Source organism: Methylophilus sp. DMC16 (genome assembly GCF_056314045.1).
On the sequence record NZ_JBQUZC010000003.1, the window covers coordinates 455527 to 511862 of the forward strand.

The 56336-nt window shown below is 52.6% G+C and carries 59 protein-coding genes (2 of these 59 only partly in view); 37 read left to right on the forward strand and 22 right to left on the reverse strand.

All coding sequences use genetic code 11. The features are described from left to right. Nucleotides 1–687, reverse strand: partial view of a sulfite exporter TauE/SafE family protein gene (locus ACT53D_RS13660; protein WP_476156705.1) — the 5' portion only. The gene continues 348 nt to the left of window position 1, outside the view; the window shows 687 of its 1035 coding nt (coding positions 1–687); it begins with the start codon at nucleotides 685–687; its stop codon lies beyond the left edge, outside the window. A gap of 232 nt (nucleotides 688–919) precedes the next feature. Between ACT53D_RS13660 and ACT53D_RS13665 the strand changes: the two genes are divergently transcribed. From ACT53D_RS13665 to ACT53D_RS13685, 5 genes are all read left to right on the forward strand, one after another. After that, nucleotides 920–2059, forward strand: a complete 1140-nt coding sequence (locus ACT53D_RS13665; RefSeq protein ID WP_313987117.1) for a nucleotidyltransferase family protein — start codon at nucleotides 920–922, stop codon at nucleotides 2057–2059. 118 nt (nucleotides 2060–2177) lie between these two features. Then, on the forward strand, nucleotides 2178–3662 hold the full coding sequence (locus tag ACT53D_RS13670) for a choice-of-anchor I family protein (RefSeq protein ID WP_476156707.1): 1485 nt from the start codon (nucleotides 2178–2180) through the stop codon (nucleotides 3660–3662). A gap of 150 nt (nucleotides 3663–3812) precedes the next feature. After that, nucleotides 3813–4316: a c-type cytochrome gene (locus ACT53D_RS13675; protein WP_194749441.1), complete on the forward strand. Its 504-nt coding sequence runs from the start codon at nucleotides 3813–3815 to the stop codon at nucleotides 4314–4316. 224 nt (nucleotides 4317–4540) lie between these two features. After that, complete coding sequence (locus ACT53D_RS13680; RefSeq protein ID WP_476156709.1) at nucleotides 4541–5380, forward strand: symmetrical bis(5'-nucleosyl)-tetraphosphatase; 840 nt, start codon at nucleotides 4541–4543, stop codon at nucleotides 5378–5380. Continuing rightward, on the forward strand, nucleotides 5349–6152 hold the full coding sequence (locus ACT53D_RS13685) for a sulfite exporter TauE/SafE family protein (protein ID WP_476156711.1): 804 nt from the start codon (nucleotides 5349–5351) through the stop codon (nucleotides 6150–6152). The genes ACT53D_RS13680 and ACT53D_RS13685 overlap by 32 nt, the downstream gene beginning before the upstream one ends. A 21-nt stretch (nucleotides 6153–6173) precedes the next feature. Here ACT53D_RS13685 and ACT53D_RS13690 read toward each other — a convergent pair whose 3' ends face one another. From ACT53D_RS13690 to ACT53D_RS13710, 5 genes are all read right to left on the reverse strand, one after another. Further along, nucleotides 6174–6896, reverse strand: coding sequence for a lysophospholipid acyltransferase family protein (locus ACT53D_RS13690; RefSeq protein ID WP_275356734.1), 723 nt, complete (start codon nucleotides 6894–6896; stop codon nucleotides 6174–6176). Between the two features lie 76 nt (nucleotides 6897–6972). Further along, nucleotides 6973–7761, reverse strand: coding sequence for a GNAT family N-acetyltransferase (locus ACT53D_RS13695; RefSeq protein ID WP_194749443.1), 789 nt, complete (start codon nucleotides 7759–7761; stop codon nucleotides 6973–6975). Between the two features lie 204 nt (nucleotides 7762–7965). Next, entirely contained in the window at nucleotides 7966–8424 is a 459-nt protein-coding gene (locus tag ACT53D_RS13700; protein ID WP_194749444.1) for an outer membrane lipoprotein, read from the reverse strand. A gap of 29 nt (nucleotides 8425–8453) precedes the next feature. After that, nucleotides 8454–9422 (reverse strand): carbohydrate kinase family protein, encoded by a 969-nt coding sequence (locus ACT53D_RS13705; RefSeq protein WP_476156714.1) that lies wholly within the window; start codon nucleotides 9420–9422, stop codon nucleotides 8454–8456. Between the two features lie 85 nt (nucleotides 9423–9507). Continuing rightward, a complete protein-coding gene (locus ACT53D_RS13710) occupies nucleotides 9508–10074 on the reverse strand; it encodes a TetR/AcrR family transcriptional regulator (RefSeq protein ID WP_194749446.1) in 567 nt (188 codons plus the stop codon). A gap of 169 nt (nucleotides 10075–10243) precedes the next feature. Between ACT53D_RS13710 and ACT53D_RS13715 the strand changes: the two genes are divergently transcribed. Continuing rightward, on the forward strand, nucleotides 10244–10732 hold the full coding sequence (locus ACT53D_RS13715) for an SRPBCC family protein (RefSeq protein ID WP_313987137.1): 489 nt from the start codon (nucleotides 10244–10246) through the stop codon (nucleotides 10730–10732). Nucleotides 10733–10817: 85 nt separating this feature from the next. Here the strand turns inward: ACT53D_RS13715 and ACT53D_RS13720 are convergent, their stop codons facing one another. From ACT53D_RS13720 to ACT53D_RS13730, 3 genes are read right to left on the reverse strand one after another with little or no spacing between them, the layout of a single operon-like run. Then, the gene (locus tag ACT53D_RS13720; protein WP_476156716.1) at nucleotides 10818–11564 is read right to left on the reverse strand and encodes a hypothetical protein; all 747 of its coding nucleotides are present in this window, start codon (nucleotides 11562–11564) and stop codon (nucleotides 10818–10820) included. A 6-nt stretch (nucleotides 11565–11570) separates the two neighbouring features. After that, nucleotides 11571–11981, reverse strand: coding sequence for a CopD family protein (locus ACT53D_RS13725; protein WP_194749449.1), 411 nt, complete (start codon nucleotides 11979–11981; stop codon nucleotides 11571–11573). Beyond that, entirely contained in the window at nucleotides 11982–12404 is a 423-nt protein-coding gene (locus tag ACT53D_RS13730) for a TlpA disulfide reductase family protein (RefSeq protein WP_476156718.1), read from the reverse strand. A gap of 192 nt (nucleotides 12405–12596) precedes the next feature. Between ACT53D_RS13730 and ACT53D_RS13735 the strand changes: the two genes are divergently transcribed. Then, on the forward strand, nucleotides 12597–16466 hold the full coding sequence (locus ACT53D_RS13735; RefSeq protein ID WP_476156720.1) for a DUF3683 domain-containing protein: 3870 nt from the start codon (nucleotides 12597–12599) through the stop codon (nucleotides 16464–16466). Nucleotides 16467–16530: 64 nt separating this feature from the next. Here ACT53D_RS13735 and ACT53D_RS13740 read toward each other — a convergent pair whose 3' ends face one another. Continuing rightward, complete coding sequence (locus ACT53D_RS13740; protein ID WP_194749452.1) at nucleotides 16531–16656, reverse strand: DUF3149 domain-containing protein; 126 nt, start codon at nucleotides 16654–16656, stop codon at nucleotides 16531–16533. A gap of 192 nt (nucleotides 16657–16848) precedes the next feature. Between ACT53D_RS13740 and ACT53D_RS13745 the strand changes: the two genes are divergently transcribed. From ACT53D_RS13745 to ACT53D_RS13760, 4 genes are all read left to right on the forward strand, one after another. Next, complete coding sequence (locus ACT53D_RS13745; RefSeq protein ID WP_476156722.1) at nucleotides 16849–17874, forward strand: quinone-dependent dihydroorotate dehydrogenase; 1026 nt, start codon at nucleotides 16849–16851, stop codon at nucleotides 17872–17874. A 281-nt stretch (nucleotides 17875–18155) separates the two neighbouring features. Beyond that, the gene (locus ACT53D_RS13750; protein ID WP_338656697.1) at nucleotides 18156–18764 is read left to right on the forward strand and encodes a glutathione S-transferase; all 609 of its coding nucleotides are present in this window, start codon (nucleotides 18156–18158) and stop codon (nucleotides 18762–18764) included. Between the two features lie 52 nt (nucleotides 18765–18816). After that, the gene (locus tag ACT53D_RS13755; protein ID WP_476156724.1) at nucleotides 18817–19197 is read left to right on the forward strand and encodes an antitoxin Xre-like helix-turn-helix domain-containing protein; all 381 of its coding nucleotides are present in this window, start codon (nucleotides 18817–18819) and stop codon (nucleotides 19195–19197) included. Continuing rightward, nucleotides 19157–19870: an RES family NAD+ phosphorylase gene (locus ACT53D_RS13760; protein WP_476156726.1), complete on the forward strand. Its 714-nt coding sequence runs from the start codon at nucleotides 19157–19159 to the stop codon at nucleotides 19868–19870. Before ACT53D_RS13755 ends, ACT53D_RS13760 begins: the two co-directional genes overlap by 41 nt. A 172-nt stretch (nucleotides 19871–20042) precedes the next feature. On the opposite strand, the gene ACT53D_RS13765 is transcribed toward ACT53D_RS13760, so the two are convergent. Continuing rightward, entirely contained in the window at nucleotides 20043–20990 is a 948-nt protein-coding gene (locus ACT53D_RS13765; protein ID WP_379073684.1) for a PhoH family protein, read from the reverse strand. A gap of 2 nt (nucleotides 20991–20992) precedes the next feature. Further along, the gene (miaB, locus tag ACT53D_RS13770) at nucleotides 20993–22330 is read right to left on the reverse strand and encodes a tRNA (N6-isopentenyl adenosine(37)-C2)-methylthiotransferase MiaB (protein ID WP_379073686.1); all 1338 of its coding nucleotides are present in this window, start codon (nucleotides 22328–22330) and stop codon (nucleotides 20993–20995) included. 111 nt (nucleotides 22331–22441) lie between these two features. Here miaB and cysG point away from each other — a divergent pair, with 111 nt between their 5' ends. Further along, nucleotides 22442–23833, forward strand: coding sequence for a siroheme synthase CysG (cysG, locus tag ACT53D_RS13775; RefSeq protein WP_379073688.1), 1392 nt, complete (start codon nucleotides 22442–22444; stop codon nucleotides 23831–23833). Nucleotides 23834–23868: 35 nt separating this feature from the next. Here the strand turns inward: cysG and ACT53D_RS13780 are convergent, their stop codons facing one another. Further along, nucleotides 23869–25182, reverse strand: coding sequence for a sensor histidine kinase (locus ACT53D_RS13780; protein WP_313987167.1), 1314 nt, complete (start codon nucleotides 25180–25182; stop codon nucleotides 23869–23871). Nucleotides 25183–25203: 21 nt separating this feature from the next. Continuing rightward, nucleotides 25204–25929: an osmolarity response regulator transcription factor OmpR gene (ompR, locus tag ACT53D_RS13785; protein ID WP_313987169.1), complete on the reverse strand. Its 726-nt coding sequence runs from the start codon at nucleotides 25927–25929 to the stop codon at nucleotides 25204–25206. Nucleotides 25930–26358: 429 nt separating this feature from the next. Here ompR and ACT53D_RS13790 point away from each other — a divergent pair, with 429 nt between their 5' ends. Both ACT53D_RS13790 and ACT53D_RS13795 read left to right on the forward strand, forming a co-directional pair. Next, nucleotides 26359–26967: an EF-hand domain-containing protein gene (locus ACT53D_RS13790; protein ID WP_275356748.1), complete on the forward strand. Its 609-nt coding sequence runs from the start codon at nucleotides 26359–26361 to the stop codon at nucleotides 26965–26967. Between the two features lie 114 nt (nucleotides 26968–27081). After that, complete coding sequence (locus tag ACT53D_RS13795; RefSeq protein WP_476156730.1) at nucleotides 27082–28275, forward strand: GNAT family N-acetyltransferase; 1194 nt, start codon at nucleotides 27082–27084, stop codon at nucleotides 28273–28275. 5 nt (nucleotides 28276–28280) lie between these two features. Here the strand turns inward: ACT53D_RS13795 and ACT53D_RS13800 are convergent, their stop codons facing one another. Then, on the reverse strand, nucleotides 28281–28973 hold the full coding sequence (locus ACT53D_RS13800; RefSeq protein WP_476156732.1) for an SDR family oxidoreductase: 693 nt from the start codon (nucleotides 28971–28973) through the stop codon (nucleotides 28281–28283). Between the two features lie 107 nt (nucleotides 28974–29080). Here ACT53D_RS13800 and ACT53D_RS13805 point away from each other — a divergent pair, with 107 nt between their 5' ends. From ACT53D_RS13805 to ACT53D_RS13825, 5 genes are all read left to right on the forward strand, one after another. Next, entirely contained in the window at nucleotides 29081–30172 is a 1092-nt protein-coding gene (locus tag ACT53D_RS13805; protein ID WP_476156734.1) for a TIGR03790 family protein, read from the forward strand. A gap of 98 nt (nucleotides 30173–30270) precedes the next feature. Beyond that, nucleotides 30271–31569, forward strand: coding sequence for a phosphate regulon sensor histidine kinase PhoR (gene phoR / locus ACT53D_RS13810; protein WP_194749463.1), 1299 nt, complete (start codon nucleotides 30271–30273; stop codon nucleotides 31567–31569). Next, nucleotides 31566–32309, forward strand: coding sequence for a hypothetical protein (locus tag ACT53D_RS13815; RefSeq protein WP_228518929.1), 744 nt, complete (start codon nucleotides 31566–31568; stop codon nucleotides 32307–32309). Before phoR ends, ACT53D_RS13815 begins: the two co-directional genes overlap by 4 nt. An 11-nt stretch (nucleotides 32310–32320) precedes the next feature. Then, a complete protein-coding gene (locus tag ACT53D_RS13820) occupies nucleotides 32321–33475 on the forward strand; it encodes a cupin domain-containing protein (protein WP_476156736.1) in 1155 nt (384 codons plus the stop codon). 270 nt (nucleotides 33476–33745) lie between these two features. Then, a complete protein-coding gene (locus tag ACT53D_RS13825; protein ID WP_275356753.1) occupies nucleotides 33746–34036 on the forward strand; it encodes a hypothetical protein in 291 nt (96 codons plus the stop codon). On the opposite strand, the gene tpiA is transcribed toward ACT53D_RS13825, so the two are convergent. Beyond that, nucleotides 34025–34807 (reverse strand): triose-phosphate isomerase, encoded by a 783-nt coding sequence (tpiA, locus tag ACT53D_RS13830; RefSeq protein WP_194749466.1) that lies wholly within the window; start codon nucleotides 34805–34807, stop codon nucleotides 34025–34027. The two genes, ACT53D_RS13825 and tpiA, sit on opposite strands and share 12 nt — an antisense overlap. A gap of 64 nt (nucleotides 34808–34871) precedes the next feature. On the opposite strand from tpiA, the gene ybeY reads away from it, so the two are divergent. Genes ybeY through ACT53D_RS13850 form a run of 4 tightly spaced genes read left to right on the forward strand, consistent with a single transcriptional unit; the run spans nucleotide 34872 to nucleotide 37046 of the window. Then, the gene (gene ybeY, locus ACT53D_RS13835; protein ID WP_338656718.1) at nucleotides 34872–35306 is read left to right on the forward strand and encodes an rRNA maturation RNase YbeY; all 435 of its coding nucleotides are present in this window, start codon (nucleotides 34872–34874) and stop codon (nucleotides 35304–35306) included. Between the two features lie 37 nt (nucleotides 35307–35343). Further along, nucleotides 35344–36141: a segregation and condensation protein A gene (locus ACT53D_RS13840; RefSeq protein WP_194749468.1), complete on the forward strand. Its 798-nt coding sequence runs from the start codon at nucleotides 35344–35346 to the stop codon at nucleotides 36139–36141. Nucleotides 36142–36169: 28 nt separating this feature from the next. Next, nucleotides 36170–36691, forward strand: coding sequence for an SMC-Scp complex subunit ScpB (gene scpB / locus ACT53D_RS13845; RefSeq protein ID WP_228518940.1), 522 nt, complete (start codon nucleotides 36170–36172; stop codon nucleotides 36689–36691). A gap of 7 nt (nucleotides 36692–36698) precedes the next feature. Next, entirely contained in the window at nucleotides 36699–37046 is a 348-nt protein-coding gene (locus ACT53D_RS13850) for a winged helix-turn-helix domain-containing protein (RefSeq protein ID WP_476145030.1), read from the forward strand. A 518-nt stretch (nucleotides 37047–37564) separates the two neighbouring features. Here the strand turns inward: ACT53D_RS13850 and ACT53D_RS13855 are convergent. Genes ACT53D_RS13855 through nadB form a run of 3 tightly spaced genes read right to left on the reverse strand, consistent with a single transcriptional unit; the run spans nucleotide 37565 to nucleotide 40216 of the window. Beyond that, nucleotides 37565–38044, reverse strand: a complete 480-nt coding sequence (locus tag ACT53D_RS13855; protein WP_194749471.1) for an FKBP-type peptidyl-prolyl cis-trans isomerase — start codon at nucleotides 38042–38044, stop codon at nucleotides 37565–37567. 60 nt (nucleotides 38045–38104) lie between these two features. Further along, complete coding sequence (locus ACT53D_RS13860) at nucleotides 38105–38602, reverse strand: thermonuclease family protein (protein WP_476156739.1); 498 nt, start codon at nucleotides 38600–38602, stop codon at nucleotides 38105–38107. 3 nt (nucleotides 38603–38605) lie between these two features. Beyond that, a complete protein-coding gene (gene nadB, locus ACT53D_RS13865; protein ID WP_476156741.1) occupies nucleotides 38606–40216 on the reverse strand; it encodes an L-aspartate oxidase in 1611 nt (536 codons plus the stop codon). Between the two features lie 209 nt (nucleotides 40217–40425). Here nadB and rpoE point away from each other — a divergent pair, with 209 nt between their 5' ends. From rpoE to ACT53D_RS13885, 4 genes are all read left to right on the forward strand, one after another. After that, complete coding sequence (gene rpoE, locus ACT53D_RS13870) at nucleotides 40426–41055, forward strand: RNA polymerase sigma factor RpoE (RefSeq protein ID WP_194749473.1); 630 nt, start codon at nucleotides 40426–40428, stop codon at nucleotides 41053–41055. A 99-nt stretch (nucleotides 41056–41154) separates the two neighbouring features. Beyond that, on the forward strand, nucleotides 41155–41619 hold the full coding sequence (locus ACT53D_RS13875) for a sigma-E factor negative regulatory protein (RefSeq protein ID WP_476156743.1): 465 nt from the start codon (nucleotides 41155–41157) through the stop codon (nucleotides 41617–41619). 37 nt (nucleotides 41620–41656) lie between these two features. Continuing rightward, nucleotides 41657–42610 (forward strand): MucB/RseB C-terminal domain-containing protein, encoded by a 954-nt coding sequence (locus ACT53D_RS13880; RefSeq protein WP_313987216.1) that lies wholly within the window; start codon nucleotides 41657–41659, stop codon nucleotides 42608–42610. A 239-nt stretch (nucleotides 42611–42849) separates the two neighbouring features. Beyond that, nucleotides 42850–44271, forward strand: coding sequence for a DegQ family serine endoprotease (locus ACT53D_RS13885; protein WP_379073713.1), 1422 nt, complete (start codon nucleotides 42850–42852; stop codon nucleotides 44269–44271). A 68-nt stretch (nucleotides 44272–44339) separates the two neighbouring features. Here the strand turns inward: ACT53D_RS13885 and ACT53D_RS13890 are convergent, their stop codons facing one another. After that, entirely contained in the window at nucleotides 44340–44897 is a 558-nt protein-coding gene (locus ACT53D_RS13890; protein ID WP_476156745.1) for a hypothetical protein, read from the reverse strand. Nucleotides 44898–45177: 280 nt separating this feature from the next. On the opposite strand from ACT53D_RS13890, the gene lepA reads away from it, so the two are divergent. Genes lepA through recO form a run of 6 tightly spaced genes read left to right on the forward strand, consistent with a single transcriptional unit; the run spans nucleotide 45178 to nucleotide 50619 of the window. After that, entirely contained in the window at nucleotides 45178–46977 is a 1800-nt protein-coding gene (gene lepA, locus ACT53D_RS13895) for a translation elongation factor 4 (protein WP_194749477.1), read from the forward strand. Between the two features lie 49 nt (nucleotides 46978–47026). After that, a complete protein-coding gene (gene lepB / locus ACT53D_RS13900; protein WP_194749478.1) occupies nucleotides 47027–47842 on the forward strand; it encodes a signal peptidase I in 816 nt (271 codons plus the stop codon). A 47-nt stretch (nucleotides 47843–47889) separates the two neighbouring features. Further along, on the forward strand, nucleotides 47890–48243 hold the full coding sequence (locus tag ACT53D_RS13905) for a DUF4845 domain-containing protein (protein ID WP_476156747.1): 354 nt from the start codon (nucleotides 47890–47892) through the stop codon (nucleotides 48241–48243). A gap of 22 nt (nucleotides 48244–48265) precedes the next feature. After that, complete coding sequence (rnc, locus tag ACT53D_RS13910) at nucleotides 48266–48937, forward strand: ribonuclease III (RefSeq protein ID WP_194749480.1); 672 nt, start codon at nucleotides 48266–48268, stop codon at nucleotides 48935–48937. Further along, entirely contained in the window at nucleotides 48934–49836 is a 903-nt protein-coding gene (gene era, locus ACT53D_RS13915; protein ID WP_476156749.1) for a GTPase Era, read from the forward strand. The genes rnc and era overlap by 4 nt, the downstream gene beginning before the upstream one ends. 30 nt (nucleotides 49837–49866) lie before the next feature. Next, nucleotides 49867–50619, forward strand: coding sequence for a DNA repair protein RecO (recO, locus tag ACT53D_RS13920; RefSeq protein WP_194749482.1), 753 nt, complete (start codon nucleotides 49867–49869; stop codon nucleotides 50617–50619). A 159-nt stretch (nucleotides 50620–50778) separates the two neighbouring features. Here recO and ACT53D_RS13925 read toward each other — a convergent pair whose 3' ends face one another. Beyond that, complete coding sequence (locus tag ACT53D_RS13925; protein WP_313987229.1) at nucleotides 50779–51267, reverse strand: PEP-CTERM sorting domain-containing protein; 489 nt, start codon at nucleotides 51265–51267, stop codon at nucleotides 50779–50781. An 81-nt stretch (nucleotides 51268–51348) separates the two neighbouring features. Further along, on the reverse strand, nucleotides 51349–52998 hold the full coding sequence (locus ACT53D_RS13930; protein WP_476156751.1) for a hypothetical protein: 1650 nt from the start codon (nucleotides 52996–52998) through the stop codon (nucleotides 51349–51351). Between the two features lie 271 nt (nucleotides 52999–53269). Between ACT53D_RS13930 and pdxJ the strand changes: the two genes are divergently transcribed. From pdxJ to ACT53D_RS13950, 4 genes are all read left to right on the forward strand, one after another. Then, entirely contained in the window at nucleotides 53270–53998 is a 729-nt protein-coding gene (pdxJ, locus tag ACT53D_RS13935; protein ID WP_476156753.1) for a pyridoxine 5'-phosphate synthase, read from the forward strand. 30 nt (nucleotides 53999–54028) lie between these two features. After that, nucleotides 54029–54409 (forward strand): holo-ACP synthase, encoded by a 381-nt coding sequence (acpS, locus tag ACT53D_RS13940; RefSeq protein WP_275356767.1) that lies wholly within the window; start codon nucleotides 54029–54031, stop codon nucleotides 54407–54409. A gap of 5 nt (nucleotides 54410–54414) precedes the next feature. Then, complete coding sequence (locus tag ACT53D_RS13945; RefSeq protein WP_476156755.1) at nucleotides 54415–55227, forward strand: tRNA threonylcarbamoyladenosine dehydratase; 813 nt, start codon at nucleotides 54415–54417, stop codon at nucleotides 55225–55227. A 218-nt stretch (nucleotides 55228–55445) separates the two neighbouring features. Beyond that, nucleotides 55446–56336, forward strand: the 5' portion of a protein-coding gene (locus ACT53D_RS13950; protein WP_476156757.1) for a class 1 fructose-bisphosphatase. 105 nt of this gene lie beyond the right edge of the window; only the first 891 of its 996 coding nucleotides appear in the window; the start codon lies at nucleotides 55446–55448; its stop codon lies beyond the right edge, outside the window.

The following is a 56336-nucleotide window of genomic DNA, read 5'->3' on the forward strand; positions in this document are numbered from 1 at the left end:
ACCGTAGCCAACTTTGCTGAAGAGGCTGATGGAGATTTTAGGCAGCACGTATTTCATCAGATAGGTGGCTGCGACGGCAGCAATGGCGACCAGTATGCCGATGGTGAGTGCTTTTAGCGTAAATAATCCGAAATAGGCATATAGGCCCAGTTTGACGATGTGCAGAAAAATCTCATTGGCTGCGCGGGTGGCGATGATTTCTTCTTTGCTGAGCCCGTATCTGAGGTAAACACCATTGAACAAGACGCCGACTGCGCCGGTGAGGGCGGAGATAAAGCCTGCGAGAAAGCCGATAAATTTAAGAAAGTGGTTGGATAGCGCGGGTTTGTCTGCACTGGGGGCGGCGGCTTTTTTGAAGAGGTAGGGCAGGTTGCAGACCAGAAAAATGGCCATGCACAGCTCGATGTACATCGGGGCCAGGTAGCTGAGTAGCCAGGCGCCGACGATCACCCCCAGTAAGGCGAGGGGCAGAAAGTGCCTGACGATGCGCCAGTTAATGTGCTGGAAGAACAAATAAAGCTTGGTCAGTGAACTCACTGAGGTGCCTACCGATAGCGCCGCTGGCACCTGAGACGCCGGCAGCACGTGGCCTAGAATGGGGATCAGTAGCAGGCCTGCTCCGCCGCCGCAAACCATACTGATTGCAAACGCGATGAAGGCAATGAGGAAAACATTTAAATAAATCATGTGGGGGCAGGGCAGGCGTTATGTTTGTGGTTGCATTTGAAACGCTTAAATCATAGCCCAAATGCCTGGGCTTTTAGTTAAGCATCTATAAAAAAGCGGCAGTCGTTTGGCGGGCAGGGGGTTAGCGCTCACCTTGCCTTGACTCGGGGAGCGTACTAAAGGTTGCAATAATCGTGTCATAGAGCGTGACTATGCTTGGCTGATAAATCTAAACATATGAGGATATAGCACGATGAAAGCCATGATTTTAGCTGCGGGGAAGGGCACTCGCGTTCGGCCACTGACTTATGATTTGCCTAAGCCGATGATTCCGGTGCTGGGCAAGCCGGTGATGGCTTATCTGGTGGAGCACCTGGCATTGCATGGGGTGGCGGATATTATGGTCAATGTCAGTTATCTGCACAAAAAGATTCAGGATTACTTTGAGGATGGTCATCGTTTTGGCGTGAATATCGGCTACTCGTTTGAGGGGGATATTGTGGATGGCCAGGTGGTGCCGCATGCAGTGGGCTCAGCCGGTGGCATGCGCAAGATTCAGGACTTTAGCGGCTTTTTTGATGAAACCACGATTGTGTTGTGCGGGGATGCGATTATTGACCTGGACATTACGCGTGCGGTGAAAGAGCACAAGGAAAAAGGCGCACTGGCGAGCCTGGTGACCATGCAGGTGCCCATGGACAAGGTGTCTGGCTATGGTGTGGTGGTGACCAACAATGAAGGGCGCATTATCTCGTTTCAGGAGAAGCCCAGCCAATTGGAGGCGCGCTCTAACTGGGCGAGCACCGGCATTTATATTTTTGAGCCGGAGGTGCTGGACTTGATCCCTTCGGGTAGCGAGTTTGATATTGGCTCGGACTTGTTTCCTTTGTTGGTGCAAAAAGGGTTGCCGTTTTACGCGATCCAGCATCCGTTTAACTGGATTGATATTGGCGTGGTGACCGATTACTGGCTGGTGATGCAGCAAATGATGCAAGGCTTCTTCCCTTCGATGCCGATTCCTGGCACGCAGGTGAAACCGGGTGTGTGGGTGGGCCTCAATGTGCATATTGACTGGGAGCACACGCAGATTGAGGGGCCGGTATATATTGGTTCTGGTAGCCGGATTGATAAAAATACCCGCATTGTTGGCCCAACCTGGATTAACTCGGGTTGCCATATCCAGCGCGACAGTACCGTTATTCGTTCCATTTTGTTTGATTACACCCGTATTGCGCAGGGCTATGAAATTGTTGAGCGCATCGTCTGCGGTGAGTATTGCGTAGACCGTAATGGCCGCATGGTGCATATGGATGATGATAGCTGCGACATTATCTGGACTGATGCACGGGAAAAAGTGGTGTATCCGCAAAACTACGCTTATGCGAGGTTGTAATTTCAGCGCGGTTTGATTTTAAACGACTAGTCCGTTTTCATTTGATTGACATTTAACTGTCAAGGATTTGTCATGCATGATGCCTATGCTTTTCTCACTTTTTGAGGAGAGTATACACATGAAAAAAATGACTTTAATGATCGGCTTGCTAGTGGGCAGCATGGGCGTGGCTGAGGCTGCAACCAGTTATCAGATTAGCAAAGAATGGACCTTTAGCCATAGTGGGAGTGGTTATTTGTCTGAAATTCCGGCATTTGATGCCATGACCAATACTTTATGGGTCGCCGGCGTCAAAGGCGTAGATGTTTTGAATGCGGCTACTGGCAGCCTGGTGCAGCATATTGACACCAGTAGCTTCGGTAACATCAATAGCGTCAGCATCAGCAATGGCATGGCGGCATTTGCCATCGAAAACAGTGCACGTACTCAACCGGGGATCGTGCAGTTATATAACACCACAACCAGAAGCCTTGCGTCTGGGACTAACACATTTACGGTCGGTGCATTGCCAGATATGCTGACTTTTACGCCGGATGGCAGCAAGATTTTGGTTGCCAATGAAGGGACGCCAGATGTGTATGGCACACGTAAAGGCAGCACGGTGCCACGCGTATTCAATCCGGCAGCCAATGATCCAGTCGGTAGCGTGACTATTATTGATGTAGCCAAGCGTAGCGTGGCGGCCACTGCCACGTTGTCTGGAGTGCCTACTTCTGGTAGCCATATTCGCAATAATACTGGCATGGATTATGAGCCTGAGTATATTGCCGTCAGTGCAGATGGCAGCAAGGCTTACGTGACCCTTCAAGAGGCGAATGCCATCGGCATTTTGGATATGAACACCAATTCATTTACCCAGGTGGTTGGCTTGGGTGCCAAAGACTTCAGCCTGCCGGGTAACAGCATAGACCCACTTAACAATGGTAGCGTTAATTTTATTAGCGCCAACGTAAAAGGGTTGTACATGCCTGACGGGATCGCGACTTACAACGTTGCTGGCAAGGACTACTTGGTGACTGCGAACGAAGGTGATTTCCGTGAGGATGACGGTGATCGTTCTAATGCCAGTTCATTAGGCGCGACTGGGGATTTGGCCAATATCCGCGTATCAAACACCGATTCATCTGCAGGCGATCTGTACGCCGCGGGCGCGCGTTCTTTCAGCATCCGTAATGCCGATGGCAGTCTGGTTTACGACAGTGGCGATATCCTTGATAAGGAAGCTTTTGCACGTGGGATTTATGATGACGCCCGTAGCCGCGACAAAGGGGTTGAGCCAGAAGGTGTGGACTTGTTTACCCTGGGTGGCCGTACCATCGCTGCTATCGGTTTGGAGCGAACCCTGAAAGGGGCCGTAGCACTGTTTGATATCACTGATCCTACCAAAGTCAGCTTTATTGATATGATTGTCTCAGACGGCGACAAAGCGCCAGAAGGCTTGGTTGCGTTTGAAAAAGCCGGACAGATTTTCCTGGCGTTTTCGAATGAAAGCTCCAACACCACTTCCTTGTTCAAGGTCAGTGCTGTCCCTGAACCCGGCTCCGCAGCGATGCTGGGGATGGGCTTGCTCTCATTGGCGATGTTGCGTCGTCGACAAAAGTAGTACGGTTTTATCTGTGCAAATGTCAGCCGGGTCTGGGAATCAGCCCGGCTGTTTGTTTTGCATGGCAGTAAATACCGGTGCGCGTTTCCTGTCTGGCGGTTCTGCGCTATAATCACGTGGAAAATTTTTCTAACGCAACGGGATGCAGATATGTCGGGTTACAATCAGAGTTCAAGCATTAAAGAGTTAATTATTGCCATTCCAGGCGCCATTATTGCTTTCACATTGCTGGTTTCGCTGCTGGCATATCTTTTTGGCGTGTTTGGTGCCGAAAAAGCGGCCCCAAGCAAAGAAGCGGCTGAAGCAGCAGAGCAAAAAGTGCTCGCCAATATTGCCCCGGTTGCGACAGTGGCCGTGGCTGAAGCAGGTGGCGCGCACGTTGAAAAGAGCGGTGAAGAGATTGTTAAAGGCGTGTGTATCGCTTGCCACGGTGTGGGTGCCTTGGGTGCGCCAAAAATCGGTAATGCCGGTGACTGGGGTCCACGTATTGCACAAGGCTATGAAACCTTGGTAAAACATGCCATCGAAGGGATTCGTAGCATGCCAGCGCGCGGCGGTAACGCAGAGTTGACTGACCACGAAGTCGCGGATGCGGTGGCCTATATGGCGAATCAGGCAGGGGCAAAATTTGATCCTGCCAGCTTGAAAAAATAAACAGCAATATTGCGATAAGCCGCTTGAATCTCAAGCGGCTTTTTTATTGGTCAGGGCGCTTCTACACCTTCAAATCGCTCAGCCAGACAAGGCGCGCATGAAAAAATTTGATGCTGCATATAGTTGATATGGCAGGAGAAATTTCTTGATGAGCAACGCCTTATCGCGACGGAAGTTGAGTGTGTAGCAGTGCCCGTAAATCGATTTCAGATAGGTGCATAGCCATGGCGAGATACGCAATTGGCGACCTGCAAGGTTGCTATCATTCTTTTATGCAGTTGCTGGCAAAGCTAAACTTTGCGCCTGGGCGCGACCAGTTGTGGCTGGTTGGCGATTTGATCAACCGCGGCACGGGATCACTACCGGTATTGCGCTGGTTATATGCGCATCGCGAGCATATCAAGGTGGTGCTGGGTAACCATGATTTGCATGCCATTGCCGTCGCACACGCCGTGCGGCCACCGCATCGCTTTGACACTTTAGCGCCTTTATTGGCAGCCGAGGATGGCGAAGCGTTATTGCACTGGTTGCGGCATCAACCATTGATGGTGCTGGAAGATGACTATGCCATGATACATGCCGGCTTGTATCCGCAGTGGTCGTTGCTGCAAGCCAAGGCGCTGGCTGCCGAGGTTGAGGCGGTGTTGCAATCGCCCGACTATCTGGGCTTTTTGCAACAGATGTATGGTAATCAGCCTGCCGCCTGGCACGCGGACTTGACCGGCATGGACCGCTTGCGGGCGATTACCAATGCGCTCACCCGCATGCGTGTGGTGGATGCGGCCGGCGCGATGGAGTTCGCGTTCAAAGGCGAACTGTCTGAGCTACCGGCCGGGTATCTGCCCTGGTTTCAGGCGGCCGGTCGCCAGTCCGCCCAGGCCAAGCAGCCCATCCTGTGTGGGCACTGGTCGGCGTTGGGCCTGTATCAAGCGCATGGCGTGATCGCGCTGGACACCGGTTGTTTATGGGGGCGAGAACTGACGGCATACGCCCTGGACACTGGCAAGGCGACGCAGGTGGCGTTGGATCCGCGTGATCAGCCGCCCGGCCTGGGTGGCGATTAGTCCGGGGCTGGGGGTGGAACTCTGGTGGGTGATCCTGGCCGCTTTTGGGGCGGGCGTGGTGGATGCCATGGTGGGCGGCGGTGGGCTGGTGACCGTCCCCGCTTTGCTAACCAGCTTTCCGAATACCGCGCCCGTGCTGTTGCTTGGCACCAATAAATGTTCCAGTGTGTTTGGCACCAGTGTTGCCGCCTGGCGCTATAGTCGGCATGTGCGTCTGGATTGGGCCTGGTTAGTCCCTGCAACGCTGGCTGCATTTTTAGGTGCTTGCCTGGGGGCGTGGACCTTGACCTGGGTCGCGCCAGATTTTTTGCGCAAGCTATTGCCAGCGGTGTTGTTGCTGGTGTTGGTGTATACGCTCAAGTTTCCGCAGTTTGGGGTCGAACAGGGGGCCCGGGGCCACAGCGTGCGGCAGCGATGGATGATTGCGTTGGCCATTGGGGTCAGCATCGGCTGGTATGACGGTTTCTTTGGACCAGGCACCGGCAGCTTTTTTATTTTTATGCTGGTGCGTTTTCTCGGCCAGGATTTTTTGCATGCTTCTGCCTCTGCTAAAGTGTTAAATGCCAGTACGAATCTGGCAACGTTAGCGGTGCTGGGCTGGAGCGGTGCAGTCTGGTGGCAACTGGGTTTGGCCATGGCGGCCGCCAATATCGCGGGCAGTCTATTAGGTAGTGCACTGGCGCTAAAGCATGGAACCACGCTGGTGCGCCGGGTGTTTGTGGCAGTTGTAACGCTTTTGCTGCTTAAAACGGCCTGGCAGGCATATGTCTAACGATGGGCTGAGCCATCACAGTCAGGCTTGCTTTTGCACCGCTGGTTCGCTGACGGTTTCAGGCACGGTCGCCCAGGGTAAGCGCGCCATGATTTCATTTCTTGCCTGGCTGGCTAACGTTTGCCGGTCCAGCAGGCGCGCCTCTATCGGCGCACAAAAATGCAAATGCACTTTGGGTGATTGCATGTTCAGAAAAGACAGCATGGATTCGATCATGCTGGTTTCACCGGCATACGCTGCCGCCAGGTTAGGGCTACCGTCAGGCATGGGATAGTGGATCGCAATCGGGATCACCGTTGCCTCTGCATCAATCGCGGCCTGAATCAGGCTACTTTTAAACGGTAATACTTGCTGTCCATCGGTGGTGGTGCCTTCGGGAAACACGCACAGATTGTCCCCCAGTTTCATCGCCTGCGTGACTACTTTCAGCACGCGTGCCGCATCACGTTGGCGTGTCCGGTTAATAAAAATGGTGCCAGACTTTTTGACCAGATAGCCAAACACTGGCCAATCCTTAATTTCAACTTTTGCGACAAAACGCACTGGAATCAGGCTGTTCAAGGCATGGATATCTGACCAGGAAATATGGTTGGCAACAAACAGCACATGCTTGGACTGCGGCGCCGGGCGTACGCCGCTCACCGATAACTGTAGGTTAAAACAGCGCAATAGTTTGGCACACCACCAGCGAATCAACTGCTCGCGGCCACGACGGCCACACACAGGCAACACGAGCGTTGCCAATGTGAGTCCGGTGAGTGTGTGGAGAAAAATGCGGGCGGTGCGCCAGCAGAAGGTAAGAAAATTTGTTTTTGGCAAGTTATTTCAAGAAATGCGCAGCATATCTGGGATTGATTCTGGATAAAGGTAACAATACCAGCATATCGGCCGTATTAAAAGCCGGATCCCAGGCAGGTTCGCCACAAATATAAGCCCCCAGGCGCAAATAGCCTTTCACCAATGGTGGGCAGGTCACTTCGAGTGACTGATCCAGGGCCTCGATCGGCAATGGATGGTGCGGAAACACACGATATTCCGCGGGAGACAGATAGTCTTCGCGCAGGCTGTTGAACAGCGAGGCAGCGGTGTGGCCACCATCGTGCATGGAAATACTGGCGCAACCAATCATGTATTCATACTGGCGGGCCATCATGTATTTGGCCAGGCCTGCCCACAACATGGTGATGGTGCCACCGGTGCGGTAATCGGCATGCACACAGGCACGGCCCACTTCTACCATCCGGTCAGACAAGGGGGCCAGACGGCTCAAATCAAACTCTCCGGCAGAGTAGTAACCGCCTGCCAGCATGGCCTGCATCGGGTTCAGGATGCGGTAAGTGCCCACCACTTGCTGCGTGGCATCATCGCGGACCAGCAAGTGATCGCAAAAGGCATCGAAGCCGTCTACATCAAGGCCATTCTGGCTCTTGATCTGCGCGCCCATTTCTTCAGCAAACACCTGATAGCGCAAGCGTTGCGCTTCCATGATTTCTTCTGCGGTTGTTGCCAGAGCAACACTCAGCGTTGAGTTGACTTTACGGTTGTTCTCGGTCGTTGGCTGAATTTCGGCTTGATACAGGCCATGTTCCTGCAAATTGCGTTCTAACATCACGCGACTCCTTGGTTGAGGTTTAGGGTGATATTAGAAGTGTCACATGAATGATTGGTGACGTTGACATGACAATTCTGTGACGTTGACTATGGTGGCGGACATGCCCCATGCACTAATAAAAAGAGCAGCCTAGGCTGCTCTTTTTAATGACCACACCCCAGAAGGTGATGGTTGCCATGCGGCGTTTAACGCCAGCTTTTGTTAGTGGGAAACACGTGAGGTGCCGCCGTTTTCAACGATGCGTACACGGTCGCCCGCATTAAACTGTTCGTCCGCTTCCTGCACGATGGCCACCAGGCCGCCGCCATCCAGTTTGACGGTGATTTCCAGTGCGTTTTTGCGGGTGACGGCTTCTTCGGCGGCTGAACCAGCCAGGCCGCCGGCGACGGCACCAATGACAGCTGCAATCGCGCTGCCGCGACCACCGCCCACTGAGCTGCCAGCAATCCCACCAATTGCCCCCCCTGCGATCGTGCCGACGGGGGACTTGGTACCTTCAAGTTTGACGGCACGCACGCTTTCCACTACCCCGGTTTTCACCGTTTGTGCTCTGCGTGCTTCATCACGCGAATACACACTACCAGAGTTAGAGCTCGCGCACGCGGCCAGAATGCCGGTGACCAATACGACAGCAAGCCATTGCAATACACGTGTTTTCATTTTTTTCTCCAATATTGAACAAGCTTCTTTTAATGGGTAGCCTGGCCCAGACTAGGATCCTCTTTCAGGGCATCCTGTACCAGGGCGTGACTGTAAATATTTTCAATCTCGGCCCGGCTCGGCTGATGATTCTGCCCGCCACGGCTCGCAATCTTGATCGCGCCCATGGTAGATGCCAGCCGGCCACAGGCTTTCCAGTCCCAGCCACGCACAATGCCATACAGCAGGCCAGCACGGTAAGCATCGCCACACCCTGTTGGGTCTACGACCTTATCTGCTTTAACGCACGGAATGTCATGGCGTTGACCGTCAGCATAAATATGCGAGCCCTCGCTACCCAAGGTCACAATCAAGGCTTTGACCTTGGCCGCCAGTTGTTCCAGACTGAGCCCTGTTTTGTCTTGGATGACTTGTGACTCGTAATCGTTCACTGCCAGATAGTCAGCCATTTCAATAAAGTGCATGAGCTCTTCGCCATTAAACATCGGCAAGCCCTGGCCCGGATCAAACATGAACGGAATCCCGGCCTCATGGCACTCTTTTGCATGCTGGAACATGGCATCGCGACCATCTGGGGCGATGATGGCCAAGGCGATGTCTTTGGCGTCGTTCACGCTGTTGGTATGTGCGTATTGCATGGCCCCGGGGTGAAACGCGGTAATCTGGTTATCATCCATGTCGGTGGTGATAAATGCTTGTGCAGTGTAGGTGCCGGCAATCGCTTTGATGTGTTGCGTATCAATGTGATGCTGGTTCAGCCATGTCTCATAGGGCGCAAAGTCATCACCGGTTGTCGCCATGATCTGCGGCTGGCCTTCGAGCAATTGCAGGTTGTAGGCAATATTGCCTGCAGTGCCGCCAAACTCGCGGCGCATTTCTGGGACCAGAAATGCTACGCTCAGTTTATGGATTTTGTCTGCCAGAATATGATTTTTAAACTGGTCAGGGAACACCATGATGGTGTCGTAGGCGAGTGAGCCGCAAATAAGAATTTTCATGAAGTGAATACGGGGTTGGATAAAAGTAGGGCTATTATTGCTGTGCGCCAGCAGTGTGGCAAGTGTTACGAGCGGCTAAGAGTGGTCACGACTGCTTGATGGCCAGATCAATCAGCGTTTTGGCGGCCTTTTTGGCAGACTTGATGGCGCCTGAGCCGCGTTTGATTTGCTCGGCCTGTACGGCACCTTCAAATAGAATGGAGAGTTGCAGCGCCAGGCCTTCGGCATCTTTGATATTGGCTTCTTGTGCCAGCTTGGTAATAAATTGCCTGAATTCACGGGACTGTTGCGAAGACAGCTGATGAATCCGGTTTTCTTCATTGGGGAACTCGGCGGAAGCCTTGATAAAAGCGATCCCGGTGAACGAGGGGGAAGTCACCCACTCTTCAATAAATTCAAACAGTTTCTGGATTTTTTCATTTGGGCTGCCACCAAGACCGCCCAGTTTTTCATTCATCCAGTCCTGAAAGTCCTGGTGGCTCTGTTGCAGTACAGCCAGGATCAGTTCTTCCTTGTTTTCAAAATACTTGTAAAGCGTCATTTTGGTGGTGCCTGCGACAGCCACAATCGTATCTACCCCCGTGGAATTAATACCACGCGTCTGGAACAGATCCGTCGATACCTGCAAAATTTTTTGCTTAAGCGCATTCATGCCTAAAATTATAACACCCTATACAAGTTTGTATACCCCCAGAACTTTCAGCCAGGGAATAAATCCTATTGTTTGACTTTGCTTGTCGTGTTAAATATACTATACCGTATAGTATACATTTATGGTCAATTTATTTACAATGTACTTCATTTACAACAAGGAGAAAATCATGCGTCAATTATTATTAGCTAGTCTGTTCGCCCTCTCAAGCACGGCATTTGCGGCCGAGCCACTGTATGTCGTTAAATCTGTGGAGCTGAATCAGCCGGTAGACGTGGTCTGGAAAAAAGTCTCTGACTTTGGCGATTTGGGTGCCTGGCATCCAGCCGTTGCCAAAACCGAGATCGTTGCGGGTAAAAATAACAGCGTGGGCGCCAAACGCGTGCTGACGCTCAAGGATGGCGGCAAAGTGAATGAAACACTGACCGCTTACAATCCAAAACAAAAAAGCTATGGCTACAAGATCACTGATGGCGTGTTGCCTGTGAATGACTACGCATCCACCGTGAGTGTGCATAGCAATGGGGATGGCAAGTCTGTGGTGGTGTGGGAAAGTCATTTCTTGCCAAAAGCGCCTGCAGATGAAAAAGCAGCCTCTGACGCGATTAAAGGCGTTTACGATGGTGGTTTGAATCAGCTTAAAACCCTTTTCCAATAAATCAGCGTTTGCTGTAAAAAAAGCCGTCACGAGCAGTGGCGGCTTTTTTGTTGTGCAATGACGGCCTGTTTTATTGTCAGGCAGTCTACTGTCTGGAGTTGGCCATCAGTTTGGGCGTGTAATTGCACTGCACCTGATCAAGCAGCTGGTTGACCAGTACTTGCTCGTCACGGTTGGTTGTGACGTGACCATTGATGATGTTTTCGATGTAAACGCTTTTCAAGCGTTCTGGCAGTTGAATCGCTTCGATCAGTCGGCAATCACCATGCTTCATGGTTTCGAGGCGGCTGTAAATGGCTGCGGTTTCGGTGGGACTTGCCTCGAATGATAACGGGTGGGGCGGAGGCTGATGCACCGCTGCGGTCTGGAGGCTGGGCGCGGATTCGAGCTGCATATGCCAGTAATAACCGCCCACGACGCCACAGACCAAGGTGACCGCCACCACGCCATAGTTGCGGATGGCCAGCCAGTCGATTTGCAGTTTGGTTTGCTCGTCGATAAGTGCTTTTGCTGCCTGTTTTGCATGTTGCAGGGCGCTGGATTGTCTGTGTGCCAGCTTTTCCTGACAGGCACTGAGTGCCATGAAATAGAGCTGGTTAGCGAGCATGTCAGGCAGGCGCGCGCCTGCCAGTTGTGCCTGTGTGCTCAGGTATGTCTGCAGACGCCCAGGCTGGGTCGATGTTGTCGCGGGCGTGGTTTGCGCCTCTGCGAGCGGGCTGGAGAGCAAGTCATCCAGAATGTTGAATAAGCCTAGCAGCTTGTGCGCGGCCTGCTTGCCGGACTTGTCCAGCATGGTTATCAGCCAGTCTGATTGTAATAATGCGTGCAACATACCGGCTTAAAATGGCTTGACGACCACCAGAATCACCACGGCGAACAGGATCAGCACCGGGACTTCATTAAACCAGCGAAACCAGACATGACTACGCTTGTTTTGCTGCGCAAGAAATTGTTTAAGCAGTTTGCCGCAATAGTGATGGTAGCCAATCAGCAGGATGACCAGGGTCAGTTTGGCATGCATCCAGCCACCGGTGATGCCGTAACCCAGCCATAACCATAAGCCAAATGCGAGCGCCAGCAGCATGAGGGGCTGCATGAAGCGGTAGAGTTTTTGCGCCATGAGCAGCAAGCGCGCATAGGCGTGAGTTTCTGTTTCCATGGCCAGGTTGACGTAGATACGGGGCAGGTAAAACAGGCCTGCGAACCAACTGGTGACAAAAATAATATGTAGCGCTTTGACCCACAACATTTAGCTGGCTTTCTGATTCAGGAGTTTGCGTAATTCGGCAAAGTTGAGTTCGCCTATGGTTTTCTGGATGCGGTTGCCGTTGCCGTCAAAGATAAAGGTGGTCGGGGTCAGGTTGACATTACCAAACGCCTTGACCATTTCGCCGTAACCGTCATGCATTACGGCAAACGGCAGCGCTTTTTCCTTGGTGTAATTGAGCACTTGCGCAGGCGGGTCATACGGCATCGCCACGGCAATCACCACCAGGTTTTTGTCTTTGTACTGCTGGTAAGTGTGGATGAGGTCAGGCATCTCCTTGATGCAGCCAGAGCAGTCTGTTGCCCAGAAGTTGACCAGCACCGTTTTGCCGCGCAGGCTTTGCATGCTGATTTTCTGGCCATCCAGCGTGGTGAAGGTGACTTCTGGAGCCTGCGGTTTTTGCATGACAGCAAATACCAGGCCTGCGATGAGCGCCAATGCAACTATTGCTACGCCCCATGTTCTGAATATTGATTTCAACTTAGCCTCTTAAAAAACGGATGACTCAAAAATGCACGCTAAAAACCATAGGCCGTGTAACGTGTTTGTGCTGTATACGACATGGTATAATTGACTTTTGTTTTTGATAAATTATCAATGAACGCACCTGTCAACGCAGATTTGTTAAAGCGCAATTCTACCCCTCTCGCACGATTACGCGAAATTCCGTACAACTATACCTCCTTCTCTGACCGCGAAATCGTCATCCGGTTTCTCGGCGAAGAAATCTGGGAGATCCTCAATGTGCTGCGCGCCGAGCGTAAAACAGGCCGCAGTGCGCGCATGCTGTTTGAGGTGTTGGGCGATTTGTGGGTGGTGTCACGCAACCCTTATCTGCAAGATGACCTGCTGGAAAACCCCAAGCGTCGCAAGGCCTTGATCGAGGCGCTATATCATCGTATTTCTGCCATTCAAGAACGTAGCGGTGGCAATGAAAAAGTACAAAAACTGGTCTCTGCTGCGACCAAAGCGGTAGAGAAGTTTGCCGATGATTTCAAGCAAACGGCCGACTTACGCAAAAAAGCCCTGGCCAAACTGACCAAGTACACTCGCAAAGACAATGTGCAGTTTGATGGCTTGGCACGTGTCTCACATGTGACAGACGCCACCGACTGGCGCGTCGAATATCCATTTGTGGTGATCAACCCGGATACTGAAGCCGAGATCTCTTATCTGGTGCGCGCCTGTATCGAATTGGGGCTGACCATTATTCCACGTGGGGGCGGAACGGGTTACACGGGCGGCGCGGTACCGTTGACGCCATTGTCTGCAGTCATCAACACCGAAAAACTGGACCAACACACAGGTGTGCAAATGCGCACCTTGCCCGGCGTCTCCCGTCAGGTGGCGACGATTGAGTGCGGCGCGGGTGTGGTGACCCGTCGCGCCATGGATGCGGCCACCACCGCCGGTCTGGAATTCGCCTGCGACCCGACCTCTGCCGATGCCTGTTGCATTGGCGGTAACGTCGCCATGAACGCCGGTGGTAAAAAAGCCGTGCTGTGGGGGACCGCGCTGGATAACCTCGCCTCATGGCGCATGGTGACGCCAGATGCGACCTGGCTGGAAGTGGAGCGTCTGGATCACAACCTGGGCAAAATTCACGATATTGACATGGCGCGCTTTAAAATCAGCCGCTACGACATCGACCATAAAAACTTGCTGTCCGAGCCTGAGATTCTTGAAATTCCGGGGCCGAGCTTCCGTAAGGTCGGCCTGGGTAAAGACGTGACCGACAAGTTCCTGTCCGGCTTGCCTGGTGTGCAAAAAGAGGGTTGTGACGGTCTGATTACCTCTGCCACCTTTATTTTGCACCGCATGCCCAAACATGTACGCACCATTGCGCTGGAGTTTTTTGGCAATGTGTCGCATGCCGTGCCCGCGATTGTCGAGATCAAGGATTATCTGGACGCTACTGCCAAGCAAGACCCGTCGGTGATCATGGCCGGTCTGGAGCACATGGATGAGCGCTATGTGAAAGCCGTGGGCTATGCGACCAAGGCCGCACGCCAGCAACGGCCAAAAATGGTGTTGTTGTGCGATATCGCGTCTGATGATGAAAACGCCGTCGGTGAAGTGGCTTCTGCCGTAGTGCGCATCTGTAATGCACGTAACGGCGAAGGCTTTATTGCCGTCTCGGCCGAGGCCCGTAAAAAATTCTGGCTGGACCGTTCACGCACGGCGGCAATTGCCCGCCATACCAACGCCTTCAAGATTAACGAAGACGTGGTGATTCCATTGCCGCGCCTGGGCGAATACTCCGACGGCATTGAGCGGATTAATATCGAGCTGTCTATCAATAACAAGCTGCGTCTGGTGGATGCGCTGGAAGCCTTTGTCGCTGGTGACCTGCCTTTGCAGCCGGATGAAGACGGCAACTCCGACCCTGAAGGGGTCAAATCCAAACAAAACATTGCCTTGCAGTTGTTGCGTGATGTGCGTGCCAAATGGCGCCTGATTTTGAATACCCTGGACGAGCCTGTCACCGTGCTGGGCGAGATGGGCAAGGCCTATGCCCAATATGAAAACGTGTTCCGCGCCGTGCAGTCTTACGATTTGCGCGTTTCCTGGAAGCGCGAACTCAAGCGACCAATGGCGGATATTTTCGCTGGCCGTGAATACCAGAAGATTCTGGACAAGCTGGATGAGATTCAGAAAACCGTGTTGAAGAGCCGCGTGTTTATCGCGCTGCACATGCACGCCGGTGACGGTAACGTGCATACCAATATCCCGGTCAACTCTGACGACTACGGCATGATGCAAGACGCCCACGCCGCTGTTGCGCGTGTGATGGCCCTGGCACGTAGCCTCAATGGTGTGATTTCTGGCGAGCATGGGATCGGTATCACCAAGATGGAGTTCCTGGATCAGGCCACCATTGATACCTTTGCTGCTTACAAAGCCAAGGTAGATCCCGAAGGCCGTTTCAACAAAGGCAAACTCATGATGGGTTCCGGGCTGGAAAACGCCTATACCCCCAGCTTTGGTTTGCTCGAGCAAGAGTCCATCATCATGGAGCAGTCTGCCATAGGCGAGATTGCCGATGATATTTCTGACTGCTTGCGTTGCGGCAAGTGTAAGCCCGTGTGTTCTACCCACGTGCCACGCGCCAATTTGCTGTATTCCCCACGTAACAAGATTCTCGGCACCTCCTTGCTGATCGAGGCCTTCTTGTACGAAGAGCAAACCCGTCGCGGCATTTCGCTCAAGCACTTTGACGAGTTCAACGATGTGGCTGACCATTGTACGGTCTGCCACCGTTGTGAAAAACCTTGCCCGGTCAATATTGACTTTGGTGATGTGTCCGTCAAGATGCGTAACTTCCTGCGCGAACAAGGCAAGAAGAAATTCAACCCTGGCACGGCTGCGGGTATGCTGTATCTGAATGCCAAAGATCCGGCCACCATCAAGTTCTTGCGTGCAACCATGATAGGCATGGGCTACAAGGCGATTAATATTGCTAACAGCCTGGCCAAGAAATTTGGCCTGCTCAAGGACAAAAAAGCACCGCCAGCGACGGTGGGCAAGCCAGAGATCAAGGCGCAGGTGATTCACTTCATCAACCGGCCGATGCCGAAGAAAATGCAGTCCAAGACCTCACGTGCCATGCTGGGCGTGGAAGATGACACCATGATTCCGGTCATCCGCAACCCGCAAAAGGTGAACGAGGATTCGGAAGCCGTGTTCTACTTCCCGGGCTGCGGCTCCGAGCGCCTGTTCTCTAACGTCGGCCTGGCGACTCAAGCCATGTTGTACGAGGTGGGCGCGATTACGGTCTTGCCGCCAGGCTACCTGTGCTGCGGTTACCCGCAAACAGCCTCAGGCAACCACGACAAGGGCCAGGAAATCACGGCGGACAACCGCGTGCTGTTCCACCGCGTCGCCAACACCTTGAACTACCTGGATATCAAGACCGTGATTGTGTCTTGCGGCACCTGTATGGATCAGTTGCAGAAGTACGAGTTCGAGAAGATTTTCCCGGGCTGCCGTCTGCTCGACATCCACGAGTACCTGATGGAAAAAGACATGCGCCTGCAAAGCGTGACCGGTACGCGTTATATGTATCATGACCCATGCCACTCGCCGATGAAGACTTACAAGCCATTGGAAGTCACCAACAAGCTGATGGGCACCGAGGTGGCGTTGAATGACCGTTGTTGCGGTGAGTCCGGCACTTTTGCTGCGGCGCGTCCTGATATTGCTACCCAGGTCAAATTCCGCAAACAGGAAGAGCTGGAAAAAGGCATGGAGAAAATGGGCTTGACCGTGGGCGCCCCCGAGCAGCCAGTCAAAATCCTGACGTCTTGCCCAAGCTGCCTGCAAGGTTTGTCACGCTATGGTGATGACACTGGCATTGAAGCTGACTACATTGTGGTGGAAATGGCCAAGCACGTGCTGGGTGAAAACTGGATGGAAAATTACATCCAGAAGGCCAATAACGGTGGCATTGAGAAAGTATTGCTGTAAACCCGCAAACCCCGCGCAAGCGGGGTTTGTTCAAGTGGCGGCGTATCGTGGCAGTGCAGAGGATTTATGATTGTCGCGCTTTGACATAGACATAAATCCCCGCCCAAATCATGACCACTAAAATCACAGCAATCACGATAAAACTCATTAAACCGTAGTCAGTCGATAACAAATCAATCAAAATTTTCATGGGTTTCCTCCAGTAAGCGAATCATGTTGCACGCAATGAATCTGTAGAGGATTTTGAACCCTTATGACATCATGGTTTTTGATGTAACGCAAAAGTCATGTCAGCGACACCTGGTGACTGTATTGTCTAGTAGTCACTGCTGGCAAAATGCAACGATAGAGTTGGAAAATTAAAAGTTCAGGAATCAAACGGATGAATGTTTACTCGCTGCTTAAACCTCTGCTGTTTCAACTGGATGCAGAGCAAGCACACGATATTACTTTGCAATCGCTTAAACGTGCAGAAAAGCTCGGCCTGCTCGCACTCGCCGCCTGCCGTTTACCTGCACAACCGACGCAGGTCATGGGCCTCACGTTCCCCAATCCGGTCGGCCTAGCGGCCGGGCTGGATAAAAATGCCGCTGTGATTGATGGCATGGCCGCGCTAGGCTTTGGCTTTATTGAGGTGGGCACCGTCACGCCGCGCCCACAGCCGGGCAACCCCAAACCACGCTTGTTCCGTTTGCCACAAGCCGAGGCCATTATTAACCGCTTTGGCTTTAACAACCTCGGTGTCGATCAACTGATCCAGAATGTGAAGGCGTCCAAATTCAAAGGCATTCTGGGCATTAATATCGGCAAAAACTTTGATACGCCGAACGACCGTGCCGCTGAAGACTACCTGAGCTGCATGCGCAAGGTGTATAACTATGCCAGTTATATCACGGTGAATATTTCCTCACCCAACACCAAAAACCTGCGCGCCCTGCAAGAAAAAGAGGCGCTGGGCCAACTGCTCGCGACGCTCAAAGCCGAGCAAAAAATCCTCTCGCAACTGCATGGCAAATATGTGCCCGTTGTGCTCAAAATCGCCCCCGATTTGACCACCGAACAAGTACAAGAAATCGCTGAACTGCTCATGCAGCACCAAATGGACGGCGTGATTGCCACCAATACTACCTTGTCGCGCGATGCTGTGGCCGGCTTGCCAAACTCGGAAGAGGCGGGTGGGCTGTCAGGCGCACCGGTAAAAGCGGGTTCTACACGCGTGATTCAAACACTGGCGGCCAGCTTGCAAGGCAGCCTGCCGATTATCGGCGTCGGTGGTATTCTCAATGGCGACGATGCCAAAGAGAAAATGGCGGCCGGTGCCAGCCTGGTTCAACTCTACAGCGGACTCATCTATAAAGGCCCGCAACTGATTAAAGACTGCCGCAAAGCGCTGGGAAACTTTAACTAAATGATTGATTGGGCGAATTGCGGCGTTACGCGGTACGCGAAATCCTCACGTACTATCTGTACGCTCCGGTTTCTGTGTTCCGTGCGCCTTGCACTTCATCACACTCAATCACTTATTTAAAGCTCCCTTGTTATCAGGCGCTTCTATAAATTCAAATTGCTAAGCCAGACAAGGCGCGATTAAAAATTGTGACGCCACATATAGTTGATATGTCAGGAGAAATTTTTTATGAGCAACGCAGTATCGCGACGGAATTTTAGTTTATAGAAGTGCCCATCAGAATGAAGCCCATCCTTTATTCCTACCGCCGCTGCCCCTACGCCATGCGCGCCCGTATGGCGATCTGGGCGGCGAATATTCAGGTAGAAGTGCGCGAGATTTCATTGCGTGAAAAACCTGCACATTTGCTACAGATTTCCCCCAAAGGCACCGTGCCGGTATTGCAATTGCCTGACGGCACTGTGCTGGAGCAAAGTCTGGATATTATGCAGTGGGCACTTGCCCAGAACGATCCTCAAGGTTGGTTGAATGCAGACCACGATGCAGTGAACGCGCTGATAACTATCAATGATGGTGAGTTTAAACAAGCACTTGACCGCTATAAATACCCTGACCGTTACCACGAGCAAGCGCAACTGGTTTATCGTGAACAAGGTGAGCAGTTTTTGCAGAGGTTAGAAGCTGCATTAGAGCAGCATGACTATTTGCTTGGGGATAAACCTAGCATGGCCGATGTCGCCATATTTCCGTTTATCCGCCAGTTTGCAGCGGTTGATGCGGATTGGTTTGCCAGCAGCGCATATCCAAAATTGCGTGTCTGGTTAGAAGGGTGGTTGCAAAGCCCATTATTTGAAAAAGTGATGCAGAAGTTTCCAACTTACACACAGTAAATATTCCTGTTGAAATAATATTGTGTTAGAGTTTCCATGGAAAGGAATTTCTATGGTCGCGACCACACAAAATAACGTCCCCCAAGCCGATGCACAATCCGTGTTAACCAAAGCGGTAAGTCGCGCGGCTGAGCGTTTGCAGATTTCCAAAGCCTTGTTGGCAAGCATTCTTGGTGTGAGCCCAGCCACCATCACCCGCTTGTATAGTGGTGAATATGTCCTCGACCAAAAACGCAAAGAGTGGGATTTTGCTTTGCTATTTGTGCGCGCCTTCCGCTCGCTGGATTCCATCGTCAACAATGACGAAACCGCCCGTGTCTGGTTAAACAATCAAAACCTGGCGCTCAATGCGCGCCCCATCGACCTGATTAAACAAACCGAAGGCTTGGTCCGTGTCGTCCAATATCTGGACACCTCACGCGGTATCGTCTGAGGCTTTTGCTTGGACATCGTTGGCCTGGCGCATGGTCGAGGCGCAACATGTCGCCTCCACCATGAAACTGGTCGATACTGAGGCCGAGCAAACGCTCCTTGAAACTTTGCTCGATAGCAACAAGCCGCCTTACGCCACCAATACCGAACATCTGGATTACCTACTCGCCACGCCATTCCGTTACCCCAGCCGCGCTGGAGGTTCACGCTTTCGCGGTCCAAATGACCCCGGCGTGTTTTATGCCGCAGAAACAGTTCGTACCGCCGCAGCTGAACTCGGCTATTGGCGATGGCGCTTTCTCATGGATGCGCCAGCACTCAGCCGCATAGAGCCCGTGCCACACACCGCTTTTCAAGTATCACTCGCCACCCAAGTGATTGATTTAAGAAATCCACCGTTTAATCAAGATGCGGTATGGCAACATAAAACCAACTATCAACCGACCCAAGCTTTAGCAGTTACAGCAAGGGAGGTGAAGTTAGGCGCCATCATTTACACCTCTGTGAGAGACCCGCAACCAGCGTGGTGTGTTGCAGTATTAAATCCGCAAGCGTTTAAAGAGAACACGCCTAGACCAGAAAAACAGACTTGGTGGCTGGTTGTGAATACTCAAGAAGTGATTTGGCGTAGGGACTATGAATCTTTTACTTTTGATTCAGTATTATGGGAATGAGTCCTAATACAGTTAAGTTAACTGTCTCTAAGGTTCAGGGGTTTAGCGTTATAAAATCTATCGGTAGTGACCAAAAAGATTTATTCTTAAATTTATATGGCGATTGTAATCAGAAACTACTCAATTGAATCAAAGTAAATTGGGCTAGGTTAAAGTTGATGTATCGTTATGACTAATCTTTCTGCGAGGTCTCAAACTTCTCATAAGCATTAATAATCTTCTGCACCAACGGATGTCTTACCACGTCTTGCGACATAAACTGGGTAAAGGCGATGCCTTTCACTTCTTTGAGAATCTTTTGCGCTTCGACCAAGCCGCTTTTCTGGTGGCGTTGCAAGTCAATCTGTGTCACGTCGCCGGTAATCACGGCTTTGGTGCCAAAACCGATGCGGGTCAGGAACATTTTCATTTGCTCGGGCGTAGTGTTTTGCGCTTCGTCCAGAATAATAAAACTCTGGTTCAAGGTACGGCCGCGCATATAGGCGAGTGGGGCAACTTCAATGGCGCCGCGTTCAAACATTTTGTTCACGGTGTCATAACCAGCCAAGTCATACAAGGCGTCATATAAAGGGCGCAGGTACGGGTCGACCTTTTGGTTCAAATCACCAGGTAGAAAACCTAAACGTTCACCTGCTTCTACAGCCGGGCGGACTAACACGATTCTTTTCACGCGGTCACGGGTCATGGCATCCACTGCACTGGCGACAGCCAGATAGGTTTTACCTGTACCCGCTGGGCCGATGCCAAAGGTGATGTCATGGTCTTGTATCTGTTGCAAGTAGCTGACCTGGCGCGGGGTGCGACCATGCAGGTCGCCGCGGCGCGTCATCAGTACAGGCATGGCGCTGCTGCTGACTTCTTCGGGTTTGAGTTTGTCGATTTCTACTAGGCCGAGCTGAATATCTTCGAGGTCAATCGGCTTTTTTGAGCGTGCGTAGAAGTTTTCTAGCATTTGCGCGCCCAGCCGCATATTGGTTTGGTTGCCGCTCAAGTAAAACGTGCTGCCGCGGCGGTTGATGTCGATATCGAGACCATTCGCCAGTTGGCGGATATTTTCATCAAGCGGGCCGCACAGGTTGGCCAGCATCAGGTTGTCTTCGGGGCTGAGGGTAATTTCCATGCTTAATTCACAATTTCGCCAACCAGGCGTTTTGGGTTGTAGACGTCGGTGATTTTGACTTGCACCATCTGGTGGATATAGCGGCTATCGGCAGCGATATCCACCACGCGGCCGTTATCGGTTTTGCCTGCCAACAAATTGGGGTCTTTCCACGACGGGCCATCGATCAGCACGCGTTGCACGGTCCCCAGCATGGCGCGGCTGATGGCGTCACCATTGGTTTCGTTCTCGGTTTGCAGTTGCTTGAGCCAGGCCGCTTTGTCGGCTTGCGGGGTTTCGTCGGGCAGGTAGCTGGCCGGCGTGCCTGGGCGCGGGCTGTATAAAAAGCTGAAACTGTAATCAAATCCCACATCGCGCATGAGTTTGAGTGTGGCCTGAAAGTCTTTTTCGGTTTCACCAGGAAAGCCGACGATGATGTCGCTGGTGATGGTCAGGGCCGGATTGGCAGCTTTCAGTTTGCGGATCAGGCCTTTGTATTGCAGCGCGGTGTAGTTGCGCTTCATCGCCATCAAGATACGGTCACTGCCTGCCTGCACTGGCAGGTGCAATTGGTTGGCCAGCTTGGGCACCGTCGCATGGCACGCAATCAGACGCTCGCTCATTTCGTTGGGGTGGCTGGTGGTGTAGCGGATACGCTCGATTTGCGGGATTTCTGCGATGGTTTCAATCAACAGTGGCAAATCGGCCTCGATGCCTTGATAAGGCACGCGGTAGGCGTTCACGTTCTGGCCGAGCAGCGTGATCTCTTTGACGCCTTGCTCAGCCAACTGGATCGCCTCGGTAATGATGTCTTCAAACGGACGAGAAAACTCTTCGCCGCGGGTATAAGGTACTACGCAAAAGCTGCAATATTTGCTGCAGCCCTCCATAATGCTCAAAAAGGCAGTCGCCCCTTCGACGCGGGGCGGCGGCAAATGGTCAAACTTTTCAATCTCGGGGAAGGCAATGTCTACCTGTGGCTTGTCTGCCGCTTGTTTGGCTTTGATCAGCTCGGGCAGCCGATGCAGGGTTTGCGGACCAAACACGACATCGACATAGGGCGCGCGCTGAATGATGGCCTCGCCTTCCTGGCTGGCCACGCAACCGCCGACACCAATCACCAGGTTGGGATTTTTTTCTTTGAGCGGAATCATGCGGCCGAGATGGCTAAACACTTTTTCTTCGGCTTTTTCACGGACTGAACAGGTGTTGAGCAAGATCACGTCTGCTTCTTCCATGTTCTCGGTTTGCGTCATGCCTTCATGCTCGCGCATCAGGTCTATCATGCGTGACGCATCGTATTCGTTCATCTGGCAACCAAACGATTTAATGAATATCTTTTTTCCGCTTTCGTGCTTCATCGAACGCTAAATTTCTCACAAAAACAGTATTTTAGCGTATTTGCAGGGGAAACCCCAGCTAACACTGGGGACTGCGGTAAAATACGCTTTTCTTGTTGAAGTCCCATCTGCATGCAAGCTTTACCGATTTTTTTCAATATTGCACAACGCCCTTGTATCGTCATCGGCGGTGGCGATGTCGCGACGCGCAAGGTGATCATGCTACGCAAGGCGCAAGGGCAGGTTACCGTGATCTCGCCCGAATTGTGCGACGAGTTGCGCGAGATGCATGCGCAGGGCGAGATTGACTATGTGGCTGCCGAGTTTCAGGCCGAACAATTGACCAGTGCTTGCCTGGTGATTGCAGCCACCGATGACGAAGCGGTGAATGAAGCAGTGTCGGTGGCGGCAAAGCGGCTGAATATTCCGGTCAACGTCGTCGATGCGCCAGCGCTGTGCACGTTTACCATGGGCTCGGTGATCGATCGCAGCCCGGTGGTGATTGCGATTTCGAGTGAAGGCAATGCGCCGGTGCTGGCAAGGCATATCCGCAGCAAAATCGAAACCATGTTGCCTGCGGCTTATGGCCGGATTGCGACTATCGCAGGTGAATTTCGCGACCAGGTGAAAGCCAAGTTCTCTAATCTGCCTGCACGTCGTCGCTTTTGGGAGGATGTGTTGAACGGGCCGCTGGTGGAGCGCGTGTTGTCCGGGCAGGAGCAGGCAGCGCGGACCTTGCTGGCCGAGTTGCTCAATCAGCGTGAAGACGCGCCTACGCGTGGCGAGGTTTATCTGGTGGGCGGTGGGCCGGGTGACCCAGATCTACTGACGTTCAGGGCATTGCGACTGATGCAGCAGTGCGATGTCTGTGTCTATGACAAGCTGGTGAGCAAAGAGGTCATGGAACTGGTGCGTCGCGATGCCGAGCTGATTTATGTGGGTAAGTCACGTGACCAGCACACCTTGCCGCAAGAAGAAATCAATGCCTTGCTGGCCAGGCTGGCGCTGGAAGGCAAGCGCGTATTGCGGCTTAAAGGCGGCGACCCGTTTATCTTTGGACGTGGCGGCGAAGAGATCGAAACACTGATGCAGCATGGGGTGCCATTTCAAGTGGTGCCCGGCATTACCGCGGCCAACGGTGTCTCTAGCTATGCCGGGATTCCGCTCACGCACAGGGATTACGCCCAGGCCTGTTTATTTATTACCGGCCACCTTAAAGATGGCACCATTGATCTGGACTGGCAGGCCATGGCCAGACCCAAGCAGACGGTGGTGATTTATATGGGCCTGGTAGGGCTGGAGCAGATTTGCAGCAAGCTGATGGCACAAGGCGTGTCGCCGGACATGCCGGCGGCAGTGATCCAGCAGGGGACAACGCAGAAGCAACGCGTGGTGGAATCCACCTTGCAGCATCTGGCAGCAGAGGTGGCGGCCGCGGGCTTGAAGCCGCCCAGTTTGACGATTATTGGCGAAGTGGTGAAATTGCGCGAGCGACTGAACTGGTTTACGCCGTCGGCGGATTAATCGCTGCGCTCAACCAGCTTAAGTGTTGGGCCAGATTAAGTGTTAGGTAGGATCGGCAGTGAAAGCCTGGCTTCCAGCCCGCCTTCCGGGCGGTTGAGCAAGGCCAGTTGACCGCTATGTAAAGCGGCAATGCGGTTGCAAATCGCCAGACCCAGGCCGCTGCCGCCTTCGTATTTGTTGCGCGCGCTGTCCATGCGCTCAAAAGGTCGCAGCAAGCGGTCTGCATGTTCAGGCGGGATGCCTGGGCCGTTATCCAGCACACTGATGACGATCTTGTCGGCCATGACCTGACTGCGCACCTCGACCTTGCCTTTGCCATAGTTGTAAGCATTGCCAACCAGGTTGTCGAGCAGGCGTTGCATGGCTAGCGGACGGATGGGAATAAAGTATTTGGGCCCCAGCGAAATTTTGAGCTCGCGGCCCGCGCGACGCTGACGTTCTGCCAGTGCATTGAGCAAATCGTTAATATCCATCATGCGCGTGGGCTCGCCCTCTACGCCGCGCACAAAGTCCAGAAACTGGTGAATGATATTGTCCATATCGGAGATGTCTTCAATCATGCCCTGTTTCATATAATCGGCTTCTTGCGGCAGCATTTCTACCGCTAGCCGCAACCGCGCCAGCGGCGTGCGGATGTCATGTGAGACCCCTGCCAGCAGCAGCGTGCGTTCCGCATCGAGGCGGGCCAGGGATTCCGCCATCTCGTTAAAGGTCTGCGTCACTTCGCGTAACTCTTCGACGCTGTCCACCGGCAGTTTAGGCGCGGGCTCGCCATTACGCAGCCGTTCTGCGGCATGCACCAGCATGGTCAAAGGCCGGTTGATGCGGGCCGTCAGTAAATAGCCACCCACCAGTGAAAGCAAGCCGACTACCGCTGCCCAGCCTAGCCAGTGCCAGGGGAAAGGGCGGTCTACCTGAATTTTGGGGATGACCACCCAGAAGTCATCCTGGCCGACATTAAAGCTGATCCACAAGCCAGGGATATCATAATGATTGACCGTGATAATGGTTTCTTCGCCCAGCCGTTCGCGGATTTTGAGTGCGACCAAATTAATAAAAGGGTCTGCGGGTAAGGGCTCGATATCTTCCAGAAAGTCCGCCGCATAGACGCGCACGCCTTCACGGCCCGATAACTCGGATAACAAGGCCAGGCGGCGGTTTTCGTGCGAGGCGATCAGTGAGGCGCGGGTGTAATTGACGATGGTGACGGCTTGCAGGGCAGCGGCGGTTGCGCGTGGTTCGCGGTCAAAATAATCAAAGATTTTGAGCGATGCATAGATACTGACCGCCAGTAAGATGGCGATCAGCAACATGATGCGGGACAGCAGTCGGCGGGGCAGTAAGCGCACGGGGATTAAAGCTTGGCCGGATTATTGTGGTGCTTCACCATCTGGAATAAAGACATAGCCAAAGCCCCACATGGTTTGCAGGTAGCGAGGATGTGCCGGATCAGGCTCGATAATGCGGCGCAGGCGAGAGACCTGCACGTCTATGCTGCGATCAAATACATCCAGCTCGCGGCCACGCGCCAGTTGCATGAGTCGGTCACGTGACAGTGGTTGGCGTGGGTGTTCGGTGAAGACTTTCAGCAAGGTGAATTCACCACTGGTAATCGTAATGGGCACGCCGTTTTTACTTAGGCTGCGGGTGCTGGTATCAAACACAAACTCGCCAAATTGGAACGCGGCGGATTTTTCTTCAACTGCCTGTTTTGGCGAAATCTCGTGACGGCGAAGGACCGCATTGATTCTGGCCAGCAGTTCACGCGGGTTAAAGGGTTTGGGCAAGTAGTCATCCGCCCCCATTTCCAGGCCGACAATGCGGTCCACTTCATCGCCGCGTGCAGTCAGCATGATGATGGGGGTCATGTGGTTGGCTCCACGCAGTCGGCGGCAAATGGCGAGGCCATCTTCGCCCGGCAGCATCAGGTCCAGAATCAGCAGGTCGAAATGTTCATTGGCCAGCGTTTTGTCCATCTCCTTACCATCTGATACGGACTTGATATTAAAACCTTGTTCAGTCAGGTAGCGCTGTAACAGCTCGCGCATACGTAAATCATCATCGACCATCAAGATTTTTTTTAACTGTTCTGACATACGGACCTTTGTTATTTGAAGCAAGTGTTTGCTTAACGCATTTTATTGCGATCAGGATGACCGCAGGAAGATAAATACGGCAAGGCCAAAAACTTATCCTTGATAATTATACTCCAAGCATTGGAGCGCATGAAGTGTGCCAGTTACAACTTCGTTACAAATGGCGTTGGGGATGAAATATTGCAGTTACAATCCTGATGCATGATTGCCTTCTGCTATCGGCAGGGGCATCCGAAAACGCTATTTTTTGTTAAATTTGTTGCCGCTAAAGTTGCAATTGCGTTAATGTGATCGACCTGATTTTAAAATCGGTCCCTCGTTTGCCATGAGATTCATGCTTGAGAGCACCCAATAATAGCTTAAACACAAGTGCTTTCGATGGAACAGGAATAAAGGTATTGCGTTTGGATGTGTAGAGCGATTAAACATTTGAAACGAATTGTATTGCTGACAACCTCCATGTTGCTGGCATTCCCTGCTTTGGCTGATCTTAAATTGCCAGTCCGATTGACAGAGATCCGTCTGGCTGACAATGATGATACCGGCCTTTCCAAAACGCTAGAGCACAACTTTAGCCCAGAAGACCGTGCACGTTTGCGCAAGGCCCTTTCTGATTACGCCCGTAACACCGATCCCGACCATCAGTTGATGTTGCAAAAGCGCAAGGCCATGCATGACAGCATCGCACAACGGTTCAATGAGTGTAACCGCGACAATGACGACTCGCTAGACCGCGAAGAAGCGACGCTGTGTTTGCCACAAGTGGCCCGCCATTTTTCCTATGTTGATCTTGATGGCAATGGCGTGATCACGCTAGACGAACTTGAAACCGCCTATGCCAAAATGGTGGAGCGTCAACGTGAAGCCGAAGCCAGAACCGAGGCAAAAATCGAGAACCAGCAAAATATCGTCAGCGACTCAGAGCCTGATGCCAAGTCCAGAAACAAATCCAAAGCAAGCTCGGCAGTGATTCCTGCCAATAGCCCTGTCAATTCAAGTGGTAAAGACGTTTCGGTCATACGCAAGCGTCCTAGTTAATTTCCTTTGTCTCAACATGCACATGCCATTCAGCGTTTCGGCGTGTCAAACAAGCAGATTGCCTTCATTATTTTTGCTGTTTAGTGGCTTTGTCGCTGACTCTGGACCTGCTTGATGCTGCCCTCGCAATTATCCTTTGTCTGGTCCCGTGGCTTGCAGGAGATCGCACCTGCCGACTGGCAGCGCCTGGCAGGCACGCACCCCATGCTCGACTACCAGTTTTTGCTGGCGTTTGAGGCCACCGCTTGTGTCGGTGCGCAGACGGGCTGGATGCCCTATCATTTAACTGCGTTTGACCAGGGGCAGTTGGTGGCAGCCATGCCTTGTTATCTCAAAACGCACTCTTACGGCGAGTATGTCTTTGACTGGTCATGGGCCGAGGCCTATGAGCAAGCGGGTGGGCAGTATTACCCCAAGCTGATCTCCGCCATTCCTTTCTCACCCGTCACTGGCCCACGCCTGCTGATAAACCCGGCCTGTGACGCGCCTGCGTTGATTGCCGAGACCATGCTCAAGCAGCTGCAGGCTTTTTGTCAGGAACATGCTCTGTCCGGTGCGCATCTGTTGTTTCCCGATGCCATGTCGGCTGACTTTTGTGAACAGCAGCGGTGGCTAAGGCGTGAGGGCGTGCAGTTCCGCTGGGAAAATGCGGGATATGCCGACTGGGACGCTTTTATGGCCGTATTGAGCCGGGACAAGCGCAAAAAAATCCGGCAAGAACGGCAAAAAGTTGCGCAACAGGGCGTGACCTGCCGCGTGGTGAGTGGTCATGACATGACTGCGCAAGATTTGGCCTTGTTTTATCAATGCTATTGCCAGACGTATCTCCGCCACCATAGTTCACCTTATCTGACCCTGGCATTTTTCGAGCATTTGCAGCGCTACCTGCCCGGGCATTTGCAGTTATTTATTGCTTCGCAGCATGGCGAGGATGTGGCGGCCAGTCTGTGTGTGCTGGGTGAAGCGACGCTATATGGCCGTTACTGGGGGAGTTTGCGCGATATTTCTTGTCTGCATTTCGAGTTGTGCTATTACCAGCCGCAGCAATTCTGTATCCGCGAGCAGATCCGCTATTTTGAAGGCGGTGCACAAGGCGAGCATAAGCTTGCCCGTGGCTTTGTCGCTTACCCCACCTGTTCTTACCACTGGCTCAGCCATCCCGATTTTCACCAGAGTGTGGCGCGCTTTCTGCGCCGCGAGGCCGAGGGCATGCAGCAATATGTCAATGAGCTAGAGGAGCGCAGTCCATACAAAAACATGCCGGATATCAATGACACTGGACTGCCGCATATCCCTTTATCGACGTGATTGCGTTACCAGGGAATCGGTTTGCCATCATAGGCGATAAACTGGCCCGATTGTGCAGGGGTTAAACTGGCAATCACCTGGCGCAGGCCTTGCACGCTGGTTTCGGTATCAATCAGGCCGTTTGGACCGCCCATGTCTGTGCGCACCCAGCCCGGATGCAGTGCAGCAACGACAATGTTAAAGCCGCGCAAATCGATAGACAGGCTTTTGACAACCATATTCAGCGCAGTTTTGCTGCTGCGGTAGATATATTCACCGCCACTGCCATTGTCTTCTATGCTGCCCATTTTGCTGGTCATGGCGATCAGCTTTGCCTGCGGAGCGCGTCGCAGCTGCGGCAAGAAAGCCTCTGCAAGATAGTAAGTGCTCAGCGTGTTGACCTGAAAAGCCTGTAACCAGGCTTGCACGTCGGTCTGGCCAAAGCTGCTCTCAGGATAGGTGCCCGCATTGCTGATCAGAATGTCCAGCGTCAGTGCTGACAGCTGGCTTGCCAGCGCCCGGATTGAATCGACATCGGCCACATCCAGCGCAAGCAGCTGCAGGTTGCTATGTTGACTGGCCAGTTGTTGTAACGCGGGAGCCTGGGCGGGATCGCGTACCGTGACGTAGACCTGCTGGCCGCTTTCGGCATATTGCCTGGCATACTCGAGGCCGAGGCCGCGATTGCCGCCAGTGATTAAGATGGTTTGTGTATTCATGCTGTGAACCTAGCCTTCATGCAGTGGTTTAATTTAAGTTATGATGTCATTCTACGCGGGTTGAAATGACAGGCGTAGTATCTTTGCAATCGCAATGGAGTGTTGAGTTGAAGGCAGTAAAGCAGTGGCTGATCAGTCAGTGGGGGGCAGTGGGTATCTGCCTGCTTTTTATGGTGAGCAGTGTTGCTGGCGCGGTAGACCTCAGCAAGCAAATCCCGTTGCGGCCCTCATTATTAAAGCCGGAAGATGTGGCAGTGGTGTATAACCTCAATGACGCGCAAAGCGAAGAGGTCGCCCGTTACTACCTGCAAGCTAGGCAAGTCCCTGCGGAAAATCTGATCGGGGTGGAATTGCCCCGCCATTTTAAAGATGCGCTGACGGTTCCCGAGTTTGAGTCACTCAAAGCCCAGTTGGATGCCAAGTTGACCACGCAGCAAGTGGTCTTGCTGGTCTGGCGCACCCCGTTTGCCGTGCAATGTAACAGCCTTACCAGTGCGCTGACGCTCGGGCTGGATCTCAATCAATGCCGCAAGACCTGTGACCCCGGCCGCGACAGCCCATACTTTAACAGCGCCTCATTGCGGCCATGGGCGGATCACCATTTGCGTTTGTCCATGTTGTTGCCCATCACCAGTGTGGCTGCGGCCAAGGCACTCATAGACCGTGGCGTCATGAGTGAATTCAGTTTAAATGACGCGAATGGGTTTTTTCTAAAAACCCAGGATGCGGCACGCTCCAAGCCACGTGAACCTTTTTTCCCGCAAGAGGGCATGACGGTCAAATCCAAAAAACTGACCTTGCATACCTTGAGTCAGGAGACGATAGAAAAACAGCCCTCAGTCATGTTTTATTTCACCGGGCAAAAATCGGTCGATTATCTGCTTACCAACAGTTATTTGCCCGGCGCCATTGCCGATCATTTGACCTCGACCGGTGGCATTTTGTCTAATTACAATCCGCAAATGCCCGCCTCGCGCTGGCTGGATGCGGGGGTTACCGGCAGTTATGGCACTGTGTCTGAGCCTTGTAATTATTGGCAAAAATTCCCCAACCCGCAGGTGTTAATTGGCCATTATCTGGCCGGTGAAACCCTGATTGAGGCCTACTGGAAAAGCGTGAAATGGCCGATGCAGGGCGTGTTTATTGGCGAGCCGCTGGCCAAACCCTACGCCAAAAGCGTCCAGGTGGTGGATGAGTGAGCGATGGTCATCGCGCCTGCGCTTACGTCATTTTCCTGTCATTGTGCCTGCATCGTTGTGTCGTATAATCGCTGCCATCTATCCGGTGAGATTGGCTTGTGCAAGATATTCGTTTAAAAGCGTTTTGGACTTTGTTTCTGTGGGCATTTGGTTGCTTGCTCCTTGGCTGGTTCACAAATGCGCATCTGGCGTGGTTGACTTATTTATGTGGTGTGCTGGCCTATCTGGCCGGACATTTATACTGGATACACCGTCTGTACCAGTGGGCCCTTAAGCCCAGCCTGAATTTCATCCCCAACGGCAAAGGTATCTGGGAAGACATTTTTGCCAATCTCTATCATGAAATGCGCCGCCATTCGCGTAGCCAGAGCCAGTTAAGCAGTACCTTGGAGCGCTTGCGTCATGCTACCAGTGCTTTGCCGGATGGCGTGGTCGTGCTCAATAATCGTAATGAAATCGAATGGTTTAATGAGCCTGCCGTACAACGCCTGGGTCTCAAGCGCCACCATGACGAAAGTCAGCCGATTTATTATTTATTACGCCAGGCCGAGTTCGTGGAATACCTGCAAGCCGAAGAGTACAGCGAACCACTCAAGCTTAAATCCTGGCGCAGTCCCGATATCACGCTGGAGTTGCAGATTATTCCGTTTGCTAGCAAGCAGCGACTGCTGATTTGCCGAGATGTATCCGCCATTGAGAAAACCGAAGTCATGCGCCGCGATTTCATCGCCAACGTGTCACATGAGTTGCGTACACCGCTCACCGTGATTGGTGGCTTTCTGGAAACCATCAGTGACATGCAGGGGGAGATTTCTCCCGATATCCAGCCTTATTTTGACATGATGCAGGCGCAAACGACGCGCATGCGCCGCATTATCGAGGACTTGCTGACCTTGTCACGCCTGGAGAATAATGTCACGCTCAAGGATGAAACCGAGATTGACATGAAGGCCATGCTGCAGCAGTTGCATCGCGATGCCCAGGCATTGAGCCAGGGGCAGCATCAGGTCACCTTGCATATGGAGGCGAACGTTAACCTGACGGGCAGTTATAATGAGCTCATGAGTGCCATGAGCAACCTGACCACCAATGCTGTACGCTATACCCCGCCACAAGGCAAGATTGATATTTATTGGCAAATGCGGGGGGAGGACGTGGTGTTCAGCGTCCAAGATAATGGCATCGGTATTGAAGCGCACCATTTACCCAGACTGACCGAGCGTTTTTATCGTGTGGACAGCGGCCGGAGCCGCGACACAGGCGGCACAGGTTTGGGCTTGTCTATCGTCAAACATATTCTGCATCATCATCAGGCCAGCTTGCAGGTGGAGAGTGAGCCTGGGCTGGGGAGCTGTTTCCGTATCGTGTTTCCTGCGCAAAGGATCTTGCCTGCATGAGTTGCATCGGCTGCAGTGGCCTGATGTTGCTATTGCTGCTGGTCGCCTGTACGACCTCCCCTCATTCAGGTTATGTCGATTCGCCGAATGGACGTCCGGTGCCAGTGCGGCAAGACCGGAATGCCTTGCATCAACTGGTGAAAACCGATCTGGATCGCCTGGCGGATATTGAATATGCCGAAAACGTCAGCACCTTGCGCTTGCTGATGCTCAAACTGTATAAACGCAACCCGGCTGAAGCGCAGAAATCTGGCTTGGGCGGGCCCGAACAGATCGCCACCTATGTGTTTGAGCAGGCTCACGTGCATGGCTGGCAACTGGAGGCGCTTGGGCATGCGCAAGACACCGCTGCGATCAAGCTGGCATTAAACCCGCAATTTGGCGGAGATCGGGTACTGGCACTTGTGGTGGGTATCCAGTCCATGCTTTACCGCGCGCATGGCAGCAAGGCGTCTTTTTTCTTGCTGGATAGCATAGATCCGCAAAACCTATACAATGCCGCCAGAAATATTGAAATCGCCATGTGGAAACTGGCGAATGCCAAAAATGCCCAGGGCGAACTGTTGTTGCTGACCAATAGCCTGACAGGTGAAGTACAGAATCTGAGCTTTGAGCGCGAGTTTAGCAAGCTGGTTGCCCGCACAGATTTGCTGGCCTTGACCTTGGCCGAGAAGTCGCAGCGCTTGATCTCGCGGCTGACACAAAGCATCACGACCGCCCCTTTTCTTCCTTTTAGATAATCTTCATCATCATGCATCAAGCCCTGACCCTACTGAACGGATTAAGCCCTGCGCAATTCATGGCAGACTACTGGCAAAAGAAACCATTATTAATCCGGGGTGCTATCCCTGGTTTTGAGGGATTACTGACGCCAAGCGAGCTGGCGGGGCTGGCCTGTGAGGCTGAGGTGCCGGCCAGACTGATACAGTTTGATTCTGAGCGCATGAATCAGGGAGATGGCTGGCAGGTCAGGCAAGGCCCGTTTGATGACGAAGACTTTACCAGTTTGCCTGCGCGCGACTGGACCCTGCTGGTGCAGGGGGTGAATCATGTGCTGCCAGAGGCGCAAGCCTTGCTGTCGCAGTTTAGCTTTGTCCCCAACGCCAGACTCGATGATGTCATGGTCAGTTATGCGCCGACTGGTGGTGGCGTCGGGCCACATATCGACAGCTATGATGTCTTCTTGCTGCAGGGCGCGGGGCACCGCCGCTGGCGTATCAGCCAGCAAACGGATTTAAGATTGATTGCCGATGCACCCTTGCGCATTTTGTCGCACTTTGAATGCGAGCAGGAGTGGGTGCTGGCGCCGGGCGACATGCTCTATCTGCCGCCCAATGTCGCGCATTGGGGCATTGCAGAAGATGATGATTGCATGACCTACTCCATCGGCTTCCGGGCGCCCGCCGCGCGTGAACTGGCCATTGAGTTTCTTGAGGCCTGCCGCCAGGAGATGCTGCCTGACGAACTGTATCGCGACCCTGAGTTGCAACCCGTTCAAGATGCCGCAGCGATTGACCAGCAGATGGTCAGTCAAGTGGCTGGCATGTTGCGCCGCTTGCCCTGGGAGACCGAGCAACTGGGACCGTTTCTGGCAAAGTATTTTTCAGAGCCCAAAGCGTATGTTGTGTTTTCGCCCAACCGCAAACTGAGTGCAGAGAAGTTTTTGCAACGCGCCCAGCAATCTGGACTGGTGATGGACTTGCAGACGCAGATGTTGCATTGGCAAGGCCAGTATTTTATCAATGGCGAGCGCGTGAGTGTGTCAGCGGAGGCGGGGCCTTTGCTCAATACATTCGCTAACCAGCGGCTGTTGACGGCCGCAGACTGCCAAACAGCAGCCATTCATCCCTTGTTGCCCTGGTTGCAGGGGATTTACCTGTCTGGATACGTGCATTTTTCTGATTGAGCCGGTTAATTTTGCATTGATTGCAAAGGATTTGGCGGATTTTTTGTGAAAAAAACACAGAGTTGTTGTTCTGACACAAAAAAATCCTTTCTTTTTCACTGGTTTTTCGTTCTTTTTTTAATCAATTGCTGATACAATTTTTTCACTCGGTTGATTCTGCACCCGCAGCGTTACCCGTACATAATTTTTTGCTCATACATACTAAGGAAATAAAGATGACACGTTCTGCATTGTTGGCTGCATTGTTGGCTTTGGCTTTGACTGCTTGTGGTGAAAAACCAGCTGAAGAAGCACCTGCTGCTGAAGCGCCTGCTGCTGAAGCCCCAGCTGCTGAAGCTCCTGCTGCTGAAGCTCCTGCTGAAGCTGCACCAGCCGAAGCTGCTCCTGCTGAAGCTGCACCTGCTGAAGCTGCTCCTGCTGAAGAAGCTAAGTAATCCAGACATCCGTAATCTGGTTTTACTTGGATGTAGAAAAGCCGACGAAAGTCGGCTTTTTTATTGGCTGCGCGCTGAGCACCTCAACCACTCAGGGGCGGGACGGTACGTGTTTTCAGGCAGCTGACTTGAGGGAGGATAACTCGTTGGCAATCTGGCAGATTTGAATAAAGTCTTCGACGATCAGCGATGCACCGCCGATCAGCCCGCCATCGACATCTGGCATGCTCATTAATTGCGCAGCATTACCGGGATTGACGCTGCCACCATAGAGCAAGGTTATCTGTTCTGCAACCTGTTCATCCAGTAGCCCAATGTGGCCGCGGATGAAAGACAAAATTGCTTGGGCATGTTGCGGACTGGCGGCTTTACCCGTGCCGATGGCCCAGATCGGCTCATAGGCAATGACGCCTTTGGCGAGCGCTTGGATGCCTACATGTGAAATGACGGGGTTCAACTGCCTCACTACCACGAGATCGGTTTCGCCCAGTTCGTATTCTTCCAGGGTTTCGCCTATACACAGGATGGGCGTCAGCCCAGCCTTGAGGGCTGCTTCAAAACGCTCTCCGCAGCTTTCATCACTTTCGTGCCCACGTAAGCGGCGTTCAGAGTGGCCGATAATGACGTAGGTGCAGCCAAACTCCTTGAGCATGAGCGGCGAGACGGAGCCTGTGTAGGCACCACGCTCAAAGCGGCTCATGTTTTGTCCGCCCCAGGCCACATGGCTGTGTTGCAGTAATTGTTGCGCCTGCTGCAAATAGGGATGTGGCGGGCACACCGCATAGCGCGCCCGGTGATGGCGCGTCTCTTGCAACACACTTTGCATAAAGCGGGCATTGTCTGGCAGGTTGCCGTTCATTTTGCGGTTGGCAACCACCAGCTTGGGGCGATTTGTCATCACACCATTTCCTTTGAGGGTTTTCTTTCTATAATGTCGGATATTGTACATAAAACTTGATGCTATGCCTCAACTCGATTTTTCATTGCAAGTGGCGACACCTGCGGCAGATGTGCCCAGCGTGTCGCAATTCAAGCGCTGGATCCGCGCCAGCTTGCGCGTAGATACCAGCCTGACGATCCGTATTGTCGATGCTGAAGAAGGCCAGCAACTGAATGCGAATTACCGCGGCAAGGATTACGCGACCAATGTGCTGACCTTCCCGTTGGCAGAGGAGCCCTGCCTGATGGGCGACATTGTGATCTGCGCGCCGGTGATTAGCAGAGAGGCCGCTGAGCAGGGCAAGTCCGTGCTGGCGCATTATGCGCACATGACGGTGCATGGCGTCCTGCACATGCATGGCTACGATCATGAGGTTGAGGCGCAGGCGGCGCTGATGGAGGCGCTGGAGATCGGCATCCTGCAAAAGCTGGGCTTCCCCAACCCTTATGCAGAATAAGCTTTAAGCGCCGGCGACAAGTCGCTACAATCCCTGCATGGAGCTTTCCGTCAACAGCACTCAGATCAGAATCAATGGCGAGCCGCTCTCGGCTTTGCCGCAAGATTTGTATATTCCGCCGGATGCGCTGGAAGTGTATCTGGAGACCTTTGAGGGGCCGCTGGATTTGCTGCTGTACCTCATCCGCAAGCACAATCTGGATATTCTCGACATCCCCATGGCTGAGCTGACCACGCAGTACATGGGCTATGTGGAAAAAATGAAAGCGGTGAATCTGGAGTTGGCTGCCGACTACTTGCTCATGTCAGCCATGCTGATTGAGATCAAGTCACGCATGCTGTTGCCCAAGCCGCAAGAGCTGGAGGAGGAAGACGACCCGCGCGCTGAGTTGGTCAAACGGCTGATGGAGTATGAGGCGATCAAGCAGGCTGCACAGCGGCTGGATGCCTTGCCCAAAGTCGGCGTAGACATTGAGGTGGCTGCGGCGTATTACGAGCGGCTGTCACTGGTCAAGCCGCCTGAAGTCAGTCTGGATGATCTGGTAGAGGCGTGGCGCAATGTGCTCAAGCGTGCCAGGCTCAATCAGCACCATAAACTGGGGCGGGCGGAACTCTCTGTACGCGAGCATATGAGTCTGTTGTTGCGGCGCTTGTCGGCAACGCCGGTATTGCGGTTTGACGAGCTGTTCGATGTGGGGACTGAGGGCGTGCCCAAGCTGGTGGTGAATTTCCTGGCCATGCTGGAGCTGGCCAAAGAAGGCTTGATTCTGATCACGCAGCAGGAGGCTTTTGGTACCATTTACCTGCAAGCCAATACCACTGGCCGGGAGACTTGACGTGCATACTCCGGAAAACATTACCGAGATGAAACAAGTGCTGGAGGCTGCCTTGCTCACCTCGCCGCAGCCGCTGTCTCTGGACGATTTGCTCAAATTGTTTGCCGGACGCATGGAGCGTGCGACATTGCGCATGTTGCTCGATGAACTCAAGGCCGACTGGTCGGATAAAACGCTGGATCTGGTACAAGTGGCCAGCGGCTACCGCTTTCAGGCCAAAGCTCAATACAGCGAATACCTGGCGCGTCTGAATCCTGAGCGGCAGCCAAAATACTCACGCGCAGTGATGGAAACACTGGCGATTATTGCCTATCGTCAACCGGTGACGCGGGGCGATATCGAGCAGATCCGCGGCGTGGCGGTTAACCCGAATGTGATTCGGCAATTGCAGGAGCGTGACTGGATCGATGTGGTCGGCCAGCGTGAAGTGCCTGGACGCCCGTCGCTGTATGCCACGACCAAACATTTTCTTGATGATTTGAACTTGCGTTCGCTGGCCGAGTTGCCGCCTTTTGAAACCTTTGTGCAAACAGATATTCAGTCAGAGTAGTTTACCTATGTCCGCCTCACTGCTTAAAATCAGGATCAGCCATCAAGGCCAGATCGCGCTAGGTCCAGGCAAAATTGAGTTGTTGCAGCACATTGTGCAACACGGTTCCATTTCAGCCGCTGCCAAGCAAATGCGCATGTCTTATCGCCGGGCATGGGAGCTTGTTGATTTGATGAATCATTGTTTTGACGAAGCGGTCGTCCTCAGTGCCGCTGGAGGCGCACACGGCGGCGGTGCACAGGTCACGGCGTTCGGTTTGGCGCTGATCCAGGCCTATGAGCACATCCTGCAAAAGTCTGCGCAAGCGGCGGCGGATGAGTTGGGCTTTATCACCCAGCACCTGCAAAAAAACTGATTTTTTCAAAAAAACCGTATTTTTAAGTTCCATAACATTCATTTGAATATAACGATGACAGCATCACAGCCTTGCTTTATCGCGTGCCATCAATCAGGCGCGCATGATTAAGATTTGGGATGCGGCACACTCTACAGGAATAAAGTGCTATGGCTGGTCGCCGGTCTCATCCGCTTGATGACACATGTATTGCTCAGCAGGGCTGAAGAAAAAAACGCATGATATTCGCGGCAGCCAGCCTGACGGATGCCATGAAGCAGTTTCCAGACAATAATAGCCAGCAAAGCGGTATGCGAGTGATGACGGTGTAGGGGGGCCAAACAGCTGGAACTCGCGCGATATCCTGCTCGTTCCGGTTGGAATTTATGTCAAACAGTCGCTGACCGGCTTGGGCTGGTGGGATAAGCTTAAAAATCGCCTGGGCTGAATTAGCAGAGATTGCCGATGAAGTGATGGTGCTGGCGCAGGGTCAGTTGCGCCAGCCAGAAGCGATAGGCCAGCTTGCGCTGGCGGGTTGATTAGTGGTGATGACCTCCGGCACCATGCACATGCTGGTGCTCGATTTCTTCTTGATTGGCTGAGCGTACGCTGGCAATCGTTGCCGTGAACAGCAGACGCTGGCCGGCCCAGGGATGGTTGCCATCGACCACGACTTTACCATCTGCAATATCGGTGATGGTGTAAAGGATCACGTCGCCGGTTTCGTCTTCGCCTTCAAACTGCATGCCGACTTTAAGGTCTTTGCTCGGAAAGGCGCTGGCCGGTTCAATTTGCACCAGATTGTCGTCGTACTCACCAAAGGCATCTTCAGGGTCCAGACTTACTTCTACCTTGTCGCCGACATTTTTGCCATGCATGGCTTCTTCTACTTTGGGGAAAATATTGTCATAGCCGCCGTGCAGGTAGGCCACCGGCTCCTGGCTTTCTTCCAGAATGTCGCCATCGCTATTTTGCAGTTTATAGGTCATGGAGACCACGGTGTTCATTGCTACTTGCATGTGTTGAATCCTAAAGTTCGCTGTTAAAACAATATTCTAAAGGATATTGTGGCGACAGTGTCAGTCTTGGTGACGATAATGTTGACCGTATAATTTTCGCCATTGCCAGGGTGGCATCGCCTCGCTTGATTGCCACAAACCCAAGCCTTGTTGTTGTGCCTGCTGTTGCAAGGCCTGCAAGGCGGTGCGTGTTGAGTAGCGCGCATTAAACCAAGCCATCCCTTGCGCCACCTGAAACTGGCTGGCCTCTGTGCCATCGCAGTAGAGGTGGCCCAGTTGCCTGCCATATTGATCTTGGCCTTGGGTGTTGACCGTAATCTTTGCACCGGCACACAGTTGGCTCAAGCTACGGCGGGATTGCTTGCCAAATGCTTGGTGCAGCTCAGGCGCATCAATGTCCAGCAAACGCAAGCGATAATGGCTGCCTTGCGCCTGTATCAATACCGTGTCGCCATCAATGATTTTTTCAAGTTCTGGGGCGGCAATACTGCTATTGCAGAGCATGAGCCACAGGCAGGGGGCCAGCCATCTGCACAACACACGAACGCGAGTGGCCATACGCTAATCAAGCAAGCTGGTATAGTTGTCCGGGGTGAGGACGGTAGGAATGGCTTCGGGCAACAGGTCTGGGTAGTCTTTGCTGTAATGCAAGCCACGGCTTTCATGGCGTTCGATGGCGCTGCGGACAATCAATTCCGCCACCTGTAACAGGTTACGTAGTTCGATGAGGTCGTGACTGACTTTAAAGTTACTGTAAAACTCATGTACTTCATCGCGCAGCATATGGATGCGATGCAGTGCGCGGCTCAGGCGTTTGGTGGTCCGCACAATCCCTACGTAGTTCCACATGAACCGGCGCAACTCGTCCCAGGTGTGGGTGATCAGTACTTCTTCATCGGCGTCGGTAACGCGGCTTTCGTCCCAGTCCGGCAAGGAAATGGTCGGTTGCTGACCCTGTGACCGGATATCTTCGGCGCAGCTGCGACTGAAGGCCAGACACTCCAGCAAGGAGTTGCTGGCCAGGCGGTTGGCGCCGTGCAGGCCGGTGCAGGCGGTCTCGCCAATGGCATACAGGCAGTCAATATCGGTGCGGCCATGGATGTCGGTCATGACGCCGCCACAGGTGTAATGCGCTGCAGGCACCACGGGAATCGGTTGCTTGCTGATATCAATGCCCAATTGCAGGCAGCGCTGGTAAATATTCGGGAAGTGGGACTGGATGAAATCCAGTGGTTTATGGCTGATGTCCAGGTAAACGCAATCCAGTCCGCGCTTTTTCATCTCGAAGTCGATGACGCGCGCAACTACATCGCGCGGGGCCAGTTCCGCACGCTCGTCATGCCAAGGCATAAAGCGGGTGCCATCAGGCAATAATAGCAAGCCGCCTTCGCCACGCAGCACTTCTGAAATCAAAAATGATTTGGCGTGCGGGTGATAGAGGCAAGTAGGGTGAAACTGCACAAACTCCAGGTTAGCCACGCGGCAACCCGCACGCCAGGCCATGGCAATACCGTCGCCGGTGCTGATGTCAGGGTTGGTGGTATACAAATAGACTTTACCCGCGCCCCCTGTGGCCGTCACTGTGTATTGGGCAGACAGTGTGATTACTTTGCCGGTCTGGTTGTTCAGCACATAGGCCCCCAGGCAACGGTTGGGGCCATCATTCTCGGTTTGCTTGAACAGTTTGTGTGTGGTGATCAGGTCCACCGCAATATGGTGTTCCAGAATGGTAATGTTGGGGTGGGCACGTACGCGATCGGTCAGCGTAGTTTGCACCGCCTGGCCCGTGGCATCGGCCACGTGGACGACGCGCCGGTGGCTGTGCCCCCCCTCGCGGGTGAGATGCAGGCGGTCATCTTGAGCTTCACGCGTAAAATTCACGCCTTGCTGCAATAACCAGTCTATGCTGTCGCGGCCACTGGTCACCACCATGCGGGTGACTTCGCTGTCGCACAGGCCCGCGCCAGCGTCCAGCGTGTCTTTGATATGCGCCTCTACCGAATCTTCGCTATTGAGTACCGCCGCTATGCCGCCCTGTGCCCAGTTGCTGGCACTCATGGTCAGTTCGCGTTTGCTCAAGATACATACCCGGTATTGATCGGCCAGTCGTAAGGCCAGCGATTGGCCAGCCAGGCCACTACCAATAATCAAGACATCAAACACTTTATTCATAAACGGGCGTGGTCAACGGAACTTTTGAAGAGGGCGGTCAGTCGTACTAGTGTTCGCATTGCGTGTTGCAACTGCAAACAATACTAAGGGATGAGACGATGTTACACACAGCAAATTTAGAGGCGTTAACGCGCACTGGGTTCGTCGAAAATAACACAAAAGCGTATACTACTCCCAATCATAAAATTACCCAAGGGAGTCATCGCGATATGACTGTTCAGGCGGCGAGCGCCAAACAGCAAGAGAATAAAGAGTTTGACCAGATGCTGGTTGAACGCGCTCAACAAGGCGATAAACGCGCCTTTGGATTGCTGGTGGAAAAATACCATCGCAAGTTGGGCCGCTTGCTGTCGCGTATGATCCGCGATCAGGCAGAAGTGGAAGATGTGGTGCAGGAGTCTTTTATCAAGGCTTATCGTGCGCTGCACAGTTTCCGTGGGGACAGTGCGTTTTATACCTGGCTGTACCGGATTGGCATTAACACGGCCAAGAATTATCTGGTGTCCATGGGGCGCAAGCCGCAGGTGATGCAGGATGTCGAAATTGAGGATGTCGAGAATTTCGATGAAGGTGAAGACATGCGTACGATGGAGACGCCTGAAACATCCCTGATGACCAAGGAAATTGCGCAAACCGTGAATGATGCGATTGCTGCGTTGCCAGATGAGTTGCGCACTGCGATCACCTTGCGTGAGCTAGAGGGTTTGAGTTACGAGGACATTGCCAGCGTCATGCAGTGCCCGATTGGCACAGTGCGATCCCGTATTTTCCGTGCCCGTGAGACCATTGCCGCCAAATTGAGGCCGTTGTTGGATACGCCACACAATAAGCGCTGGTAGTGGCATGATTTGTTATAAAAATTTGATTGGGTGTGTAGGTGTTATGACAAATTTTTTGTTAAATGCTAACATAAAAACATTGATTGATTTGGGGTTATTATGAAGCAGCAATTATCTGCCTTGGTCGACGGTGAGGTCGATGTTGAACGCTGTGAACATATATTCTTGGCGGCCAAATCTTCTGGCGAGGTCGCACAAGCCTGGTGCGAGTATCACGTGATCCGTGACGTCATGCGCGATGAGCTGTGGATGCAGTCAGACATGACCAGCCGCATTATGACCGCACTTGAAGATGAACCGACACTATTGGCGCCGCAAGCCATCGCCAATGCCGACAAAGTGACGCGTATCCGCCCTCGTTTTGACAAGTACACCTGGTCTATTGCCGCGTCTGTGGCTGCTGCCTTTTTTGTTGGCATGTTTGTGCTTAATCAACCTGAGGCGCCTGCCCCTGCGCAGATTGCCGACAATGATACCGAGCAATATGTATTGGCTCATCATAATTATGCGCCGAGTAGTGTGACTTATTACACGCATAATGTTGCCTATACGGCTGGCGAATAAAATTTCTTTCACTCATCATTTGGTTGTTGCTACTGCTATGTTTTGGCGGATTGTTGCTTCGATTTCATGCCTGTTCATGGTGCAGCAGGCGGCCTTTGCTGAAGAAGATTTATGGTCAACCATGCAGAAAACCGCCTCTGCTGCCAGAGAGCTCAATTATCAGGGGCTGTTTGTCTATCACAATGGCTCCATGATCCGTTCGGTGCAAATCACCCACATTTATGAAGGCGGCCGCGAATTCACACGCAATGTGGTGCTGGATGGCCGCCCGCGTGAAGTATTCAGTGAAGGCGATGATATTGTCATTTTTAATGCTAAAAATGACAAGGTCGTGATTGAGAAGCGCCGAGGCCAAAATTTGTTTCCGGCCATGCTGCCCACACAGCTGTATCCCCTCAAGCAAAATTACAAGCTCAAGTTTGTCGGACAGGAACGCATTGCCGGGCGTCTGGCACAGGTCATCGACATGGTGCCGAATGACAATCTTCGTTACCAGTACCGCATCTGGTCTGATACTGAATATGGCTTGTTGCTCAAAATGAGCATGATGGATATGCAAGGGCATACCTTGGAGCAAATTGGGTTTAACCAGGTGTCTATGCTGCATACCAAAGATCTGGATTGGTTTCAGCCCAAGATTGATGCGACCAAGCCTTATGTGATGGATGACACCACCGAGCTTACGCATGTAGAAGACAATCTGGTGGTGCCGAATTTGCCGACGGGCTATAAAAAGGTTGACCAGATCAGTTTAAAAGTGCCCGGCAGGACTGCTCCTGTGCAGCAATGGATTTTTTCTGATGGATTGGCTTCGGTGTCACTGTTTGTCGAGCCGATGGTCAAAGGCATGCAGCCCCGAGTCGGTAAGAAAAATATGGGCTCTACCAATGTGTACGCCCATGTCCTCAATGGCTACCAGCTGGTGGTGGTGGGGGAAGTTCCGGCGCAAACCGTGGAACAGATTGCGCAGCAAGTGACCTTCAAAAAGTAATGGCTGCCTGTCTGTTTGTGCTTGCCTTGGTCCCGCCTCCTTGAAATCATGCCGCAATATTTCATTGCTATCCTCTTCAATTCGCTGTTATGGTGTGTTTTGGCGCGTCTCAGTTGGCGCTTGTATTTCTCAGCAATGGCACCATTTACATGCAATAGCAAACGCATGCTGGTCAGGAATGGTCGGCATGTACAATCAACAACTTAATTTTTAATAATCATTAAATGATAGGAATAATCATGATGAGACGATGGATGTCTGGCCTCATGTTCGCGTGTGCCATCACATTGACCCAACCAATCTTGCATGCCCAGGCAAAGGACTTGCCTGATTTTACCGAACTGGCGGAAAAACAAGGTCCGGCAGTAGTGAATATCAGCATTACTTCGGTGGTGCACGGCGGCGGTACCATCGGTTTTCCAGGCATGCCCAACGATGAGAACTTGCAAGAATTTTTGCGCCGCTTCGGCATTCCAGGCATGCCCGGGATGCCAGGTCAGGAAGGTGGGCAGGATTATAAAACCCAGTCACTGGGCTCGGGCTTCATCCTGAGTAGCGATGGGTATATTTTAACCAACGCGCATGTGGTGAACGAGGCCGATGAAGTGCTGGTGAAGCTGTATGACAAGCGTGAATTCAAAGCCAAAATTATTGGTGCTGACAAGCGCACCGATGTGGCCTTGATTAAGATCGAGGCGACCGGCTTGCCCAAGGTGACTGTAGGGGACCCGAATGCGTTGAAAGTTGGGGAATGGGTGGCAGCGATTGGTTCGCCATTTGGTCTCGAAAACACGATGACGGCCGGTATTGTCAGTGCCAAGGGTCGCGCCTTACCGCAAGAAAACTATGTCCCGTTTATTCAAACCGATGTCGCCATTAACCCGGGTAACTCAGGTGGGCCGTTGTTTAACTTGCGCGGTGAAGTGGTCGGCATCAACTCGCAAATCTACAGCAAGAATGGCGGTTCCATGGGCTTGTCATTCAGTATTCCGATTGATGTTGCCATTGATATTTCCAACCAGCTCAAGGCCAATGGCCGCATTTCACGCGGCTGGCTCGGGATTGGCATTCAGGAAGTGACCAAAGACCTGGCTGAGTCATTTGGCCTCAAGCAAACCAGCGGTGCCTTGATTGCAGGCGTCGAGAAAAACAGCCCGGCTGACAAAGGTGGGCTAGAAGCCGGTGACATTATTCTCAAGTTTGACGGCAAGCCGATTACGACATCGAGTGATTTGCCTCGTGTGGTGGCAGCCACCAAACCGGGTAAAGTGGTGCCGGTAGAAATCCTGCGTAAAGGTGCCAGCAAAACCTTGCAACTGGGCGTTGGTGAAATGCCGAGCGAGCAACCTGAAGCTGCCGCAACCAGCAAAGAACCCACTAAGGCCGAGTCCAACAAGATAGGCTTGACCCTGCGTGAATTGACGCCACAGCAAAAGAAAAAGCTCAACGGCAAGAATGGCCTGCTTGTGATTGAAAGTGTGGGCGCGGCTGCACAGGCCGGGATCCGTCGCGGTGATGTCATTCTCGGTTTGAATAACAATGAAAGCCAGAGCGTGGATGCCTTTAACAAACAGATCAATGCGGTTGCCAGTGGCAAAACGATTGCTGTGCTGGTGCAGCGTGGAGATAGCACGCTGTATGTGCCGATTAAAGTAAAATAAGGCACGGCTGCTTGCAGTGAACAAAAAAGACAGGGCGACCTGTCTTTTTTGTTTTTGAGGTGGGGGATTTAGTAGGCGAGCATGGAAATAGTGTCACTGCTGAGTTTTAATTGATTCAACGCTTCAATCACACTGCGAATATTTTCATGGATGGCACCCTCGTTAGCAATTTTGATGCGAATAAAGCCAATCGCTGAGTCGCTAAACGTCGCAGTGTAGGGCGTAGAAATGATTTTTGAGTAAAGGACTTTTTGGGTTGCGCGTTCTGTGAGGGTGTACTCCACGGCAGCTGTCACTGTCATGTCCAGCCCGGCAACCGGTTGATCCAGGCTTAATAGTTTGGCGTCCAATGTGTATTTGCTGCTTTGTCCGGCATTGCTCAACAACATTGCATTACGCAAAGACTCCTCAAGAGCCTGCTTGAATCCATCATTGCCGACCTTGGAAACCCACAGGGGATTGGTCGATTTTCCGCCAGAGACTGCTTGAATGGTGACGTTTTCTTTAAGTTGCGCATTAGGCAAAGAGCTGTGAGTGGCCGGTTTGACTGTCATTTTGTCAATGGCGGCGGGTGAGGCACAACCAGCCAACAGTGCTGAAGTGAGTACAAGCACGACTTTGTACATAAGATTTACTCCCTGAAATATGTTTTTAGTGAATGCAGCGTCCCCATAAGCGTGGACGTTTGCAAACTTTAATGCAGAACGGTCAGGCGAGCATGCTGTTCGCATTTAAAAAGGGATTAATCGGGAAATTTTCCTGGGTTTGGCTGTGCGCTTTATAGGGCCGCCCGCACTTGCCGCAAACAAAATAAATCACTGATATTCATGCATTTGCTGTAAAATACGCACGATTTGAAAGGCGCTTCAAGCGCCTTTCTTGCTTGTAAATAACGCATAACAGAACATGAAAAATATTCGTAATTTTTCGATCATTGCCCACATTGACCACGGCAAGTCCACCTTGGCTGACCGCATTATCCAGTTGTGCGGTGGCCTGGAAGCACGCGAGATGGAAGCGCAAGTGCTCGATAGCATGGATATCGAGCGTGAACGCGGCATTACGATCAAGGCACAAACAGCGGCGTTGCAATACAAAGCCAATAATGGCGAAACCTATTTCCTCAACCTGATTGATACCCCTGGGCACGTTGACTTTAGCTATGAAGTCAGCCGCTCCTTATCGGCCTGTGAAGGTGCATTGCTGGTGGTGGATGCTTCGCAAGGCGTGGAAGCGCAAAGTGTGGCTAACTGCTATACCGCGATTGATCTCGGCGTGGAAGTGACGCCCGTCCTGAACAAGATCGACTTGCCATCGGCAGACCCTGCGCGCGTGTCACAGGAAATTGAAGATGTGATTGGGGTGGATGCCACTGATGCGGTGCGTTGCTCAGCCAAAACCGGCGAGGGTGTGCGCGATGTGCTGGAAGAAGTGGTCGCCAAAGTGCCACCCCCTAGAGGCGATGTTTCTGCACCCTTGAAAGCGCTGGTGATCGACGCCTGGTTTGATAACTATGTGGGCGTGGTCATGCTGGTGCGCGTGGTGGATGGTGTGTTGCGTGCCAAGGAAAAAATCCGCCTGATGGCCACCGGTGCCGAATACCTGTGTGAGCAGGTGGGGGTGTTTACGCCCAAGTCTCTGCAGCGCCAGCAACTGAGTGCGGGTGAGGTCGGCTTTATCATTGCCGGTATTAAAGAGCTGGCGGCGGCCAAGGTCGGCGATACGGTGACGCTTGCCGGGGCCGGGAAATCTGCCACTGAGCCACTGCCAGGCTTTAAAGAAGTCAAGCCGCAAGTGTTTGCAGGGCTGTATCCGGTCGAATCCAACCAGTTTGAATCGTTGCGTACTGCGCTGGAAAAATTGAGCCTGAATGACTCCAGCTTGCAGTTCGAGCCAGAAAATTCCACAGCACTGGGGTTTGGTTTCCGCTGCGGATTCCTCGGTTTGTTGCATATGGAAATCGTACAAGAGCGCCTGGAGCGTGAGTACGATATGGATCTGATTACGACCGCGCCCACCGTGATTTATGAGCTATTGCTCAAAAGTGGCGAAGTCATACAAATCGAAAACCCGTCACGTCTGCCTGAGCCTTCACGCATTGAAGAAATTCGTGAGCCCATGATTGTAGTCAATCTGCTCATGCCGCAAGACTATGTCGGGCCGGTGATGACCTTGTGTAATAACAAGCGCGGTGTCCAGCGTAATATGCAGTATATGGGCCGCCAGGTGATGTTGAGTTATGAAATGCCGCTGAATGAGGTGGTGCTCGACTTCTTTGATAAACTGAAGTCGGTTTCGCGTGGCTATGCCTCGATGGATTACGAGTTTCTCGAGTTCCGTGCGGCCGATCTGGTCAAGCTGGATATCATGGTGAACGGTGAGCGTGTGGATGCATTGAGCCTGATTGTGCACCGCGCCAACAGCATTTATCGTGGTCGCGAACTGGTTTCTAAAATGCGCGAGCTGATTCCACGGCAAATGTTTGATATTGCCATCCAGGCCTCTATCGGCGCCAATATTATTGCGCGTGAAACTGTGAAGGCGATGCGTAAAAACGTGCTGGCTAAATGTTACGGCGGCGATATTACGCGTAAGCGCAAGTTGCTGGAAAAACAAAAAGAAGGTAAAAAGCGTATGAAGCAGGTGGGCAATGTGGAAATTCCACAAGAAGCCTTCCTGGCGATCTTGCGTGTAGAAGATAAATAATCACGATTCATCATCACCGCGCGTGATGGTGCTTACTCAGGAAACAAGCATGTATTTTGCAATTTTTATGTTGGTGATTTTGCTGGTGTCAGGGGTGATCTGGCTGCTGGATATCCTGGTGCTGCGCAAGCAGCGCCAAGCCGGTGCGCTCGGAGAGGTGCCTGATCCATGGTATGTGGAATACAGTAAAAGCTTTTTCCCGGTCATTCTGCTGGTATTTACCGTCCGCTCATTTATCGTCGAGCCATTCAAGATTCCTTCCGGCTCGATGATGCCGACGCTGTTGGCGGGTGACTATATTCTGGTCAATAAATTCACCTATGGCCTGCGTGTACCCATCCTCAATAATGTGTTTTACCCCATGGGTAAGCCGCAGCGTGGTGACGTATTTGTGTTTCATTATCCGCCAGACCCATCAATCGACTATATCAAGCGTGTGGTTGGTCTGCCCGGCGACAAGATTCAGTACCGTGACAAACAGCTGACTATTAACGGCAAGGTGATTAGCCTGGATTTTATCGCGCCTTACCAATATGCCTTGAGCGTTAACGACGAAAGCGGCAACGCCCGTGCGGTGGATGTCACCGCCTCACGCCTGAGCGAGCAACTGGGCGACGTCAAGCATGATGTACTGATTCATGACATCATGAACCAATATGGCCCAGGTAGTCTGGGTGACCGCTTCATGCAGGGCGAAACCATTACCGTGCCTGAAGGCGAATACTTTGCCATGGGCGATAACCGTGACAATAGTTCTGACAGCCGTGTCTGGGGCTTTGTCGCCGAAAAACATCTGGTGGGTAAAGCCTTCTTTATCTGGTTCAATTTTGACCAGTGGCGCCGTATCGGGCAACGTATCGGCTAATGCTGCGGTCAGCCGTGGCGAGACGTCTCTTTTTGAGGAAAGCATCTATGAAATACTCAAAGATTTCTGATCAACACGGGATCGGCTTTATCGGTTTTTTACTGGTACTGACGGCATTTGGCATTTTGGGCCTAGTCGCCTTGAAAGCCTTGCCTGCCTATATGGAGTATTTCTCGATTCAATCCACGATTAACCGGATTGCGCATGACCCGCTGTTGCAAAGCGAGCAGGACATGCGTACGGCGTTTGATCGTCAGATGCAGGTCGATAGTATTAAAGACGTTTCCAGCCGTGAGCTCGAAATCAGTGCAGGGGCGGTGGCCATGCGCTACCAGAAAAAGATCCCGCTCACTGAGACCATGTCTCTGTTGATTGATTTTGATGCTGCCAGCAAATCCTAGTGGCAAAAGGGATCGTCATTCAATGAGCGTACTGCCTGTCTTACAAACCAGAATTGGTTACCAATTTTTGCAACCTGACTTGCTGCAGCAGGCGCTCACGCACCGCAGCTTTTCGGCCACCAATAATGAGCGGCTGGAGTTTTTAGGCGATAGCGTTTTAAACTTTATCATTGCCCACCAGCTGTTCAATTTGTTTCCCGATATCCCCGAAGGCGATTTAAGCCGATTGCGGGCCAAGCTGGTCAAAGAATCCAGTCTGGCCGAGATTGCCATCAGCCTGCATTTGGGCGATGCGCTCAAGTTGGGCGAGGGCGAGTTAAAAAGTGCGGGTTGGCGTCGCCCGTCTATTCTGGCCGATGCGCTGGAGGCGATTGTCGGTGCTGTCTATCTGGATGGCGGCTTTGACGCTGCGCAGCAAGTAGTGGCCTTGTTATATCGCGACAAGCTGCAGACCATAGATCCAACATCGATCGACAAGGATGCCAAATCGCAGTTGCAGGAATACCTGCAAAGCAAAAAAATGGATTTGCCTGAATATCAGGTGGTCTCTATCGAAGGCGAAGCACATGCACAAACGTTTACCGTGCAATGTGAAATTAAAAAACTCAAGTTGACGACCACAGGCGTGGGCACCAGCCGCCGCGTGGCTGAGCAACAAGCGGCCAAATTGGCCATGGACAAGATACAATCATGACAGAACAGACAACAGCCTCAGACCATTTCCGTTGTGGCACCATTGCCATCGTGGGCAGACCCAATGTGGGCAAATCGACCTTGCTCAACCATATTCTGGGCATGAAGCTGGCGATTACTTCGCGCAAGGCGCAGACCACCCGTCACCGTCTGCTCGGGATTCATACCACTGAAGACACGCAGTTTCTGTTTGTCGATACCCCGGGTTTTCAGCAAAAGCATATTAACGCGCTCAATAAGTCGCTTAATAAGACCGTCACCCAGGTATTGACCGAAGTCGATGTGGTACTGTTTGTGATCGAGCCGATGAAACTGGGCGAGGCCGATGAGTTGGTGCTTAAACTGCTGCCTAAGAACAAACCGGTATTGCTAGTGGTGAATAAAGCCGACCTCATGGGCGACAAAGGCAACTTGCTGCCCCTGATTCAGGACTTTGACTTGCTGTTTGACTTTGCGGACATTATCCCGGTTAGTGCTAAAAAGAATCTTTATCTGGATGAGCTGTTAGCCGCGATTCGCGAGCATCTGCCCGAGCAAGCTGCCATGTATGCCGAAGATGAACTGACGGATAAAAACGAGCGCTTTCTGGCCGCCGAACTGGTCCGCGAAAAGGTGTTCCGCCTGTTGGGTGATGAAGTGCCTTACTCGGTGACGGTAGAAATTGAAAAGTTTGAAACGGTGAAAAACCTGCGCCGCATTTTTGCGGCGATCATTGTCGATAAAGAAAGCCAGAAGCCCATGATCATTGGCAAGGGTGGCGAAAAATTAAAACAGATTTCAACCGAAGCGCGCCAGGACATGGAAAAGCTGTTTGGCTCCAAAGTCTATCTTGAAACCTGGGTCAAGGTAAAAGGTGGTTGGGCAGACGATGCGCGCGCGCTAAAAAGCCTGGGTTTCTAGCCTGGCAGGTTCTTATCTACTGGCATCCACATGGCAGTAAAACCTTCTGATTCAGGCAGCCACAAACAAAGCCTGCAACCGGTTTTCATTCTTCATACCTATCCCTTTAAAGAAACCAGCCTGGTCGTCGAAATGTTCAGTCGCGACCTGGGCCGCATTGCCGCCGTGGCTAAAGGCGCGCGCCGCCCGCTTTCAGCCATGCGTGGCATGCTGCAATCTTTTCAGCAACTGGCTGGCACCTGGTCGGGTAAAAATGAACTCAAAACCCTGCATGACCTGGAGTGGATGACCGGCCTCACCTTGCTCAGGGGCGATGCGCTGATGTGCGGCTTTTACATGAACGAGCTGTTGCTGCGGCTGCTGCCGCGCGACGATGCCCATGTGCAGCTATTTGAATATTACGCACAAACCGTACAGACACTGTCGGCCCTGCCGATGCCGGTAGATGGCACGCAACTGGCCATGGTCATGCGCAAGTTTGAACTCAAAATGTTGCAAGAACTCGGCTACGCCGTTCCGCTCACCCATGATGAACATGGTGAAATCATCCATGCCGATAGCACCTACCGTTTTGAGGCAGATTATGGCGCCTGTGATCCGTCTGCCACTAAAAACGGCCTGCTGATTCTGGGCAATACGCTGCTACAAATGGCGCGTGGCGACTACAGCGATAGCACCACTCAAGCGCAAAGCAAGCAGTTGATGCGTTATTTATTACAGCATTATCTGGGTGAAAAGCCCTTGCATACCCGGCAATTGCTGGTGGATTTACAAGGGTTCTGAGTCCGTCATTGGCGCGATCTCGCGTTCGACTGGGAATGATCTCGGGGGGGCAAGGTGAGTGACAGATCAGCACTCACCTTGGCTTGGTGTCCAGTCATAAGCTGACCGGCAGCGCTAGATTCGGCCTTGCTTAATACGTCTCACAAAGCCGGCCTGAATTTAGGCGGCTTTCTGTTGGCGACGTGCCAGCAAGCCAAACACAGCCAAGCCAGCCAGGAGCATGGCGTTGGTTTCTGGCTCAGGAACGGCAGTTGCTTGCTGAACAAAACTGAAATAGCCCGAATTGCTGACCGTGGATAGTCCCTGTGCGGTGAACTCAGAGAAATAGCTATTATCAGGATACAACGTCAGGATAAACGTCGACGCGCCGTTATTGGCTGCAAACGTAAACCCCTGTTTGTCTATGCTAATGCTGGAATCGCTAGAGCGATAGCTGACGTTGTCCAAGGGGTCATTCAGGACAAAGTCCAGCACGCTGAAATTATAGTTTAATGAAAATGGCGCGCTGGTGGTCATGCTGCCAGAGAAGGTTGGGTCGCCATTCACATCATCGACCGCCACAATGTTGTAACGATAATCGGCCAGTGCTACACCGCTACCAGCAAAGGTGAGCGCCAGAAACACTACTAAATATTTAATCAATTGCATCACAAATCCTAAAAAAGTTAAATCAATCAAACGCCCGTCATGTGTCGATGAAGAGGTGCGTCTTGCGCCTCCTCTTTCATCTTAACGAACGGAAACGAACACCGGGTTGGAGTAAAACCAGAGGCTGCTGTAGTTGCGGTCGTTAATCGCGTTGACACGACCATTGTTATCCACGCCGCCCTGATTGTTCAGTACCCAGGTTTTCTGGTCTGCCAGCGGTTCGCCGTTGTAGCTGAATCCAGGCGCATCCACCGCCAGATTGGTGCCGCGCAATCTGAAGTACTGGTTTTTGTTGGCGACCAGCTGCACAGTCACCGAGGCAAACCCATCTTTGCCTACTTTCCAGTCAGCTGCGGTGAATCGCTTCAGCACGCGTGTAGACGGGTTGGTGGCAACGTTGTAAGCCGCAGAGTCCGGGCTGGCTTTGGGCGTGACATCACCGACAATTAAGTCCACATGGTTGACCACAGGCTTCATGTTGGCGAGGGTGTTACCATCAACCGGCTTCAGGTAATTGTTAAGATCCGGGCTCTTGAAGCGGATGGTCAATTTGATTTTTTCACCCGCACCAACCTTGATTTCCTGGCCCATAAATGCGGTGCCAGACGAACCGACGACGCGGAAGTCCAGGGCATTGATCAAGTCACCAAACACGCCAAACATGCGGCCTTCACGCAGACTGGCGATCAAGCCGGTGGCTGTGCCTTTGCCGCTTTCTGGCATCCACACGTAGTTCTTGGCATATTCGCCTGGATAGTAGCCGCTGCTATTGCTGGCCGCATCAATCTTGAAGTGTGAATCGGAGTCTGCGATGTTCCAAACGTGGCGACCTTCGCCTAACAGCGCATCCCATACGCCGCCCACTTTGGCAACAACGGCGTCCACGCCGCCATAGGTGCGGTTAGGCAGGTTCGCGTCAATATAGGCAGAGGTATAGCCGCCACGGTCAGGCTCCATCTGGTTACCGACCATGCCTTCAATCATAAACACGATATCCGGGGCCAAGTCATTCATTTGACGAAAGTCCTTGATCGTATACTTGTTTGGATTGCGAGACGGGTGGTTGATGGTAGCAAAGCTGGTGGTCGGATAATGGTTTTTTAACCAGGCGATCGCGGACAAGGCGTCGGCGCCGGTTTGGTTCGGGCGAATCGAACCATTCCTGTTTTTCCAGGCCGCGACATCCTGCGGGTTAAACAACGATTCAGACAGGGTGGTAAACAGGTACTGGAATTCTTTGGCGCCATCGGTAGACGTCTCCAGCGTCGATTCATTCTGGAACATGACTACATTGGCATGGTCATGGGTAGGCATATCCCATTCTGCCGCCGAAAGTATCATCTTGTCTGCGTAAGTGCCGCCTGCCTGCATGTCTTTCACGTGCGGAATCTCAATCGACTCCATCGCATAGGCAAATGGCACGGGTTTGGCCAGCAAATTGCCGTTCTGATCATATTTGGAAGAGCGCAAATGATTGCTCAGAATCATCCAGTCCAGTTTGTAAGTGCCGAGCGCCTTGTCCAGCAAAAAGTCCAGGGTCTGCGTCGTGCGAGAGTCATCAGACTCCACGGTATGGGTATGCAGGTCACCTGCCATCCAGGAACCTTTACCTTCGGTAGGGGCGGGCATAGGCTTGACTTCCAGGCCAGAGACTAACGACACGGCACCGAATGACAGGCCCGCGACAGCGGCCACCATGGCCGTTGATTTAAATACTTTTGATTTATTCACAATTATCCCGCTTGATTAACATCCCCTGGCAGGGGCATGGTAGTGTTGAAAGTGTTTACTACGCGGGCATGATGGCGGACGCGGGTTAATCTTTGATGACGGCCGAGATATATTCGCGTGACAGCGGCCTAGGCATGCACTGTGGTCCCATTTGCTGGTGATCTACACAGACTGCTCCGCAGATTGATGGTTGATGGCAACGCTTAATGGTATGGTTTTACACTGTCAGCAGGTAAAATAGGGCTTTGTCCGTTCTCTTACTCAGTCAACTATGTTAAAACTAGGCGTCAATATCGATCACGTGGCCACCATCCGTCAGGCGCGTGGTACCAAATACCCCAGCGTGGTGCAAGCTGCATTGCGTGCCGAACAATCCGGCGCTGACAGCATCACGCTACATTTGCGCGAGGATAGGCGCCACATGCAGGATGCGGATATTTTTGCCTTGCGGCCGTTACTGCAAACCAAAATGAATCTGGAATGTGCGGTGACCAGCGAGATGATTGATATCGCCATTCAGGTTAAACCACAGGATGTCTGCCTGGTGCCAGAGCGGCGGGAAGAACGCACGACGGAGGGCGGGCTGGATGTATTGACTCACTATGCCAAAGTCGAACACGCCGTTAAAAAACTGTCTGAGCAAGGTATCCGTGTCTCCTTGTTTATTGCACCAGATCTGGCGCAAATTGATGCGGCCGCCAAGATGGGCGCACCTGTGATTGAGCTGCATACCGGCACCTTTGCCGATGCGGAAACTGAAAAAGAGCAACTGGCCGAACTGGATAAAATTACCACTGCCCTCAATCATGCCAAAGCCGCCGGTTTGGTGGTGAATGCCGGGCATGGCCTGCATTATCACAATGTGCATCATATTGCGCGTTTGCCAGGCTTTGAAGAGCTGAATATCGGCCACGCGATTGTGGCGCATGCCTTGTTTGTGGGCTGGGACCATGCCGTGCGCGAAATGAAAGCACTGATGAAAGAATTTTCCAGCAGATAAACACGCATCCATGGCAGAGAAGGAGTGGCGATGATTTATGGCATAGGCGCGGATATTGTTGAGGTTGAGCGCATTCAGGCGTCACTGGAGCAGTTTGGCGAGGCCTTTGCCAAGCGCATTCTGGCCGATGCCGAATGGGCTGACTACCAGGCTAGCCAGCTCAAAGCCCGCTTTCTGGCCAAACGGTTTGCGGCGAAAGAAGCCTTTGCCAAAGCCATCGGTACCGGCATTCGCGGTGAAGTCAGCTTCCATAACATCGCGGTGACGCATGATGCCTTGGGGCGTCCCTTGCTGCAATTATCTACCGCTTTGCAGGCTTTTCTCAAACAGCATCATATCCACCAGTCGCATATCAGCATCAGTGATGAGAAAAATCTTGCCCTGGCGTATGTGGTGCTGGAAACGAGCTAGGGGTAATGGATTTGGACTTGTCTGTCGATGTCGACATGGAACGTCGCTTTTCCGGCGTGCGCCGCTTGTATGGTGAGCCGGGCCTGGCGCGTTTGCAGCAAGCGCATGTTATGGTGATCGGCATCGGTGGCGTCGGCTCCTGGGCCGCTGAGGCACTGGCGCGCAATGCGGTGGGCAAGCTCACGCTGGTAGACCTGGATAATATTGCCGAATCGAATATGAATCGCCAGATTCATGCGCTGTCAGGCAATCTGGGCAAGGCCAAGGTCACTGCCATGCAGGAGCGGATTGCCGAAATTAACCCGTTATGTGTGGTGAACGAGATTGAGGATTTTGTGACGCCGGACAATCTCGCGCAAATGCTGGCCGGGCAACCAGACCTGATTGTGGACTGCATGGATGACACCAAAGCCAAAATTGCGCTGGCGGCTTACTGCAAACAGCACAGCTTACCGCTGGTGATGGTGGGCAGCGCCGGGGGCAAGCTTGATGCGACGCGGTTGCGCCTGGCGGACCTCGCGCATGTGCAGGGCGACCGCATGCTGTCAAAAGTGCGCAATCAATTGCGCCGTGACCATGGCTTTCCCAAAGCCTCGGATCACAAAAAATCAAGCAAGTTTGGCCTCATGGCCGTGTATTCAGACGAGCCCGTGGAACGCCCGCAGGAGGCTTGCGAGACGCCTCAAGCGGGCCTGACTGGCCTGCATTGTGCGGGCTATGGTTCCAGTATCTGCGTGACGGCGAGTGCGGGCTTTATTGCCGCGCAGCAGGCAATTCAACAGCTACTTTCTGCAGTAGCTTCCACTCTGCCAACTTAACTATTCCCCGCTGCGACAGCATGGCTGTCATCAATTGGGTTGAACATTGTCAGTGTGAGGGCGTCTACCAGATAGCAGGCATAAACATTGCATGCAATTCTTTATAGCCTGTGCGGGATAACTGCACTGGATTTCAGTGCGTCATCGCTCTTTTAATGACGGCTATCAATGTTACAGTGTGACATGGCCTAACAATATTCAACCTGAAGGTGATTGCCATGCAATTAGAGGTGTTCTTAGAAAAAGTCTCTGTAAATCACAGTCTGAATGTGCTGGTCTCTCATTTGGCCCAGGCGGGCATTGAGATTGCGGCGCTGATCCGCCAAGGGGCGCTGCAGGGCGTGACCGAAAAAATGACCAGCACCAATGTGCAGGGCGAAACACAGATGAAGCTGGATATCCGCAGCCATGAACTGGCGGTGGCGCAACTGCGCGCTTCTGCGGTGGTCGCTGGCGTGCTGTCAGAAGAAGAAGATCATCCGGTGCTGTTTGAGACGCTGGATGCACCATTTTTGGTCAGTATGGATCCGCTGGATGGCTCTTCTAACCTGGCGATTAACGGCGTGGTCGGCAGTATTTTTTCGGTGCTGCCGAATATTGGTGTCTCTACCCTCGGTGAGCAGGCTTTTTTACAACCTGGCCAGGACCAGCGTGCCGCAGCCTATCTCATGTATGGGCCGGCCACGTTGATGGTGCTGACGCTGGGGCAAGGCACCCATGTATTTACGCTGGATCATGACAGCAATACCTTTATGTTGACCCAGCAAACGGTACAAATCGCCGAGGAGACCTCGGAATTTGCTATCAATGCCAGTAACCAGCGCTACTGGGCGCCTGCCATGCAGCGTTATATCAACGAATGCCTGCAAGGCGCCGATGGTCCGCGCGGTCGCGACTTCAATATGCGCTGGTGCGCCAGCATGGTCATGGATGTGCACCGGATTTTAACCCGGGGTGGCGTGTTTCTTTATCCGCACGACCGTAAGCAACCTGTCAGGGCCGGGCGGTTAAGATTACTTTATGAAGCAAACCCGATGAGCTTGCTGGTAAGCCAGGCCGGGGGCGAGAGCATAGACGGCAAGCAGCCGATTCTGGCTATCCAGCCGGAC

Excerpts from the sequence above, each read along its gene's own strand:
- ACT53D_RS13860 (WP_476156739.1), bottom strand. The coding sequence starts at position 38,602 with ATGGCCACTCGCGTTCGTGTGTTGTGCAGATGGCTGGCCCCCTGCCTG.
- ACT53D_RS13840 (WP_194749468.1), top strand. The coding sequence starts at position 35,344 with ATGGAGCTTTCCGTCAACAGCACTCAGATCAGAATCAATGGCGAGCCG.
- ACT53D_RS13905 (WP_476156747.1), top strand. The coding sequence starts at position 47,890 with ATGAAATACTCAAAGATTTCTGATCAACACGGGATCGGCTTTATCGGT.
- ACT53D_RS13725 (WP_194749449.1), bottom strand. The coding sequence starts at position 11,981 with ATGTTGTGGGTCAAAGCGCTACATATTATTTTTGTCACCAGTTGGTTC.
- ACT53D_RS13700 (WP_194749444.1), bottom strand. The coding sequence starts at position 8,424 with ATGAAAACACGTGTATTGCAATGGCTTGCTGTCGTATTGGTCACCGGC.
- ACT53D_RS13800 (WP_476156732.1), bottom strand. The coding sequence starts at position 28,973 with ATGAATACACAAACCATCTTAATCACTGGCGGCAATCGCGGCCTCGGC.
- ACT53D_RS13885 (WP_379073713.1), top strand. The coding sequence starts at position 42,850 with ATGATGAGACGATGGATGTCTGGCCTCATGTTCGCGTGTGCCATCACA.
- ACT53D_RS13820 (WP_476156736.1), top strand. The coding sequence starts at position 32,321 with ATGCATCAAGCCCTGACCCTACTGAACGGATTAAGCCCTGCGCAATTC.
- era (WP_476156749.1), top strand. The coding sequence starts at position 48,934 with ATGACAGAACAGACAACAGCCTCAGACCATTTCCGTTGTGGCACCATT.
- ACT53D_RS13875 (WP_476156743.1), top strand. The coding sequence starts at position 41,155 with ATGAAGCAGCAATTATCTGCCTTGGTCGACGGTGAGGTCGATGTTGAA.
- ACT53D_RS13795 (WP_476156730.1), top strand. The coding sequence starts at position 27,082 with ATGCTGCCCTCGCAATTATCCTTTGTCTGGTCCCGTGGCTTGCAGGAG.
- ACT53D_RS13720 (WP_476156716.1), bottom strand. The coding sequence starts at position 11,564 with ATGTTGCACGCATTATTACAATCAGACTGGCTGATAACCATGCTGGAC.
- miaB (WP_379073686.1), bottom strand. The coding sequence starts at position 22,330 with ATGAAGCACGAAAGCGGAAAAAAGATATTCATTAAATCGTTTGGTTGC.
- lepB (WP_194749478.1), top strand. The coding sequence starts at position 47,027 with ATGTATTTTGCAATTTTTATGTTGGTGATTTTGCTGGTGTCAGGGGTG.
- ACT53D_RS13695 (WP_194749443.1), bottom strand. The coding sequence starts at position 7,761 with ATGTTAGAACGCAATTTGCAGGAACATGGCCTGTATCAAGCCGAAATT.
- ACT53D_RS13680 (WP_476156709.1), top strand. The coding sequence starts at position 4,541 with ATGGCGAGATACGCAATTGGCGACCTGCAAGGTTGCTATCATTCTTTT.
- ACT53D_RS13740 (WP_194749452.1), bottom strand. The coding sequence starts at position 16,656 with ATGAAAATTTTGATTGATTTGTTATCGACTGACTACGGTTTAATGAGT.
- ACT53D_RS13765 (WP_379073684.1), bottom strand. The coding sequence starts at position 20,990 with ATGGAAATTACCCTCAGCCCCGAAGACAACCTGATGCTGGCCAACCTG.
- ybeY (WP_338656718.1), top strand. The coding sequence starts at position 34,872 with ATGCCTCAACTCGATTTTTCATTGCAAGTGGCGACACCTGCGGCAGAT.
- nadB (WP_476156741.1), bottom strand. The coding sequence starts at position 40,216 with ATGAATAAAGTGTTTGATGTCTTGATTATTGGTAGTGGCCTGGCTGGC.
- ACT53D_RS13705 (WP_476156714.1), bottom strand. The coding sequence starts at position 9,422 with ATGAAAATTCTTATTTGCGGCTCACTCGCCTACGACACCATCATGGTG.
- ACT53D_RS13735 (WP_476156720.1), top strand. The coding sequence starts at position 12,597 with ATGAACGCACCTGTCAACGCAGATTTGTTAAAGCGCAATTCTACCCCT.
- ACT53D_RS13755 (WP_476156724.1), top strand. The coding sequence starts at position 18,817 with ATGGTCGCGACCACACAAAATAACGTCCCCCAAGCCGATGCACAATCC.
- ACT53D_RS13715 (WP_313987137.1), top strand. The coding sequence starts at position 10,244 with ATGCGTCAATTATTATTAGCTAGTCTGTTCGCCCTCTCAAGCACGGCA.
- ACT53D_RS13945 (WP_476156755.1), top strand. The coding sequence starts at position 54,415 with ATGGATTTGGACTTGTCTGTCGATGTCGACATGGAACGTCGCTTTTCC.
- ACT53D_RS13675 (WP_194749441.1), top strand. The coding sequence starts at position 3,813 with ATGTCGGGTTACAATCAGAGTTCAAGCATTAAAGAGTTAATTATTGCC.
- ACT53D_RS13730 (WP_476156718.1), bottom strand. The coding sequence starts at position 12,404 with ATGCAAAAACCGCAGGCTCCAGAAGTCACCTTCACCACGCTGGATGGC.
- ACT53D_RS13855 (WP_194749471.1), bottom strand. The coding sequence starts at position 38,044 with ATGCAAGTAGCAATGAACACCGTGGTCTCCATGACCTATAAACTGCAA.
- ompR (WP_313987169.1), bottom strand. The coding sequence starts at position 25,929 with ATGTCAGAACAGTTAAAAAAAATCTTGATGGTCGATGATGATTTACGT.
- ACT53D_RS13925 (WP_313987229.1), bottom strand. The coding sequence starts at position 51,267 with ATGCAATTGATTAAATATTTAGTAGTGTTTCTGGCGCTCACCTTTGCT.
- scpB (WP_228518940.1), top strand. The coding sequence starts at position 36,170 with ATGAAACAAGTGCTGGAGGCTGCCTTGCTCACCTCGCCGCAGCCGCTG.
- rpoE (WP_194749473.1), top strand. The coding sequence starts at position 40,426 with ATGACTGTTCAGGCGGCGAGCGCCAAACAGCAAGAGAATAAAGAGTTT.
- ACT53D_RS13890 (WP_476156745.1), bottom strand. The coding sequence starts at position 44,897 with ATGTACAAAGTCGTGCTTGTACTCACTTCAGCACTGTTGGCTGGTTGT.
- ACT53D_RS13850 (WP_476145030.1), top strand. The coding sequence starts at position 36,699 with ATGTCCGCCTCACTGCTTAAAATCAGGATCAGCCATCAAGGCCAGATC.
- ACT53D_RS13710 (WP_194749446.1), bottom strand. The coding sequence starts at position 10,074 with ATGAATGCGCTTAAGCAAAAAATTTTGCAGGTATCGACGGATCTGTTC.
- ACT53D_RS13745 (WP_476156722.1), top strand. The coding sequence starts at position 16,849 with ATGAATGTTTACTCGCTGCTTAAACCTCTGCTGTTTCAACTGGATGCA.
- recO (WP_194749482.1), top strand. The coding sequence starts at position 49,867 with ATGGCAGTAAAACCTTCTGATTCAGGCAGCCACAAACAAAGCCTGCAA.
- ACT53D_RS13750 (WP_338656697.1), top strand. The coding sequence starts at position 18,156 with ATGAAGCCCATCCTTTATTCCTACCGCCGCTGCCCCTACGCCATGCGC.
- acpS (WP_275356767.1), top strand. The coding sequence starts at position 54,029 with ATGATTTATGGCATAGGCGCGGATATTGTTGAGGTTGAGCGCATTCAG.
- ACT53D_RS13880 (WP_313987216.1), top strand. The coding sequence starts at position 41,657 with ATGTTTTGGCGGATTGTTGCTTCGATTTCATGCCTGTTCATGGTGCAG.
- ACT53D_RS13665 (WP_313987117.1), top strand. The coding sequence starts at position 920 with ATGAAAGCCATGATTTTAGCTGCGGGGAAGGGCACTCGCGTTCGGCCA.
- ACT53D_RS13815 (WP_228518929.1), top strand. The coding sequence starts at position 31,566 with ATGAGTTGCATCGGCTGCAGTGGCCTGATGTTGCTATTGCTGCTGGTC.
- pdxJ (WP_476156753.1), top strand. The coding sequence starts at position 53,270 with ATGTTAAAACTAGGCGTCAATATCGATCACGTGGCCACCATCCGTCAG.
- tpiA (WP_194749466.1), bottom strand. The coding sequence starts at position 34,807 with ATGACAAATCGCCCCAAGCTGGTGGTTGCCAACCGCAAAATGAACGGC.
- ACT53D_RS13670 (WP_476156707.1), top strand. The coding sequence starts at position 2,178 with ATGAAAAAAATGACTTTAATGATCGGCTTGCTAGTGGGCAGCATGGGC.
- cysG (WP_379073688.1), top strand. The coding sequence starts at position 22,442 with ATGCAAGCTTTACCGATTTTTTTCAATATTGCACAACGCCCTTGTATC.
- lepA (WP_194749477.1), top strand. The coding sequence starts at position 45,178 with ATGAAAAATATTCGTAATTTTTCGATCATTGCCCACATTGACCACGGC.
- rnc (WP_194749480.1), top strand. The coding sequence starts at position 48,266 with ATGAGCGTACTGCCTGTCTTACAAACCAGAATTGGTTACCAATTTTTG.